At 73.4% G+C, this 57671-nt stretch carries 31 protein-coding genes and 1 pseudogene (1 of these 32 running past the window's edge); 24 read left to right on the top strand and 8 right to left on the bottom strand.

What is annotated here, in order from left to right:
* A pseudogene (locus ACIRNI_RS31195) lies at nt 1–7809 on the bottom strand (SDR family NAD(P)-dependent oxidoreductase) (its annotated part extends 2889 nt beyond the left edge of the window); the annotation flags it as partial.
* 138 nt (nt 7810–7947) lie between these two features.
* Nucleotides 7948–21753 carry a type I polyketide synthase gene (locus tag ACIRNI_RS31190; protein ID WP_403556645.1) on the bottom strand — a complete coding sequence of 4602 codons (13806 nt, stop codon included), beginning with the start codon at nt 21751–21753 and terminating at the stop codon, nt 7948–7950.
* Between the two features lie 351 nt (nt 21754–22104).
* On the opposite strand from ACIRNI_RS31190, the gene ACIRNI_RS31185 reads away from it, so the two are divergent.
* The 6 genes from ACIRNI_RS31185 (at nt 22105) to ACIRNI_RS31160 (ending at nt 31616) form a co-directional block, all read left to right on the top strand.
* Entirely contained in the window at nt 22105–23424 is a 1320-nt protein-coding gene (locus tag ACIRNI_RS31185) for an FAD-dependent oxidoreductase (protein ID WP_403556643.1), read from the top strand.
* Between the two features lie 15 nt (nt 23425–23439).
* Complete coding sequence (locus ACIRNI_RS31180; RefSeq protein WP_403556641.1) at nt 23440–24321, top strand: alpha/beta fold hydrolase; 882 nt, start codon at nt 23440–23442, stop codon at nt 24319–24321.
* Nucleotides 24322–24354: 33 nt separating this feature from the next.
* On the top strand, nt 24355–25992 hold the full coding sequence (locus tag ACIRNI_RS31175; protein WP_403556639.1) for an MFS transporter: 1638 nt from the start codon (nt 24355–24357) through the stop codon (nt 25990–25992).
* 11 nt (nt 25993–26003) lie between these two features.
* Nucleotides 26004–27566, top strand: a complete 1563-nt coding sequence (locus ACIRNI_RS31170) for an aspartate aminotransferase family protein (RefSeq protein ID WP_403556637.1) — start codon at nt 26004–26006, stop codon at nt 27564–27566.
* A gap of 314 nt (nt 27567–27880) precedes the next feature.
* Entirely contained in the window at nt 27881–29716 is a 1836-nt protein-coding gene (locus ACIRNI_RS31165; protein WP_403556635.1) for a BTAD domain-containing putative transcriptional regulator, read from the top strand.
* 262 nt (nt 29717–29978) lie between these two features.
* Nucleotides 29979–31616, top strand: a complete 1638-nt coding sequence (locus tag ACIRNI_RS31160) for an FAD-binding protein (RefSeq protein WP_403556633.1) — start codon at nt 29979–29981, stop codon at nt 31614–31616.
* Between the two features lie 187 nt (nt 31617–31803).
* Here ACIRNI_RS31160 and ACIRNI_RS31155 read toward each other — a convergent pair whose 3' ends face one another.
* Nucleotides 31804–32571, bottom strand: a complete 768-nt coding sequence (locus ACIRNI_RS31155) for an SDR family oxidoreductase (protein WP_403556631.1) — start codon at nt 32569–32571, stop codon at nt 31804–31806.
* Nucleotides 32572–32714: 143 nt separating this feature from the next.
* Between ACIRNI_RS31155 and ACIRNI_RS31150 the strand changes: the two genes are divergently transcribed.
* The 3 genes from ACIRNI_RS31150 to ACIRNI_RS31140 all read left to right on the top strand — a co-directional run bounded on the left by ACIRNI_RS31150 (nt 32715) and on the right by ACIRNI_RS31140 (nt 35706).
* Nucleotides 32715–33560 carry an NAD(P)H-binding protein gene (locus tag ACIRNI_RS31150; RefSeq protein WP_403556629.1) on the top strand — a complete coding sequence of 282 codons (846 nt, stop codon included), beginning with the start codon at nt 32715–32717 and terminating at the stop codon, nt 33558–33560.
* A gap of 239 nt (nt 33561–33799) precedes the next feature.
* Nucleotides 33800–35389, top strand: a complete 1590-nt coding sequence (locus ACIRNI_RS31145) for an acyl-CoA carboxylase subunit beta (RefSeq protein ID WP_403556627.1) — start codon at nt 33800–33802, stop codon at nt 35387–35389.
* Between the two features lie 32 nt (nt 35390–35421).
* Nucleotides 35422–35706: a hypothetical protein gene (locus tag ACIRNI_RS31140; RefSeq protein ID WP_403556625.1), complete on the top strand. Its 285-nt coding sequence runs from the start codon at nt 35422–35424 to the stop codon at nt 35704–35706.
* A 108-nt stretch (nt 35707–35814) separates the two neighbouring features.
* Here ACIRNI_RS31140 and ACIRNI_RS31135 read toward each other — a convergent pair whose 3' ends face one another.
* Nucleotides 35815–36477 carry a ScbR family autoregulator-binding transcription factor gene (locus ACIRNI_RS31135; RefSeq protein WP_403556623.1) on the bottom strand — a complete coding sequence of 221 codons (663 nt, stop codon included), beginning with the start codon at nt 36475–36477 and terminating at the stop codon, nt 35815–35817.
* A gap of 308 nt (nt 36478–36785) precedes the next feature.
* Between ACIRNI_RS31135 and ACIRNI_RS31130 the strand changes: the two genes are divergently transcribed.
* The 6 genes from ACIRNI_RS31130 to gdhA all read left to right on the top strand — a co-directional run bounded on the left by ACIRNI_RS31130 (nt 36786) and on the right by gdhA (nt 43272).
* Nucleotides 36786–37601: a thioesterase II family protein gene (locus ACIRNI_RS31130; RefSeq protein WP_403556621.1), complete on the top strand. Its 816-nt coding sequence runs from the start codon at nt 36786–36788 to the stop codon at nt 37599–37601.
* The gene (locus ACIRNI_RS31125; protein WP_403556619.1) at nt 37601–38500 is read left to right on the top strand and encodes a metallophosphoesterase family protein; all 900 of its coding nucleotides are present in this window, start codon (nt 37601–37603) and stop codon (nt 38498–38500) included. The genes ACIRNI_RS31130 and ACIRNI_RS31125 overlap by 1 nt, the downstream gene beginning before the upstream one ends.
* On the top strand, nt 38497–39207 hold the full coding sequence (locus tag ACIRNI_RS31120; protein WP_403556617.1) for a 4'-phosphopantetheinyl transferase: 711 nt from the start codon (nt 38497–38499) through the stop codon (nt 39205–39207). Before ACIRNI_RS31125 ends, ACIRNI_RS31120 begins: the two co-directional genes overlap by 4 nt.
* Nucleotides 39208–39332: 125 nt before the next feature.
* Nucleotides 39333–40172, top strand: coding sequence for a BTAD domain-containing putative transcriptional regulator (locus ACIRNI_RS31115; RefSeq protein WP_403556615.1), 840 nt, complete (start codon nt 39333–39335; stop codon nt 40170–40172).
* Nucleotides 40173–40327: 155 nt separating this feature from the next.
* Complete coding sequence (gndA, locus tag ACIRNI_RS31110; protein WP_403556613.1) at nt 40328–41800, top strand: NADP-dependent phosphogluconate dehydrogenase; 1473 nt, start codon at nt 40328–40330, stop codon at nt 41798–41800.
* 101 nt (nt 41801–41901) lie between these two features.
* Complete coding sequence (gene gdhA, locus ACIRNI_RS31105) at nt 41902–43272, top strand: NADP-specific glutamate dehydrogenase (RefSeq protein WP_403556611.1); 1371 nt, start codon at nt 41902–41904, stop codon at nt 43270–43272.
* On the opposite strand, the gene ACIRNI_RS31100 is transcribed toward gdhA, so the two are convergent.
* From ACIRNI_RS31100 to ACIRNI_RS31090, 3 genes are read right to left on the bottom strand one after another with little or no spacing between them, the layout of a single operon-like run.
* Complete coding sequence (locus ACIRNI_RS31100) at nt 43265–44311, bottom strand: 3-oxoacyl-ACP synthase III family protein (protein ID WP_403556609.1); 1047 nt, start codon at nt 44309–44311, stop codon at nt 43265–43267. The two genes, gdhA and ACIRNI_RS31100, sit on opposite strands and share 8 nt — an antisense overlap.
* Before the next feature lie 59 nt (nt 44312–44370).
* Nucleotides 44371–45042 (bottom strand): HAD family hydrolase, encoded by a 672-nt coding sequence (locus ACIRNI_RS31095; RefSeq protein WP_403556608.1) that lies wholly within the window; start codon nt 45040–45042, stop codon nt 44371–44373.
* A 37-nt stretch (nt 45043–45079) separates the two neighbouring features.
* A complete protein-coding gene (locus ACIRNI_RS31090; RefSeq protein WP_403556606.1) occupies nt 45080–46204 on the bottom strand; it encodes a ScbA/BarX family gamma-butyrolactone biosynthesis protein in 1125 nt (374 codons plus the stop codon).
* A 280-nt stretch (nt 46205–46484) separates the two neighbouring features.
* Here ACIRNI_RS31090 and ACIRNI_RS31085 point away from each other — a divergent pair, with 280 nt between their 5' ends.
* The 8 genes from ACIRNI_RS31085 to ACIRNI_RS31050 all read left to right on the top strand — a co-directional run bounded on the left by ACIRNI_RS31085 (nt 46485) and on the right by ACIRNI_RS31050 (nt 54715).
* Complete coding sequence (locus ACIRNI_RS31085) at nt 46485–47111, top strand: hypothetical protein (RefSeq protein WP_403556604.1); 627 nt, start codon at nt 46485–46487, stop codon at nt 47109–47111.
* A gap of 28 nt (nt 47112–47139) precedes the next feature.
* The gene (locus tag ACIRNI_RS31080) at nt 47140–48378 is read left to right on the top strand and encodes an MFS transporter (protein ID WP_403556603.1); all 1239 of its coding nucleotides are present in this window, start codon (nt 47140–47142) and stop codon (nt 48376–48378) included.
* Nucleotides 48379–48386: 8 nt separating this feature from the next.
* Nucleotides 48387–49241, top strand: coding sequence for a hypothetical protein (locus ACIRNI_RS31075; protein ID WP_403556601.1), 855 nt, complete (start codon nt 48387–48389; stop codon nt 49239–49241).
* A gap of 47 nt (nt 49242–49288) precedes the next feature.
* A complete protein-coding gene (locus ACIRNI_RS31070; protein ID WP_403556599.1) occupies nt 49289–50269 on the top strand; it encodes a DMT family transporter in 981 nt (326 codons plus the stop codon).
* 12 nt (nt 50270–50281) lie between these two features.
* The gene (locus ACIRNI_RS31065) at nt 50282–50863 is read left to right on the top strand and encodes a DoxX family membrane protein (protein ID WP_403556597.1); all 582 of its coding nucleotides are present in this window, start codon (nt 50282–50284) and stop codon (nt 50861–50863) included.
* A gap of 112 nt (nt 50864–50975) precedes the next feature.
* The gene (locus ACIRNI_RS31060) at nt 50976–51521 is read left to right on the top strand and encodes a carboxymuconolactone decarboxylase family protein (protein ID WP_403556595.1); all 546 of its coding nucleotides are present in this window, start codon (nt 50976–50978) and stop codon (nt 51519–51521) included.
* A 128-nt stretch (nt 51522–51649) separates the two neighbouring features.
* Nucleotides 51650–52813, top strand: a complete 1164-nt coding sequence (locus ACIRNI_RS31055; RefSeq protein ID WP_403556593.1) for an IS701 family transposase — start codon at nt 51650–51652, stop codon at nt 52811–52813.
* A gap of 402 nt (nt 52814–53215) precedes the next feature.
* Complete coding sequence (locus ACIRNI_RS31050; protein ID WP_403556591.1) at nt 53216–54715, top strand: vanadium-dependent haloperoxidase; 1500 nt, start codon at nt 53216–53218, stop codon at nt 54713–54715.
* 190 nt (nt 54716–54905) lie between these two features.
* Here ACIRNI_RS31050 and ACIRNI_RS31045 read toward each other — a convergent pair whose 3' ends face one another.
* On the bottom strand, nt 54906–55370 hold the full coding sequence (locus ACIRNI_RS31045; protein WP_403556589.1) for a MarR family winged helix-turn-helix transcriptional regulator: 465 nt from the start codon (nt 55368–55370) through the stop codon (nt 54906–54908).
* A 925-nt stretch (nt 55371–56295) separates the two neighbouring features.
* Between ACIRNI_RS31045 and ACIRNI_RS31040 the strand changes: the two genes are divergently transcribed.
* Complete coding sequence (locus tag ACIRNI_RS31040; RefSeq protein WP_403556587.1) at nt 56296–57501, top strand: hypothetical protein; 1206 nt, start codon at nt 56296–56298, stop codon at nt 57499–57501.
* Nucleotides 57502–57671: the final 170 nt, after the last annotated feature.

Below are 57671 nucleotides of genomic sequence, written 5' to 3'. Positions count from 1 at the left end.
GACGCGCACGCCCCGGCTGTGCAGCACTCCGAGGGCTGTCACGAGCTGGTGGGCTTCGGGGCGGTTTTTGCGGAGGGTGGGGGTGGCGTCGGCGAGGGGGCTGAGGACGGCGTCGGGGCCGATTTCCAGGAGGGTGGTGGCGCCGTGGTCGTGGAGGGTTGCCACTGCGTCGGCGAAGCGGACGGCTTGGCGGACCTGGTCGGCCCAGTAGGCGGGGGTGCGCAGGTCGTCGCCGGTGGCGAGGGTGCCGGTGAGCGTCGAGACGACGGGGATCCGCGGTTCGTTGTAGGTGAGTTCGGCGGCGATGCTGCGGAATTCGTCGAGCATGCCGTCCATGCGGGGTGAGTGGAAGGCGTGCGAGACGGTCAGCTGCTTGGTCTTGCGGCCCAGGTTCTGGATATGTGCGGCGACCTCGATGGCGGCTGCCTCGTCGCCGGAGATCACGACCGAGTCGGGCCCGTTGATGGCCGCGATCGACAGCCGGTCCCCGACGTCCTTCAGGAGGGGGAGGACTTCGTCCTCGGTGGCCTGGAGGGCGATCATCGCCCCTCCCGTGGGCAGCTCCTGCATCAACCGGGCGCGGGCGGCGACCAGTCGGGCCGCGTCGGGCAGGCTGAGGACGCCGGCGATGTGGGCGGCGGCCAGTTCGCCGATGGAGTGGCCGGTGACGTAGTCGGGGGCGACGCCCCAGGACTCGACGAGCCGGTAGAGCGCGACTTCGGTGGCGAACAGGGCGGGCTGGGTGTAGCCGGTCTGGTCGAGTTCCTCACCGGTGGCGATGATCTCGCGCAGTGGCTTGTCCAGCAGGGGGTCCAGTTCGGCGCAGACGGCGTCGAAGGCCTTCGCGTAGGCCGGGTAGGTCTCGTACAGCTCCAGGCCCATGCCGGTGCGCTGTGCGCCCTGACCGGTGAACAGGAAGGCGGTCTTCCCGGCGGTCTTGGTGCCCTGCGCCACGTACGGTGCCGACTGCCCGGCGGCCAGGGCCCGCAGCCCCGCCAGCAGTTCGTCGCGGTCGGCACCGGTCACCACCGCGCGGTGGTCGAACAGGGCGCGCGTGGACAGGAGCGAGTGCCCCACCGCGGTCAGGTCGAGCCCGTCCCGTTCCTCGGCGTATGCCAGCAGCCGCGCGGCCTGGTCGGACACCGCCTCGGGCGTACGGCCGGACAGCGCCCACGGCGTGACCGGCAGGGCGACGGCGGGAGCGTCCTGCGCCGCGTCGGCGGCCGGGGGCTCCTCCAGGACGACATGGGCGTTGGTGCCGCTGATGCCGAACGACGACACCGCCGCGCGCCGTGGCCGTCCCGGCGCCTCCCACGGGCGGGCCTCGGTCAGCAGCTCGACCGCGCCCGCCTCCCAGTCGACGTGACTGGTCGGCCGGTCGACGTGCAGGGTCTTCGGCAGGACGCCGTGCCGCATGGACTCGATCATCTTGATGACGCTGCCGACACCGGCCGCCGCCTGGCTGTGGCCGATGTTCGACTTGAGCGAGCCCAGGTAGAGCGGCTGTCCCTCGGGCCGGTCCTGGCCGTACGTGGCCAGCAGGGCCTGCGCCTCGATCGGGTCGCCGAGCCTCGTGCCCGTGCCGTGCGCCTCCACCACGTCCACGTCGCGCGGCTGGAGGCGGGCGTTGGCGAGGGCCTGGCGGATGACCCGCTCCTGGGAGGGGCCGTTGGGCGCGGTCAGGCCGTTCGACGCGCCGTCCTGGTTGACGGCCGTGCCCCGGATGACGGCGAGCACCTGGTGGCCGTTGCGGCGGGCGTCCGACAGCCGCTCCACGAGGAGCAGACCGACGCCCTCGGACCAGCCGGTGCCGTCGGCGGCCGCCGCGAACGGCTTGCACCGCCCGTCGGGCGCCAGGCCGCGCTGCCGCGAGAACTCCACGTACGAGGTCGGGCTCGCCATCACGGTCACGCCGCCGGCCAGGGCGAGGTCGCACTCGCCCGAGCGCAGGGCGCCGGCCGCCATGTGCAGGGCCACGAGCGACGACGAGCAGGCCGTGTCGACGGTGACCGCGGGGCCTTCGAGGCCCAGCGTGTACGACACCCGGCCGGAGGCGACGCTGCCCGCGTTGCCGCTGGCGAGGTAGCCCTCCAGGTCCTCGGGGACGCTGTCCAGCTGGGAGCCGTAGTCGTGGTACATCACGCCGGTGAACACGCCGGTACGGCTGCCGCGCAGCGACGCGGGGACGATGCCGGCGTTCTCCAGGGTCTCCCACGCGGCCTCCAGCAGCAGCCGCTGCTGCGGGTCGGTGGCGAGCGCCTCGCGCGGCGACATCCCGAAGAACTCGGGGTCGAACCGGTCGGCGTCGTGCAGGAACCCGCCGCCCCTGGCGTACGTGGTGCCGGTGTGCTCCGGGTCGGGGTGGTACAGGTTCTCCAGGTCCCAGCCGCGGTTGGACGGGAACTCGGTGATGGCGTCGACGCCGTCGGCGACGAGCCGCCACAGGTCCTCGGGCCCGTTGACGCCGCCGGGGTAGCGGCAGGCCATGCCGACGATCGCGATCGGCTCCAGCGACGAGGAGTCGGCCGTCACCGCGGCCGGGGCCGCCTCGGGCGCCGAGCCGAACAGCTCCGCGTCCAGGTGCGCGGCGAGCGCCGCCGGGTTGGGGTGGTCGAAGACCAGCGTGGTCGGCAGCCGCAGCCCGCTCACCTTGTTGAGCTGGTTGCGCAGCTCGACGGCGGTGAGGGAGTCGAAGCCGATCTCCTGGAAGGCCCGTTCGGCCCCGATCGCGGCCGGGTCGGCGTGGCCGAGCACCCCGGCCACCTGGGCGCGCACCAGGTCCGTGAGCGCCTGCCGGCGCTCGTCCGGCGACAGGCCCGCGAACCGCTGCGCCAGCGGCGACCCGGCGTCCCCGCCGCCCGCCGCCGACGCGGCGGCGGCGCGGCGCGGAGCCGCGGGTACGAGCCCGCGCAGCAGGAGCTGCGGGTCGTCCTGCCGGCGCAGCGCGGCCGTGTTGAGCCGGGTGACGGCCAGGACGGCCTCGCCCGTGGTGGGAGCGGCGTCGAACAGGTCCATCGCGTCGTCCGACGACAGCGGCAGCAGGCCCGTGCGCTCGATGCGCTTCAGGTCCGTCTCGTCGAGGCCGCCGCTGATGGTGCTGGCCTCGGCCCACAGGCCCCAGGCGAGACTGGTGGCGGGCAGGCCGTGGGCGCGGCGGTGCTGGGCGAGCGCGTCGAGGAAGGTGTTGCCCGCGGCGTAGTTGGCCTGGCCCGCGTTGCCGATCAGACCGGCGATCGACGAGTACAGGACGAAGGCCGTCAGGTCCTGGTCCTTGGTCAGCTCGTGCAGGTTCCAGGCCGCGTCGACCTTCGGCTGGAGGACCTTCGCCAGCCGTTCGGCGGTGAGCGACGACAGGAGCCCGTCGTCGAGGACGCCCGCTGTGTGGACGACCGCGGTCAGCGGCTGGTCCGCCGGGATTCCGGCCAGTACCGCGGCCAGCGACTCCCGGTCGGCGGCGTCGCACGCGGCCACCGTGACCTGCGCGCCCAGTCCGGTCAGTTCGTCCCGCAGGTCGCGGGCGCCGGGGGCGTCGATGCCGCGGCGGCTGAGGAGCAGCAGGTGCCGCGCCCCGTGCCGGGTGACCAGGTGCCGCGCCAGGACGCCGCCGAGGGCGCCGGTGGCGCCGGTGACGAGGACCGTGCCGCCGTCCCAGCGCGGCCCCTCGGCCTCCTCGGCGGCGGCGGTCGTCGTACGGGCCAGCTGCGGCGTCAGGACCGTCCCGCCTCGGACCGCGAGCTGGGGCACGTCGGGGGAGACGTGCCGCGGGTCGAGGATGTCCGTGTCGACGTCGACCAGGACGATACGGCCCGGGTTCTCGCTCTGGGCCACCCGGACCAGACCCCACACACCGGCGTGCGCCAGGTCCGTGACGTCCTCGCCGTCGCCGGTCGCGACCGCGCCGCGCGTCGCCACGACCAGGGTCGCGTCGGCCCGCCGCTCGTCCGCCAGCCACGCCTGGAGCGCCGCCAGCGTGTCGCGCAGCAGAGCGTGCGCCGCCCCGGCCACGTCGTCGGAGCCGTACGCCGGGGCCGGCGCGTACACGACCGTGCCGGTCCCGGCCGGGACCTCGGCCGGCGACGCGTACCGCGGGGCGCCCTCGACGGCGACCCCGCCGACGACCGCCCAGTCCGACGCGTCCACCGGCGCCGCCGCCGGCGCTCCCGCCGACCACACGACCCGGAACAGCCCGTCCCGCGCCGTCGACGCGGCCTCCCGCAGCGCCTCCTTCGACAGCGGCCGCAGCAGCAGCGACTCGACGGACGCCACGGGGGCGCCCACCGTGTCCGCCACGGCGAGGGACACCGTGTCCGCGCCCGACGGGGTCAGCCGCACACGCAGCGCCGTCGCGCCCGACGCGTACACCCGCACCCCGGACCAGGAGAACGGCAGCATCGCCGCGCGGTCCGCGTCGGCCACGCCCGGCAGCAGCGGGTGCAGGGCCGCGTCGAGCAGCGCCGGGTGCAGCAGGAACCGCCCGGCGTCGCCCCGCGCCTCCTCCGGCAGCACGACCTCGGCGAACAGCTCGCCGTCCGCGCCGCGCCACAGGCGGCGCAGGCCGCGGAAGGGGCCTCCGTACGCGTACTCCTCGTCCAGCAGGCGCTGGTACACGTCCGTCAGCTCGACCTCGGCGGCACCGGCCGGCGGCCACGCCACCAGGGCGGTGCCCTGCTCGGCGGGAGCGGCGGGTGCCAGCGTGCCCCTGGCGTGCAGCGTCCACGGGCCGGCGTCGCCGCCCGCGTCGCCCTCGCGCCGGGAGTACACCTCGATCGCCCGGTGCCCGCCGGCCGCGCTGTCCCCGTCGCGCACGACGACCTGCACCTGTACGCCGCCCTGCTCGGGCAGCACCAGCGGCGCCGACAGGGTCAGCTCCTCCAGGCGCGCGCAGCCCAGCTGCTCGCCCGCGCGGACCGCCAGCTCCACGAAACCGGTACCCGGCAGCAGCGCCGTACCGGCCACGGCGTGGTCCGCGAGCCACGGGTGCGTGGCGAGCGACAACCGGCTCGTGAAGAGCGTGTGGTCGCCGTCCGCCAGCTCCACGGTGGCACCCAGGATCGGGTGTTCCGTCGCGTGCAGGCCGAAGCCGGAGGCGTCGGCCGGGGCGTCGGTGGCGTCCAGCCAGTAGCGGTCGCGCTGGAAGGCGTACGTCGGCAGGTCGACCGGCTCGCCCCGGCTCCCGCCGAGGAAGCCCTCCCAGTCGACGCGCACGCCCCGGCTGTGCAGCACTCCGAGGGCTGTCACGAGCTGGTGGGCTTCGGGGCGGTTCTTGCGGAGGGTGGGGGTGGCGTCGGCGAGGGGGCTGAGGACGGCGTCGGGGCCGATTTCCAGGAGGGTGGTGGCGCCGTGGTCGTGGAGGGTTGCCACTGCGTCGGCGAAGCGGACGGCTTGGCGGACCTGGTCGGCCCAGTAGGTGGGGGTGCGCAGGTCGTCGCCGGTGGCGAGGGTGCCGGTGAGGGTGGAGACGACGGGGATGCGCGGTTCGTTGTAGGTGAGTTCGGCGGCGATGCGGCGGAATTCGTCGAGCATGCCGTTCATGCGGGGTGAGTGGAAGGCGTGCGAGACGGTCAGCTGCTTGGTCTTGCGGCCGAGATCGCGGAAGTGCGCCGCCACGTCGGAGGCCGCCGCCTCGTCGCCGGAGACGACGACCGAGTCGGGGCCGTTGATCGCGGCGATCGAGAGGCGGTCGGCCTGGTCGGCGAGGAGGGGGAGGACTTCGTCCTCGGTGGCCTGGAGGGCGATCATCGTGCCGCCGGTGGGCAGCTCCTGCATCAACCGGGCGCGGGCGGCGACCAGTCGGGCGGCGTCGGGCAGGCTGAGGACGCCGGCGATGTGGGCGGCGGCCAGTTCGCCGATGGAGTGGCCGGCGACGTAGTCGGGGGTGACGCCCCAGGACTCCAGGAGCCGGTAGAGGGCGACTTCGGTGGCGAAGAGCGCGGGCTGGGTGTAGCCGGTCTGGTCGAGTTCCTCACCGGTGGCGATGACCTCGCGCAGCGACCGGTCCAGCAGCGGGTCCAGCTCCGCGCAGACGGCGTCGAAGGCTTCCGCGTAGGCCGGGTAGGTGGCGTACAGCTCCAGGCCCATGCCGGTGCGCTGTGCGCCCTGACCGGTGAACAGGAAGGCGGTCTTCCCGGCGGTCTTGGTGCCCTGGGCCACGTGCGGTGCCGACTGCCCGGCGGCCAGGGCTCGCAGCCCCGCCAGCAGTTCGTCCCGGTCGGCACCGGTCACCACCGCGCGGTGGTCGAACAGGGCGCGCGTGGACAGGAGCGAGTGCCCCACCGCGGTCAGGTCGAGCCCGTCCCGTTCCTCGGCGTACGCCAGCAGCCGCGCGGCCTGACCCGCCAGGGCATCCGGCGTACGGGCGGACAGCACCCACGCGTTCACCGGCAGGGCGGCCGCGCCCGGCTCGTCGGGGGAGCCCTCGGCGGGAGCGGCCTCCTCCGGGTCCTCGATCGGCTCTTCGATCACGACGTGCGCGTTGGTGCCGCCGAAGCCGAACGACGACACACCCGCGCGGCGCGGCGTATCGGTCTTCGGCCACGGGCGGGCCTCGGTCAGCAGCTCGACCGCGCCCGCCTCCCAGTCGATGCGGGACGAGCGCTCCTCGGCGTGCAGCGTCCTCGGCAGGACGCCGTGCCGCATGGCCTCGATCATCTTGATGACGCCGCCGACACCGGCCGCCGCCTGGGCGTGGCCGATGTTCGACTTGAGCGACCCCAGCCACAGGGGACGCCCCTCGGGCCGGTCCTGCCCGTACGTGGCGAGCAGGGCCTGCGCCTCGATCGGGTCGCCCAGGGCCGTACCGGTGCCGTGGGCCTCCACGGCGTCCACGTCGCGGGGCTGGAGGCCGGCGTTGGCGAGGGCCTGGCGGATGACGCGCTCCTGCGACGGCCCGTTGGGGGCGGTGAGGCCGTTGGAGGCGCCGTCCTGGTTGACGGCCGAGCCGCGGATGACGGCGAGGACGCGGTGGCCGTTGCGGCGCGCGTCCGACAGCCGCTCGACCAGCAGCATGCCGACGCCCTCGGCCCAGCCGGTGCCGTCGGCCTGCTCCGAGAAGGACTTGCAGCGCCCGTCGGAGGCGAGCCCGCGCAGCCGCGAGAACTCGATGAACGCGGTCGGCGTCGACATCACCGCGGCACCGCCCGCCAGGGCGAGGTCGCACTCCCCGGAGCGCAGCGCGTTCACCGCGAGGTGCATCGCCACCAGCGACGACGAGCACGCCGTGTCGACCGTGACGGTGGGGCCCTCCAGGCCGAACGTGTAGGCGAGCCGCCCGCAGGCGATGCTGCCGGCGCTGCCGCTGAACAGATAGCCCTCGTTGCCCTCGGCGGGCAGGTGGGGCCGGGAGCCGTAGTCGTTGTACATGAGGCCGGTGAACACGCCGGTACGGCTGCCGCGCAGCGACGCCGGGTCGATGCCGGCCCGCTCGAAGGTCTCCCAGGTCGTCTCCAGCAGCAGCCGCTGCTGCGGGTCGACCGCCAGCGCCTCGCGCGGGGACATCCCGAAGAACTCCGGGTCGAAGCGGTCCGCGTCGTGCAGGAAGCCGCCCTCGGTCGCGTACGACGTACCGGGCTCGTCCGGGTCCGGGGCGTACAGCCGCTCCAGGTCCCAGCCGCGGTTCGTCGGGAAGCCGCCGACCGCGTCCACACCGTCCGAGACCAGGCGCCACAGGTCCTCGGGGCTGGTGACGCCACCGGGGTAGCGGCAGGCCATGCCGACGATCGCGATCGGCTCCTGGGCCTTGTCCTCGACCTCGCGCAGGCGCTTGCGCGCGTCCCGCGCGTCCGCGATGGCCCGCTTGAGGTACTCCCTCAGTTCTTGCTCGTTCGCCACGTGTACTCAGCTCCCCGACGTGATGTGGCTCGGTGGTGAAAGGTCGTTGTGTGCGCGTCGTCGCGCCTCGGTGTCCGCGGCGCGTCGTGGCGCCCCGGTGTCCGCCGCCATCGCGCGGCCTCAGTCCAGGTCGTCGAGGAGCGCGAACAGCTCCTCGTCGGTCGCCGTGTCCAGGTCCCGGTCGGCGGCCTCGTCGCCGTCGCCCGCCGCCGCTGCGGCCAGGTCCAGCAGCTCCCTGAGCCGGCCGGTGATCTCCTGGAGCGCGTCCCGGTCGGCCGCGGCGACCGACTGGATGGAGTCCTTCAGCCGGTCCAGGTCCGACAGGACCGGCGTCGCCGCCGACACCTCCTCGACCGTGATCTGCTGCCGCAGGTACGCGGCGAGCACGGCCGGGTTCGGGTAGTCGAAGACCAGCGTGGACGGCAGCCGCAGCCCGGTCGCCGCGTTGAGCTGGTTGCGCAGCTCCACGGCGGTGAGCGAGTCGAAGCCCAGCTCCTGGAAGGCCCGTTCGGCGTCGACGGCGGAGGGGTCGGCGTGCCCCAGCACCGCGGCGACCTGACCGCGCACCAGGTCCGTCAGGGCCTCCATGCGCTGCTCCTCCGGCAGCGCGCCGAGGCGCTCCGCCAGGGACGGCCCGCCCTCGCCGCCCGCCGCGGCCGCCGTGCCGCCCGCCGCCGCGGTACGGCGCGGGGCGCTCGGCGCGAGGGCCCGCAGGACGGCCGGGAGCCGCTCGGGCTGCCGGCGCAGCGCGGCCGTGTCGAGCCGGGTGACGGCCAGGACGGCCTCGCCCGTGGTGGGCGCGGCGTCGAACAGGTCCATCGCGTCGTCCGACGACAGCGGCAGCAGACCCAGCCGGGCGAGCCGGCGCAGGTCGGTCTCGTCGAGGCCGCCGCTGATGGTGCTGGCCTCGGCCCACAGGCCCCAGGCGAGGCTGGTGGCGGGCAGGCCGTGGGCGCGGCGGTGCTGGGCGAGCGCGTCGAGGAAGGTGTTGCCCGCGGCGTAGTTGGCCTGGCCCGCGTTGCCGATGAGGCCCGCGATCGACGAGTACAGCACGAAGGCCGTCAGGTTCTGGTCCTTGGTCAGCTCGTGCAGGTTCCAGGCCGCGTCGACCTTCGGCCGCAGGACCTTCGCCAGTCGCTCCGGCGTCAGCTCCGTGAGCACCGTGTCGTCGAGGACGCCCGCCGTGTGGACGACCGCGGTGAGCGGCCGGTCCTCGGGGATTGTGGCCAGTACCGCGGCCAGCGACTCCCGGTCGGCGGCGTCGCACGCGGCCACCGTGACCTCGGCGCCGAGCCCGGTGAGCTCGTCTTGCAGGTCGCGGGCGCCGGGGGCGTCGATGCCGCGGCGGCTGAGGAGCAGCAGGTGCCGCGCCCCGTGCCGGGTGACCAGGTGCCGGCCCAGGACGCCGCCGAGGGCGCCGGTGGCGCCGGTGACGAGGACCGTGCCGCCGTCCCAGCGCGGCCCCTCGGCCTCCGCCGCCCCGGCCGCGGTGCGGGCCAGCTGCGGCGTGAGGAGCGCGGTGCCGCGCACCGCGGCCTGCGGGACGTCGGGGGAGACGTGCCGCGGGTCGAGGGCGTCCGTGTCGCGGTCGACGAGGACGATGCGGCCCGGGTTCTCGGTCTGGGCCACCCGGACCAGACCCCACACACCCGCCCGGACCAGGTCGGTGACGTCCTCGCCGGCACCGGTCGCGACCGCGCCGCGCGTCGTCACGACGAGCCTGCCGTCCGCGAAGCGCTCGTCCGCCAGCCACGCCCGCACCGTGGCGAGGGTGTCCCGCAGCGCGGCGTGGGCGTCCTCCGCCGTGTCCGCGCCCGCCCCGGCGGGCGGCGCGTACACCACGGTGTCGGCCCGCTCGACGGTGTCGAGCCCGGTGTGCCGGGACGCGCCCGGCACGGTGACGTCGCCGAGGACCGCCCAGCCGGAGGCGTCCACCGTGCCCGCCCCGGCGGGCCGGGCGAGCGGCGTCCAGACGACGCCGAACAGCCCGTCCCGGGTGGTCGCGGCCGCCTCGCGCAGGGCCTGTGCCGACAGCGGCCGCAGCAGCAGCGACTCGACGGTCGCCACCGGGGCGCCCGTGCCGTCCGCCACCGTCAGCGCCGCCTCCAGCGCGTCGGTGTCCTGGCCGGACACCGCCAGCCGCACCCGCAGCACCGAGGCGCCCACGGCGTGGACCGTGACCCCGGACCAGGAGAACGGCAGCCGCGCCTGGCCCTTCTCGTCGGCGACGCCCGGCAGCAGGGTGTGCAGGGCCGCGTCGAGCAGCGCCGGGTGCAGCAGGAACCGCCCGGCGTCGCCGCGCACCGGCTCCGGCAGCGCGACCTCGGCGAAGATCTCGCCGTCGCCGCTCCACACCCGGCGCAGCCCGCGGAACGCCTCCCCGTACTGGTAGCCCAGGGTTTCGAGCCGCTCGTAGACGTCGCTCAGGTCCGCCTCGACCGCTCCCGCCGGCGGCCACGCCGTCAACGCGGCGCCCGCGGCCCCGGTCGCGGGGGCGAGCGTGCCGGAGGCGTGCGCCGTCCAGGGGCGCTCCCCGGACTCGTCGCCGTCGTCGGGTCGGGAGAACACCTCCACGGAGCGGCGGCCCGCCCCGTCGGCCTCGCCGACCACCACCTGCACCTGTACGGCCCCGTCCTCGGGCAGCACCAGCGGCGCCGACAGCATCAGCTCCTCGACCCGCTCGGCGCCCAGCCGCTCACCGGCCCGCGCGGCCAGCTCGACCAGGCCCGTGCCGGGCAGCAGCACCGTGCCGTGCACGGCGTGCTCGACCAGCCAGGGGTGGCTGCGCCGGGACAGCCGCCCGGTGAACAGGTGCTCGTCGCGGTGGGCCACGCCGACCGCCGCACCGATCAGCGGGTGCTCGGTCGCCGCGAGCCCGAGACCGGCCGCGTCGGCCGGGGACCCGGCGCCCTCCAGCCAGTAGCGGTCGCGCTGGAAGGCGTACGTGGGCAGCGGCACCGTGCGGGCGCCGGGGAAGACCGTCGACCAGTCGGGCGACGCACCCCGCAGGCGCAGCCGTGCCAGCGCGCCCATGACGGTCTCCTGCTCGGCGCGGTCCCGGCGCAGCGCCGGCACCAGCAGCCCGGCCTCCCGCTCCAGGCAGGACTGCGCCAGCGCGGTGAGGACCCCGTCCGGGCCCAGCTCCACGAAGTCCGTGACGCCCTCGGCCTCCAGGCAGCGCACGCCGTCCAGGAAGCGCACCGCCTCCCGGATGTGCGTGGCCCAGTAGTCCGGCGAGGTCAGCTGCTCGGCGGTGGCGAGCGTGCCGGTCACGTTGGACACGACCGGGATGCGCGGCGGATGGAACGTCAGCTCCGACGCCACTTCCCGGAACTCGTCCAGGACCTCCTCCATGTGCGGCGAGTGGAAGGCGTGCGACACCGGCAGCCGCTTCGTGCGGGCGCCCTTCGCCCGCCACGCCGCCGTCAGTTCGTCGACCGCGTCCGCGTCACCCGAGATCACCACCGAGTCGGGCCCGTTGACGCCCGCGATCGCCACGGCGTCGCCGTACGGCGCGAGCGAGGCGCGCACCTCCTCCTCCGTGGCCTGCACGGCCGCCATGGCGCCGCCCTCGCGGGCCGCCTGCATCAGCCGGCCGCGCTCGGCGACCAGGCAGCAGGCGTCCGCCAGGTCCAGGACGCCCGCCAGATGGGCGGCCGTCACCTCGCCGATGGAGTGGCCCAGCAGATAGTCGGGGGTGATGCCGTGGTGCTCGAACAGGCGGAACAGCGCCACCTCCACCGCGAACAGCGCGGCCTGCGTGAACGCGGTCTGGTCGATCAGCGCCGCGTCCGCCGTCTCCGGACGGGCGAACAGCACGTCCTTCAGCGGGCGGGCCAGCTCCGTGTCGAGGTGCGCGCACACCTCGTCCAGGGCCCGCGCGAACACCGGGCTGTTCTCGTACAGTTCGCGGCCCATGCCGAGCCGCTGGCTGCCCTGACCGGTGAACAGGAAGGCCCGCTTGCCGGGGCGCGCCGCGTGCCCGCGCACCACACCCGCCGGCGTGCCCTCACCGTCGGCGAGGGCGGCCAGGCCGCGCAGCAGCTCCTCCCGGTCCCGGCCGACGACCGCGGCGCCCTGCTCCAGGACGGCACGCTCGGTGGCGAGGGACAGGCCGATGTCGGCCACGGACACCTCGGGGGCCTCGGTGGCGTACCGGTGCAGCCGCGCCGCCTGGGCCCGCAGGGCCGCCTCGTCCTTGGCGGTCACGATCCACGGCACCACCGCGGGCGCCGCCTCTTGCGGGGCGGTGCGCGGGGCGGCGGACGGCGCCGGCGGGGCCTGCTCGATGATCACGTGGGCGTTGGTGCCGCTGATGCCGAACGAGGACACACCCGCGCGCCGCGGCCGACCCGTCTCGGGCCAGGGGGTCTCCTCCGTCAGCAGGGCCAGCGCGCCGGAGTCCCAGTCCACGTGCGGGGACGGCTCGTCCACGTGCAGCGTCCTGGGCAGGACGCCGTGCCGCATCGCCTCGATCATCTTGATGACGCCGCCGACCCCGGCCGCGGCTTGGCTGTGGCCGATGTTCGACTTCAGCGAACCCAGGTACAGGGGACGCCCGTCGGGCCGGTCCTGGCCGTACGTGGCCAGCAGCGCCTGCGCCTCGATCGGGTCGCCGAGCCGGGTGCCGGTGCCGTGCGCCTCGACGGCGTCCACGTCGCCCGGCCGGAGCCCGGCGGTCGCCAGCGCCTGCTGGATGACCCGCTCCTGGGACGGCCCGTTGGGCGCGGTGAGCCCGTTGGACGCACCGTCCTGGTTGACGGCCGTGCCGCGGACCACCGCGAGGACGCGGTGGCCGTTGCGGCGCGCGTCCGACAGCCGCTCGACCAGCAGCAGGCCGACGCCCTCGGACCAGCCGGTGCCGTCGGCGGCCGCCGCGAACGACTTGCACCTCCCGTCCGGCGACAGGCCGCGCTGCCGCGAGAACTCCACGAACGTGTTCGGGCCGTTCATCACGGTCACACCGCCGGCCAGGGCCAGGTCGCACTCGCCGGAGCGCAGCGCGTTCGCCGCCATGTGCAGGGCCACCAGCGACGACGAGCACGCCGTGTCGACGGTGACCGACGGGCCCTCCAGGCCGTACGTGTACGACAGCCGGCCCGAGATGACGCTGGACAGGTTCCCGGCGAGCAGGAACCCCTCGAACTCCTCCGGCGCGGCCGGCAGGCGCGACGCGTAGTCGGCGTACATGGCGCCCGTGAACACGCCGGTGCTGCTGCCGCGCAGCACGCCCGGGTCGATGCCCGCGCTCTCGAACGTCTCCCACGCCGTCTCCAGCAGCAGCCGCTGCTGCGGGTCCGTCGCGGTCGCCTCACGCGGCGAGATACCGAAGAACTCCCGGTCGAACAGGTCCGCGTCGTGCAGGAACCCGCCCTCGCGGACGTACGAGGTGCCCGTGCGCTCCGGGTCCGGGTCGTACAGGGCGTCCAGGTCCCAGCCGCGGTTCACCGGGAACCCGCTGATCGCGTCGGTGCCCTCGGCGACCAGCCGCCACAGCTCCTCCGGCGAGGACACCCCGCCCGGGTAGCGGCACGCCATGCCGACGATGGCGATCGGCTCGTCCGACACACCTCGCGTCCGCGTCTTCGCCGCGGCGGCCGGGGCCTTCGCGGCGGACACCCTGGTCAGCAGGTACGCGGCCAGCGCCGCCGGTGTCGGGTGGTCGAACACGGCCGTCGCGGGCAGCCGCAGCCCCGTGGTGGCCGCGAGCCGGTTGCGCAGGTCCACGCCGGCCATCGAGTCGAAGCCGATGTCGTTGAACGCCCGGTCCGGCTCGACGGCCGACGCGCCCGCGTGCCCCAGCACCCCGGCGACCGTGGCCCGCACCAGGTCGAGGACCGCCTCGCGGCGCTTCTCCTCGGGGAGCGCGGCGATCTGCCGGCCCCAGTCCGTACCGCCGCCCGCGGCCGTCTCGGCGGCGCGTGCCGCCGAGCGCCGCGTACGGGTCCGCACCAGGCCCCGGTAGAGGGCCGGTACGGGCTCCGCGCCGCCCGCGAACCGCGCCGGGTTCAGGGCCGCCGGGGCCAGCAGCGGCTCGTCGCCCGCCAGCGCCGAGTCGAACAGGGCCAGGCCCTGCTCGGGCGTCAGCGGCGACATCCCGGCCCGGCTCCAGCGGGCCAGGTCCGCGTCCGTGAGGGACGCGCCCATGCCGTGGCTGCCGTCCCACAGGCCCCAGGCGAGCGCGGTGGCCGGCAGGCCGACGGCGCGCCGGTGCGCGGCCAGGGCGTCCAGGAAGGTGTTGGCGGCCGCGTAGTTGCCCTGCCCGGCGGTGCCGGTCAGCCCGGACACCGACGAGAACAGCACGAACGACGCCAGGTCCTGACCCTTCGTCAGCTCGTGGAGGTGCCAGGCCGCGTCCACCTTCGGCCGCAGCACGGTCGCCACCCGCTCCGCCGTCAGCGACTCCACGGTCCCGTCCGCCAGCACACCGGCCGTGTGCACCACGGCGGTCAGCGGGTGCGCCGGGTCCACCACGGCGAGCAGCCGCTCGACCGCCGAACGGTCCGCGGCGTCCGCGGCGACGACCGTCACCTCGGCGCCCAGCGCGGACAGTTCGGCGACCAGCTCCGCGGCGCCCGGCGTGTCCGGGCCGCGCCGGCTGCTCAGCAGCAGGTGCCGCACCCCGTACGCGGTGACCAGGTGCCGGGCGAACAGCGCGCCCAGCCCGCCGGTGCCGCCCGTGACGAGCACGGTGCCGTCGGGGTCCAGCCCCCGGCGCTCCGCCGCCCGCGCGCCGCGCCCGGCGCGGGCCAGGCGCGGCGCGTACAGGGCGCCGTCGCGCACCGCCAGCTGCGGCTCGCCCGCCGCGCCCGCGGCGAGCGCCGCGACCGGCACGGCCGCGTCCGCCGTGTCCACGTCGATCAGCAGCACCCGGTCCGGGTGCTCCGACTGCACGGAGCGCAGCAGGCCCCACACCGGGGCCGCGCCCAGGTCCGTGACGTCCTCGCCGGGCAGCGCCGCGACGGCGCCCCCGGTGACCACGGCGAGCCGCGCGTCGGCGAACCGGTCGTCGGCCAGCCACCGCCGCACCAGCTCCAACACCCGCACCGTCGCGTCGTGCGCCGCCGCCGGGGTGCCGTCCGCGCCCGCGGCGCCGGACACCCGCACCACCGCCAGGTCCACGCCGACGGCCGCGTCCAGGTCGTCGCCGACGACCCCCCACGACGGGTCGGCCTCGCCCTCGGGCGCCGCCACCGGCGCCCACTCCACCGTGAACAGCGCGTCGTCCACCGGGCCGGCCGCCGCGGACGACAGGTCCTCGCGGGCGATCGGCCGCAGCACCAGCGACTCCACCTCGGCGACCGGGGCGCCGGTGGCGTCCGCCAGGCTCAGCCGGTAGCTGTCCGCGCCGAGCGGCGTGATCCGCAGCCGCACCTCGGCCGCGCCCGTGGCCCGTACGTCGATCCCGGACCAGGCGAACGGCAGCCGGATCCGGTCCGACTCGCCCTCCACGGCCGCGTCCAGCACCAGCGGGTGCAGTGCCGCGTCGAACAGCGCCGGGTGCACGGCGAACCGCGCGGCGGCCTCGGCGTGCTCCTGCGGCAGACGGATCTCGGCGAACAGCTCGTCACCAGCCCGCCACATCGCCCGCAGCCCCTGGAACACGGGGCCGTACCCGTACCCCAGCGCGGCGAGGCGCTCGTACACACCGGTCAGGTCGGCCTCCACCGCCCCCTCGGGCGGCCACGCCGTCCGGCGCTCGGGCTCGTCCGCCGTCTCCACGGCCGGGGCCAGCGCGCCCGCGGCGTGCCGCGTCCAGGCGCGGGCCGCGTCGTCGCCGAGGACCGCGCCCGTGTCACCGGTGTCGGGGCGGGCGTGCACCGAGAACGGCCGCACCCCCGAGGCGTCCGCCGCGCCGACCGTCACCTGGACGCGGACCGCCGCACGCTCCGTCAGCGGCAGCGGCGCCTCCAGCGTCAGCTCCTCCACGCGCGGCACGCCCAGGTGGTCGCCGGCCGCCGCGGCCAGCTCCAGGAACGCGGTTGCCGGCACCAGCACGGTCCCGCCGACGGTGTGGTCCGCCAGCCACGGGTGGCCCCGCAGCGACAGGCGGCTGGTGAACACCGCCTCCTCGCGGTCCGCCAGGTCCAGGGTCGTGGACAGCAGCGGATGCCCGGCCGGTTCCAGCCCGAGGCTCCGCGCGTCCGCCGGCACCGACGGCGCCAGCCAGTAGTGCTCCCGCTGGAAGGCGTACGTCGGCAGGTCGACCGCTGCGGCCGAGCCGGCGCCTCCCGTGAAGAACGACGCCCCGGCCAGCGGCGCGCCCGCCGCGTACGCCCGGGCCAGGCCCTCGACGAGCGTGTCGCCCTCCGGCTGCCCGGCCCGCAGCAGCGGCACGGCCGTGACGTCCTCCAGGGCGCCGCGCGTGAGCGCGGTCAGCACGGCGTCCGGGCCGGCCTCCACGAACACGGTCGCGCCCTGGGCGGCCAGCTCGCGCACCGCGTCCAGGAACCGCACGGTGGCCCGGATCTGCCCGGTCCAGTAGTCCGGCGAGGTCAGTTCGGCGTCCGTGGCCCTGGCCCCCGTCACCGTGGACACGATCGGGATGCGCGGCGCCCGGAACGTCACCTGGGAGGCGACCTCGCGGAACGCGTCGAGGATGTCGTCCATGTGCGGCGAGTGGAAGGCGTGCGACACCGTCAGGCGCTTCGTCCTGCGGCCGCGCTCCCGCCACTCGGCCGCGATCCGCTCCGCGGTCTCCGCGTCACCGGAGATCACCACCGAGTCGGGCCCGTTGACCGCGGCGATCGCCACCGCGTCCTCGTGCCCGGCGAGCGAGGCGGCGATCTCCGCCTCCTGGCCCTGCACGGCGATCATCGCGCCACCCACGCGGGCCGCCTGCATCAGCCGGCCCCGGGCGGCGACCAGCTTCGCCGCGTCGTCCAGCGACAGGACGCCCGCCGCGTGCGCGGCGGCCAGCTCGCCGATCGAGTGCCCGGCCAGCAGGTCCGGGGTCACCCCGTGGTGCTCCAGCAGCCGGAACAGCGCCACCTCGACGGCGAACAGCGCGGGCTGCGTGTACGTCGTCTCGTCGACGAGCGCCGCGTCCGGGCCCTCCGGGTCCGCGAACACGACCTCGCGCAACGGCCGCTCCAGGTGCGGCGCGAACGCCGCGAACACCTCGTCCAGCGCCGCCGCGAACACCGGGTGGCGCTCCGCCAGCTCACGGCCCATGCCGACCCGCTGGGCGCCCTGACCGGTGAACAGGAACGCGGTACGGCCCGCCTGCGCCGCACTGCCCGTCACCACGCCGGGCGCCTGCTCCCCGCGGGCCAGCGCCGCCAGACCGGCCAGGAACCCGGCACGGTCCGCGGCGACCACGGCCGCCCGCTGCTCGAACGCCGTGCGGGTGGTGGCCAGCGCACGGCCCACGGCCGCGTCGCCCGGCGCGCCGTCGCCCGCCGCGTACGCCCGCAACCGTTCGGCCTGGTCGCGCAGCGCGGCGGAGTCCCGCGCCGACAGCAGCCACGGCGCGGGCAGCGCCGGCGCGGCGAGGCCCGCCGGCTCCCCGGCCGGGGCGGCCGCCTCCTGCGGGGCCTCCTCGAGGACGACGTGGGCGTTGGTGCCGCTGATGCCGAACGACGACACCGCCGCGCGCCGCGGCCGCCCGGGCGCCTCCCACGGGCGCGCCTCGGTCAGCAGCTCCACCGCGCCGCGGGCCCAGTCGACGTGCGGTGACGGCTCGTCCACGTGCAGCGTCCTCGGCAGGACGCCGTGCCGCATGGCCTGCACCATCTTGATGACACCGCCGACACCGGCCGCCGCCTGGGCGTGGCCGATGTTGGACTTCAGGGAACCCAGGAACACCGGCGCGCGGTCCTCCCGGCCGCTGCCGTACGTCGCCATCAGCGCCTCGGCCTCGATCGGGTCGCCGAGCCGGGTGCCGGTGCCGTGCGCCTCGACGGCGTCCACGTCGGCCGTGGTCAGGCCCGCGTCGGCGAGCGCCTGGCGGATGACCCGCTGCTGCGACAGGCCGTTGGGCGCGGTCAGGCCGTTGGAGGCGCCGTCCTGGTTGATCGCGGAGCCCCGGACGACGGCGAGGACGCGGTGGCCGTTGCGGCGCGCGTCCGACAGCCGCTCCACCAGGAGCATGCCGACGCCCTCGGCCCAGCCGGTGCCGTCGGCGCCCGCCGCGAAGGACTTGCAGCGGCCGTCGGGGGCGAGGCCGCGCTGCCGGGAGAACTCCACGAACATGCCGGGCGAGGACATCACGGTCGCGCCGGCCGCCAGCGCCATGTTCGTCTCGCCCGAACGCAGCGAGCGGATCGCCAGGTGCAGCGCCACGAGCGACGACGAGCAGGCCGTGTCGGCGGTGACGGCCGGGCCCAGCAGGCCCAGCTGGTAGGCGATGCGGCCCGACATCACACTGGCGGTGCTGCCGGTGAGGACGCTGCCCCGGACGTTCTCCGGAGCCTCGTACATGCGCGGCCCGTACTCGAGGGCCGTGGCGCCCACGAAGACGCCCGTGCGCGAGCCGCGCAGTGCCTCCGGGTCGATCCCGGCCCGCTCGATCGCCTCCCAGGCGGTCTCCAGCAGCAGCCGCTGCTGCGGGTCCATCGCCAGCGCCTCACGCGGCGAGATGCCGAAGAAGCCGGCGTCGAACCGGCCCGCGTCGTGCAGGAACCCGCCGTGGCGCACCGCGCTCTTGCCGGGCCTGTCCGGGTCGGGGTCGTACAGGTCCTCGTCCCAGCCGCGGTCCGTGGGGAACTCCGAGACCGCGTCGACGCCCTCGGCGACGATCCGCCACAGGTCCTCCGGGGAGGCCACGCCGCCGGGGTAGCGGCAGGCCATGCCGACGATGGCGATCGGCTCGTCGGCGTCGACGGGGCGTACGAACGTGTCGACGGCGCCGGCCGCACCCAGCAGCTCCGCCTCCACGAACGCGATCAGCGCCTGCGGCGTCGGGTGGTCGAACAGCAGGCTCGTCGGCAGGTCGAGACCGGTCGCGCGGGCGAGTGCCGCGCGCAGTTCGGTCGTCATCATCGAGCTGAACCCGAGCTGCTGGAACGGCGTGCGCAGCTCCAGGCGCTCGTCGTCGCCGTACTCCAGGACGGCCCGGACATGCCCGGTGACCAGCTCGGCCACGGCCCGCCGGCGCTCCTCGCCGGACAGCGCGGCCAGCCGCTCGCCGAGCGCCCCGCGCGGAACGGCGGCGACCGCCTCGTCCCGTACGCCGCCGTCGACGGCGGCGGGCAGGAGCGCCTCCTTGCGGGTGGTCGCGTCGAACCAGTGGCGCCGCCGCTGGAACGCGTACGTGGGCAGGGCGACGCGCCGGCCGCCCCACGGCCCGTGCACCGCGGCCCAGTCGACGTCCGCGCCCCGCGTGAACGCCGTCGCCACGGCCGTCAGGACCGTACGCGCCTCCGGCCGCCCGGCGCGCAGGGTGGGGATGGCACCCGAGAGCGGGCTGAGGACGGCGTCGGGCCCGACCTCCAGGAGGGTGGTGGCGCCGAGGTCGCGGAGGGTCGCGACGGCGTCGGCGAACCGCACCGCCCTGCGGACCTGTTCGGACCAGTAGCACGGGGTGCGCAGGTCGTCGCCGGCCGCGAGGCGGCCGGTGAGGGTGGAGACGACCGGGATGCGCGGCTCGTGGTAGGTGAGGCCCTTGGCGACCTTGTGGAACTCCTTGAGCATGGCGTCCATGCGGGGGGAGTGGAAGGCGTGCGAGACGGTGAGCCGCTTGGTCTTGCGGCCGAGGCCGCGGAAGTGCGCGGCGACCGTCTCCGCGGCGTCCTCGTCTCCCGAGATCACCACGGAGTCGGGGCCGTTGACGGCGGCGACGGACAGGCGGTCGGCCATCTCGTCGACCAGCGGGAGGACTTCGTCCTCGGTGGCCTGGAGGGCGATCATCGCCCCGCCCGTGGGCAGCTCCTGCATCAGCCGGGCGCGGGCGGCGACCAGCCGGGCCGCGTCGGGCAGGCTCAGCACGCCCGCGATGTGGGCGGCCGCCAGTTCGCCGATGGAGTGGCCGGCGACGTAGTCGGGCGTGACGCCCCAGGACTCCAGGAGCCGGTAGAGGGCGACTTCGGTGGCGAAGAGCGCGGGTTGCGTGTATCCGGTCCGGTCCAGTTCCTCACCGGTGGCGATGACCTCGCGCAGCGGCCGGTCCAGCAGCGGGTCCAGCTCCGCGCACACCGCGTCGAAGGCGTCGGCGTACACCGGGTGGGCGGCGTACAGCTCCAGGCCCATGCCGGTGCGCTGCGCGCCCTGACCGGTGAACAGGAACGCGGTGCCGCCCGGGGCGGCCGTCCCGTCGCCGTCCGCGCGGACGACCGCGCCCGACGGGCGGTCCTCGGCGAGCGCCCGCAGCCCCGCCACCAGCTCGTCCCGGTCCGCGCCGACGACGACCGCGCGCTCGGCGAAGACCGTACGGCTCGTCGCCAGCGACAGGCCGACGTCCACCGGCCGCGGCGCGTCCTCCTGCGCGGCGAACGCGGCGAGGCGCCCGGCCTGGGCGCGCAGGGCGTCCTCCGAGCGCGCCGAGACGACCCAGGCAAGGGACTCGGGAGTGTTCTCCGGACCGGCGGCGGGCGCCTCGGCCGCAGGCCCGGACGGAGCCTCCGCCACCACGACGTGGGCGTTGGTGCCGCCCATGCCGAAGGAGCTGACACCCGCCACCAGCGGCCGGTCCGGACGCGGCCAGGCCGAGTGCGCCCGCTGCACGGCCAGACCCAGCTCGTCCAGCGGGATGGCGGGGTTGGGCGTCTCGAAGTTGAGGCTGGCGGGCAGTTCCCGGTGCGCGATGCTCAGCAGGGTCTTGATGAGCCCCGCGATACCGGCGGCGCCCTCCAGGTGGCCGATGTTCGTCTTGACGGAGCCCACCAGCAGCGGGTCACCGGGCGCGCGGTCCGCACCGAGCGCGGCGCCCAGCGCGGCCGCCTCGATCGGGTCGCCGACCGGCGTCCCCGTGCCGTGCAGCTCCACGTACTGGACGGTCTCGTCGGGGCCCAGCGCGGCCCGCTCGTGGGCCAGGCGCAGCACCTGCTCCTGGGCGTCGCGGCCGGGCACCGTCAGGCCCTCGGTGGCGCCGTCGTTGTTGACGGCGGTGCCGCGGATCACGCCGTGGATCCGGTCGCCGTCCGCGAGGGCCGCCGACAGCGGCTTGAGCACGACGACGCCACCGCCCTCGCCGGGCACGAAGCCGTTGGCGCGGGCGTCGAAGGTGTACGACACGCCGTCGGGGGAGAGGGCGCCGAAACGTTCCTCCGTGAGGGCGTTCTCCGCCAGCAGGTTGAGGTTGACACCCGCCGCGATCGCGGTCGTCGACTCGCCGGTGCGCAGGCTCTCGCACGCCAGGTGCACCGCGACGAGCGACGACGACTGCGCGGAGTCCACCGTCATGCTCGGCCCGTGCAGGCCCAGTTGGTACGAGACCCGGTTGGCGATGACGCCGCGGTTCACGCCCGTCATCGTGTGCTGCGTGACCGCGTCGGCGCCGTACTGGTACAGCAGGTTCGTGTAGTCGTCGCGCAGCGTGCCGACGAACACCGCGGTGGACGTGCCGCGCAGCGTCGCCGGCACGATCCCGGCGTCCTCCAGCGCCTCCCAGGTCAGCTCCAGCACCAGCCGCTGCTGCGGGTCCATCGCGGCGGCCTCGCGCGGCGAGATGCCGAAGAAGCCCGCGTCGAAGTGGTCCACGTCGGGCAGGAACCCGCCGCGCCGGGCGCCCTCACGCGCGCCGGGGGCAGTGCCGGGGGCCGCGTCCGCGGGCACGTCCCAGCGGCCCGGCGGCACCTCCGTGACGGCGCTCCCGCCCTCGCGCAGAAGCGTCCAGAACTCCGCCGGCCCCGCCGCACCGGGGAACCGGCAGGACAGCCCCACGACAGCGATCGGCTCCCCGGGGCCCGCGTTCGCGGCCTTGCCCGTGGGTGCTCCGGCTGCTACAGGATTGTTCTCACTCGTCACCACGCTCGGCTGCCCTTTCATGGCTGTGTCGCTCCATGGACCACTCGGTGAACTCCCCGGCGGATGAATTCCGCGGGCACTCGCGGCGCCTGCGGAAAGTGCCCGGAGTTCGTCGCGCGAGTTTTGTACGAAACCTTGAAAGCTGATGCTCAAAAGGCTAATGAGGCAGGGTTTTCGAACAGTCACGCGACGGTAACTCCCCGGCGAGGGAAGGCCGATGACCCGCGCGTTGCCGCGCGATGGGCGGCCGGTGGAACGTGACTGGATACCTTCTTACGCGGGCTCACGCGATACGAAGTCACGGCATTCTTCAGCGAGTTCGTCGTGGCCCCGCCCCCGGGAATCCAAAGCGAATTCAAGGAGATCGACGCCATGATCAACGATCGGGAAGGCCGCGCGATAGTGCTCGGCGGCAGCATGGCGGGACTGTTCGCCGCGCGGGCGCTGTCCGAGACCTTTGCCGAGGTGCTCATCGTGGACCGCGACGAGCTCACCGGCCCCGGCGACCTGCGCCGCGGCCTGCCGCAGGGCCACCACCTGCACGGGCTGCTGGCCCGCGGCCAGCAGATCACCGAGGAGTACTTCCCGGGGATCACCGAGGAGATGAGGGCCGACGGCGCCCAGACCGGCGACGTCGCCGGCGACGTCCGCTGGATCATCAACGGCAAGCGCCTGGTGCAGGTCGAGTCCGGCCTGGTCGCCCTCACCTCCAGCCGCCCCTTCCTCGAGCGGCACGTCCGCGACCGGGTGCTGGCGCTCGACGGCGTCGGCGTCCTGGAGAACGCCACCATCCTCCGCCTGCGCACCGAGGCCGACGGCCGCGAGGTCACCGGTGTCGTCGTCACCCGCGACGGCGCCGAGGAGACCCTCGACGCCGACCTCGTCGTCGACGCCACCGGCCGCGGCTCCCGCACGTCGGTCTGGCTGGAGGAGCTGGGCTACGAGGCCGTGCCCGAGGAGAAGCACAAGATCGGCCTCGGCTACACCACCCGCTACTACCGCGTGCCCGACGAGGCGTTCGAGGGCAACATCTCCATCAACACCGTCGCCTCCGCCGGCATCCCGCGCGGCGCCATCTGCCAGAAGATCGACGGCGGCCGGGCCATCGTCACCGCGTACGGCATCCTCGGCGACCACCCGCCCACCGACCCCGAGGGCTTCCTCGGCTTCATCAAGTCCCTCGCCGCGCCCGACATCTACGAGGTGCTGCAGGTCTCCGAGCCGCTCGACGACCCGGTCGCCTACAAGTTCCCCACCAACCTGCGCCGGCACTACCAGCGCATGACGGACTTCCCGGCCGGCCTGCTCGTCATCGGCGACGCCGTGTGCAGCTTCAACCCCAGCTACGCGCAGGGCATGACCGTCGCCGCGATGGGCTCGCTCGTGCTGCGCAAGCACGTCGCCGAGAACCGCCGCCCGGACGCCCTCGCGTACTTCCGCGACCTGGCGACGGACGCGATCGACGGCTGCTGGGAGATGGCCGTCGGCGCCGACCTGAGCTTCCCCGAGGTCGAGGGCGAGCGGACCCCCGAGGTCCAGGCGGCCCACGCCTTCATCGCCCAGGTCCAGGACGCCGCCGCCCGCGACGCGGCCGTCGCCCGCGCGTACTCCCGCGTCATCGGCCTGGTCGACGCGCCGTCGGTCCTCCACGCCCCGGAGATCGAGGCCGCCCTCGCCGGACCGCGGAACTGACGGGCGGCGACCACCATGCAGATCACCCTGGACGACCTCGTCTTCGACGTCGCCGTCGACGGACCGCTCGACGGTGAACCGGTCCTGCTGCTCCACGGCTTCCCGCACAACAAGGAGTCCTGGACCGAGACCGCCCCCCTGCTGCACGCGGCCGGGCTGCGCACCATCGCCTTCGACCAGCGCGGCTACTCGCCCGGCGCCCGCCCCGCGGACGTCGACGCGTACCGGCTGCCGCACCTGGCCGCCGACGCGCTCGGCGTCCTCGACAGCCTCGGCGTCACGACCGCCCACGTCGTCGGACACGACTGGGGCGCCGCCGTCGCCTGGTACTTGGCCGCCAAGCGGCCCGACCGGGTGCGCACCCTGACGGCGCTCGCCATCCCGCACCTGGACGCCTACCAGCACGCGTACCGCGTCGACGAGGAGCAGCAGCGCAGCTCCCAGTACGTGAAGTTCCTCGTGTCGGACGGCGCCGCCGAGCACTTCCTCGCCGACGGCGCCGCGCAGCTGCACGCCTGGTTCACCCAGGCCGGGGAAGGTGTCCTGACGGACGCTCAGATCGAGCGGTACGTCACGACCCACACGCGTCCCGGCACCCTCGACGCGGCCCTCAACTGGTACCGCGCCAACGACCTCCTCGGCGACCCGCTCGACTTCGGCCCGGTCACCGTGCCCACCACGTTCGTCTACAGCCGCACCGACACGGCCGTCAGCGAACTGGCCGTCGAGCGGACCGCCCAGCACGTCACCGGCCCCTACCGGCTGGTGACCCTGGAGGAGACCTCGCACTGGCAGCCGCAGCAGGACCCCACCACCATCGCCGCCGAGATCCTCGCCCGCGTGCGGGCCCACGGCACGCCGGAGTCCGCGCCCGCGGCACCCCCCGCGACGTACTGATCCATCTGGCAGAAGAAGGGACCCCCTCTACTCATGTCCTCCAACACCGCACCCGCGGCGGAGTTGCGGGCCGGACCACGCGAATGGTTCGGACTGCTGGTGCTGCTGCTCCCGGTGACGCTGATGACAGCCGACCTGGGTGTGCTGTGGCTGGCCACCCCGTACCTCGCGGCCGACCTCCAGCCCAGCAGCTCCCAGCTGCTGTGGACCACCGACATCTACGGCTTCATGACCGTCGCCTTCCTGGTGGTCATGGGCACGCTCGGGGACCGGCTCGGCCGGCGACGGCTGCTGATCCTCGGCTCGATCGGCGTGATCGTCTCCTCGCTGCTCGCCGCCTACGCGACCAGCCCCGAGATGCTCATCGTCGCCCGCGGCCTCCTCGGCGTGGCCGGCGCCGCCGTCCTGCCGTCCACCCTCTCCCTGATCAGCCACATGTTCGCCGACGCCAAGCAGCGCGCCACGGCGATCGCCATGTGGGTGACCTCCCTCTCGGTCGGCATCGCGATCGGCCCCGTCATCGGCGGCGTCCTGCTGGACGTCTGGTGGTGGGGATCGGTGTTCCTCATGGGCGTGCCGGTCATGCTGGTGCCGCTGCTCCTGGCGCCCGTGCTGCTGCCCGAGTACCGCGACCCGAACCCGGGCCGTCTGGACATCGCCAGCGTCGTGCTGTTCCTCGCCGCGATCCTGCCGATCGTCTACGCCGTGAAGAAGTTCGCCGAGGACGGCTGGTCCACCGTCAACCTGGCCGCCATCCTCGCCGGTGTCATCCTCGCGGTGGTGTTCGTCCGCCGGCAGAACGGCCTCGAGTCGCCCCTGCTCGACATGCGCCTGTTCCGCATCCGCGCCTTCACCGGCGCGCTGCTGACGCTGCTGTTCGGCATGATGGCGCTCAACGGCGTCGAGTACCTGGTGCCCCAGTACCTGCTGGTCGCGGGCGGGCTGTCCCCGCTGGCGGCCGGACTGTGGCTGCTGCCCGGCGCGGTCGGCCTCATCGTCGGCTCCCAGCTGACCCCGGTGCTCGCCAAGCGGATGCGCCCGGCGTACGTCATCTCCGTCGGCCTGCTCGTCACGCTGGCCGGCTTCGCCCTGACCGCCGCCGCCGACGGGGACCGGGACGGTGTCGTGCCGGCCTCGATCGGCCTGGCGATCGTCATGTTCGGTGTCGCCCCGATCAGCGTCCTGGGCACGGCCCTCGCCGTCGGCTCGGCGCCGCCGGAGAAGGCCGGTGCCGCCGCCGCGACCGGGCAGACCGCCTACGACCTGGGCCTGGCCCTGGGCATCGCGGTCACCGGCAGCGTCGCCGTCGCCGTCTACCGCGGCGACGTCGCCGAGTCCGCCCCGGCCGGCATCCCGGCCTCGGCCACCGAGGCCGCGCGCGACTCGGTGGGCGGTGCCACCGCCGCCGCGGAGTCGCTCCCGGCGGAGCAGGCGAGCCAGCTCGTCGCTGCCGCACGCGACGCCTTCACCGCCGGGTTCCACATGACCGCCTGGGTCAGCGCGGGGCTCGCGGTGCTGACGGCCGTCATCGTCCTCGCCCTGCTCCGGCAGATCCCGGCGATCGGCTCCGAAGCCGCGCCGGAGGCAGCCGGGACCCCGGACGAGGCCGACGGGCAGACCGGTGCGGGGGCGTCCGCGGGCGCCCGCGAAGAGACCGTCACCACGGCCTGAGGGGACGACAGATGACCGAGAGCACCACTGCGCACGCCGCGGGATCGGAGTACGCCGAGCCGTTCCTGCTCGAGGTACTCGCCTCCGGCGGCCTCGACGCCGAGTACGTCCGCGGCGAGGGCAACACCCTCTATCTGCGCGGCGAGAACGGGGACGAGATCCCCGTCCTCGACTTCGTCGGCGGCTACGGCTCGCTGATGCTCGGGCACAACCATCCCGAGATCAACGCGTACGCCAAGGAGCTGCTCGACGGCGGGACCCCCGTCCACGCGCAGTTCTCCCGCCACCCGTACGCCAACGACGTGGCGGCCGTCCTCAACCGGATCATCCAGCGGGAGCGCGGCGACGACGAGTCGTACTACGCCATCTTCGCCAACAGCGGCGCCGAGGCGAACGAGGCGGCCATGAAGCACGCCGAGCTCGACCGCGGCCTGCGCGTGGCGGCGCTGGCCGAGGAGATCGACGGGCACATCACGGAGGTGACCGCGCGGGTCGCCGACGGCACCGCCGTCCTGCCCGCAGGCCTCGCCGACTCCGCGGAGGAGCTGGCCGCCGAGGTGCGCCGCCGCAACGAGGCGCAGTTCGCCCGGCAGCCGCTGTTCCTGGTGCCCGAGGGCGGGTTCCACGGCAAGCTCGCGGGCAGCGTCCAGCTCACCCACAACGAGGTCTACCGGCTGCCGTTCCGGGCGCTGGCCGCGCAGGCGCGGTTCGTGCCCCGCGACCAGCCGGGGGCGCTGCGGAAGATCGTCCAGGAGGAGCGGGCGACCGTCCTCGACCTGGCGGTCGAGGGCGGCGAGGTCCAGCTCGTGGAGCGGGACTTCCCGCTGTTCACGGCGTTCGTGCTGGAGCCGGTCCTCGGCGAGGGCGGCATCCACGAGCTGACCCCCGCGTTCGCGCGGGAGGTCCAGGAGGTGTGCGCCGAGACCGGGATCCCGCTCGTCATCGACGAGATCCAGACCGGCATGGGCCGCACTGGCACCTTCCTGGCCGCCACGCGGCTCGGTCTGAAGGGCGACTACTACACCCTCGCCAAGAGCCTCGGCGGCGGTATCGCCAAGGCCGCGGTGATGCTGGTCCGCAGGCCGCTGTACCGGGGGCAGTTCGAGCTGGCCCACAGCTCGACCTTCGCCAAGGACAGCTTCTCCTGCTTCGTCGCGCTGAAGGTGCTGGAGCTCATGGAGGCCGACGGCGGTGCCGTCTACCGCGCGGCCGCCGAGCGCGGGGAGCGGCTGCTCACCATGCTGCGGTCCGTCCGGGACGACTTCCCCGAGGTCGTCAAGGACGTCCGCGGACGCGGTCTGATGCTCGGGCTGGAGTTCCACGACCAGTCGGGAGCGGCGGCCGAGCCGCTGCGGCAGGTGGCGCTGAGCGGGTTCTTCGGGTACTTCGTGGCCGGACACCTGCTGCGCGCGCACCGCATCCGCGTCTTCCCGACGTCCAGCGCCGTCAACACCCTCCGCTTCGAGCCGTCCGTGTACCTCACGGACGAGGAGATCGGCCGGCTGGAGACGGGGCTGCGGGACGTGTGTGCCGTCATCCGCGACACCGACGGGGCCGACCTCGCCCCTCGGTGATCCATTAACAGACCGCCCGGTCTTGTTTTCCGGGTGAAGATCGCGCCTCCGCCCCGCCGTACGCACAAAAATCGCACATCGTGGCTACCGGATCCCGGTGGTCGGCAGCACTCCAGAGGGCTCGGACACTTCCCCCGTCCGGGCCCTCTGGCCTGCTGTTTTACGGTTCCGTCAGGGCTGTTGCGGCGGCCGCCGCCCCTGCCTGGGCGGCCTGCTCGCATAGTCGGTGGGCATAGGTCCTTTGACAAACCGGACTGCTGGTTTGTAATCTCACCGGCAAGTAGCAGGGCCGTCGGCTCGGACTTGGGGGAGACATGCGCTTTCGGATGCTGGGACCGCTCGAAGTCGCAACGGACGACGTACCGGTCCCCCTCGGGGGGACGAAACAGCGCGCGACCCTGGGCTATCTCCTGCTCCAGGCCAACCAGGTGGTCCCGACCAGCCGGCTCCTGTCGGCCCTCTGGAGCACCGACAACGCTCCCGCGACCGCCCGCAAGATCCTGCAGAACGCGATCTGGAGCCTGCGCGGCCTGCTGAGCACACACGCCCCGGCCCGCGGACCCTCCGCGGAGCTCGTCACCCGCGTACCGGGCTACATGATCTGCGTCGAACCGGACCGGGTCGATCTGCACCTCTTCCGCATGTGGGTCGCGCAGGGCCGCGCCAAGCTGGCCGCCGGCGCCCCGGACGAGGCCCTCACCCTGCTGTGCCGCGCGCTGGAGCTGTGGCGCGGCCCCGTCCTCGCCGACCTCGTCGAGATCGGCATCATGTGGCCCGAACTGACGGCCGTGCAGAACGCCCGCCTCGACGTCCTCGAGGACTACTTCGAGGCCCGGCTGAGCTGCGGCCAGCACTACGCAGTCATCGGCGAGATCGAGGCCACCGTGGAGGCGGAGCCGCTGCGCGAGCGCAGCTCCGGCCAGCTCATGCTCGCCCTGTACCGGTGCGGCAGACAGGCCGACGCCCTCGGCGTCTACAACCGCATCCGGGCCACCCTCATCGAGGACCTCGGCCTGGAGCCCGGGCACGAACTGCGCCGCCTCCAGCAGGCGATCCTCGCCCAGGACCCCGCCCTCGACCTCCTGGACGCCCCGCTGTTCGGCGGCGGCGCCACCCTCCGGCCCGGCCCGGCCGCGGCCGCCGACGGAGGCGCCGCGGCCCGGGCGGAGAGGCACCGTCCGCTCACCACGGTGTCATCCGCCGCGGCCGCCCGGGACCCCGGCCGGGCCGCACCGCCCGCCCTCCGGGCCGGCGCCCCGGCCGCCCCCGTCGCGGCCGCCGCCCCGGCCCCCGCCCGGCTGCGCCCCCTGACCGGGACGGGCACCCCCGGCCTCACCCCGGGCGCCGCCGCCCGGCAGGGCCGCGTCAACGGCGGCCCGCCCACTCCGCTCGCCGAGCGGACCGCCCCCGGCCGGCCGGTCGCGGCGCGCGTCGTGCCCCCGCCGCACGGTCCGCGCGCCGGAGCAGTCCAGACCCGTACGGTCCCGGCCGCCCGGCCGGTCGCCGCACGCCGTCCCGTCCCCGGACAGGGCGGTCGCACCGATCTGGTGACGGAGCGTCAGCGCCTGAGCGTCCTCCTCGCCCGCACCCGGGTCCCCGTGCCCGCGCCGGGCGGCGGCCTCACGGCGTACCCCGAAGAGGTCATGGACGAGCTGCTGGAGTGCGCCAGCGCCACCGCCCAGCGGCAGATCGAACGGTTCGGCGGCGAGCCCGTCGCCACGATCGGTCCGGTCACCCTCGGCGTCTTCCGCACCGAGAGCGACGACAGCTCCGCCATCCGCGCCGTCCGCGCCGCCGCGGCCCTGCGCGAGGCCCTGGCCACGGCCGTGCCCGGCGGCGGCGCCGGCGCGTACCCGGCCGGTCCGCAGCCGCGCCGCGGCGCCGTCCTGCACGCCTCCGTCGCCACCGGCCAGGCGCTCGTCCGCTTCCGGCCCGGGGAGGCCGTGCCGCCCTCCGTCAACGGCGCCCTCCTGGACCTGTGCCAGGGCCTGTTGAGCACCGCCCCCGCCGGCACCATCCAGGTCTGCGACGCCACCCGCGCGGCCACCGCGTCCGCCGTCGCGTACACCCCCGTGGAAGGGCAGCCGCGCACCTGGCGCGCCGTCGACGTCCTCGCCCACACCCGCTCGGCGCGCGTCCGCGCCATGTGAGCGGCCCGCCGGGGCGCCGGCCGAGCCGGCGTTCCGGCATCTCAAACGGACCACACAAATGGAATTGGCCAGGGGTTACCCGACGGTGGGAACTGGCCGATAACGTTCGGCGCCATTGGGGCTGAACGTCATGAAATCCACGCCACCTCCGCGTGAGGAACGGCTGTGGTTGTCGAGTTCCGTACCCATGCGGTTCGAACCCACACCCCCACAGCGATATCCGCAATTCCCGGACAGCACATCCTCACGGAGGTACACCGCAATGACCGGACTTTCTCGCCGGGTGTTCCTGCGAAACAGCGCAGTAGCCGGCGGCTCCGCCGCCCTGGCTCTCCCGGCGATCGGCGGCTGGGCGGGTGAGGCGTACGCCGACACGCCCACCCCGGCCGAGGACGTCGCCGGCGAGGCGCTCGTCAAGGTCACGCCCGACGACCCGCGCTACGCCTCGCTCGTCACCGGCGCCAACGGCCGCTGGATCGGCACGCCCGCGTACGTCCTCGTCGCCAAGACGGCCGACCAGGTCGTCCAGGCCGTGCAGGAGACCCTCGACCAGGGCCTGCGCTTCACCGTGCGCAGCGCGGGCCACTGCTACGAGGACTTCACCGCCAACCCCGAGATACGCGTCCTCATCGACGTCTCCGCCATGACGGAGATCGGCTACGACGCGACGCGCCGCGCGTTCGCCATCGGGCCCGGCGCCCGGCTCGGCAACGTCTACCAGACGCTCTACGACAACTGGGGCGTCACCCTGCCGGGCGGCACCTGCCCGTCCGTCGCCGTGGGCGGCCACGTCCCCGGCGGCGGCTACGGCCCGCTGGCCCGCTCGCACGGCGTCACCGTCGACCACCTGGCCGCCATCGAGATCGTCGTCGTCGACGCCAACCGCAAGGCCCGCAAGATCGTCGCCACCTCCGCCCAGGACGACCCGAACCGCGAGCTGTGGTGGGCCCACACCGGCGCGGGCGGCGGCAACTACGGCATCGTCACCCGGTACTGGTTCCGTACCCCGGGCGCGACCGGCGCCGACCCGGCCGCGCTCCTGCCGAAGGCGCCCCGAGAGCTGATCCTCTCCGAGGTCGCCTTCTCCTGGACCGGCATGACCGAGGCCGCCTTCAGCAGGCTGCTCTACAACTTCTCGGCGTGGCACGCGGCCAACCAGTCGCCCACCGCGCCGTACGCCAAGCTGTTCAGCGCCCTCAAGCCCCGGCACCGCTCGGCCGGCGAGTTCCTGATGACCACCCAGATCGACTCGGCCGTGCCGGACGCCGACCGGCTCCTCGACGAGTACCTCGCCGCGATCGTCGCCGGCACCGGCCTGACGTACCGCGTCGACACCCGCAAGCGCGTCGACTGGCTGTACAACGTGCTCAACTGGCCCGGCCTCGGCGGCAGCGGCTTCGAGGGCAAGGGCCGCTTCAAGGCCAAGTCCGCCTACCTGCGCAAGCCGTTCCCCGCGGCCCAGCTCAAGGCGTTCTGGAAGCACCTGACCCGCACCGACTACAACAACCCGGCCGCCCTCGTGGAGATCGCCGGCTACGGCGGCCGGGCCAACCAGCTCGCGTCGACCGCCACGGCCACCGCCCAGCGCGACTCGATCATCAAGATGCTCTTCATCGACCTGTGGGCCACCGAGGCCGAGGACGCCCAGAACATGGCCTGGGTGCGCGAGTTCTACCGCGACGTGCACGCCGCGACCGGCGGCGTCCCGCGCCCCGGCGGCGTCAACGACGGCGCGTTCATCAACTACGCCGACTCCGACCTGGCCGACCCTGCGCTCAACACCTCCGGCGTCCACTGGGGCACGCTCTACTTCAAGGACGGCTACAGCCGCCTCCAGACGGCCAAGCGCACCTGGGACCCGAACAACCTGTTCCGCCACGCGCTCAGCATCCGGCCCTGACCCCAGGGTCCCCGGCTGACGGAGCGGGCCTTCGGACGGCGAGGCGAACCCTCGGCGACCGGAGGCCCGCTCCGGCGTTCCCCGGCCGAGGGCGCAAAAAGAGCCGCCCCCTCCCCCCGTGCGAAGGGGGAGGGGGCGGCGGGCTTCCGCGTGCGGAACGGAAGAAGTCCCCTCAGTACCGGATCGGTCAGATGCCCAGGCCGGAACCCCCGCTCGCGTCGATGTTCTGACCGGTCACCCAGCGGGCGTCGTCCGAGGCGAGGAAGGACACCACGTCGGCGACGTCGTCCGGCTGGCCGACCCGGTTGAACACCGAGAAGCCGGCGGCGTGGGCCTTGGCGGCCGGGTCGGCCATCCACGGGTGGATGTCCGTCTCGATGGTGCCCGGCGACACCGCGTTGACGGTGATGCCGCGGGAGCCCAGGGTCTGGGCCAGCGTCAGCGTCAGGACCTCGACGGCGCCCTTGGAGGCCGCGTAGGAGGTCATGCCCGGGAAGGCCACCTTGGTGACACCGGAGGAGATGTTGATGATGCGGCCGCCGTCACGCAGGCGCTCCAGGCCCTTCTGGATGATGAAGAACGGGGCCTTGGCGTTGACCGCGAACACCCGGTCGTAGTCCTCCTCGGAGACCTCGTGGATGAGGCCCGGGCCGGCGATGCCCGCGTTGTTCACCAGGATGTCCAGGCCCGGGGTGTCGGAGTACTGGCCGATCCGGGCGTCGAACTCCTCCCACAGGGCGGCGGCGTCACCCGGGACACCGAGCTGCGACTGGAAGGCGAAGGCGCGGCCGCCTTCGGCCTCGATCGCGGTCACCGTCTCCTTGGCGGCGGCCTCGTCGCTCGAGTAGGTCAGCGCGACCAGCGCGCCCTCCTTCGCCAGCCGCTTGGCGATGGCACGCCCGATACCCCGGCTTCCACCGGTAACCAGTGCCGTCTTGTTCGTGAGGGCAGTCATGCAGGCAACTCCCAATTCTCTCGACCGTGGCGACCTCTGATGCCAGGGCCGCGAATGCGATCGTCCTCCGGTGCCCTCATCGCCCGCCCATTCCCGGCCCATCGCCCGGTCTGCGCACGCGATTGCCGAATTAGTCTCCGGCCATGACCTACGAACCCGTTCTCGTGATCGGCGGCACCGGAAAGACCGGGAGCCGCGTCGTACGGCAGCTCACCGAACGCGGCGTACCGGTGCGCTCCGCGTCCCGCAACGCCGAGCACCGCTTCGACTGGCTGGACGAGTCCACCTGGGGCCCCGCCCTTGACGGGGTCCGCGGCGTGTACATCGTCCAGCTCGACGGCGCCAACAAGACCGGCGCGTTCGTCGAGGCGGCGGCCCGCGCCGGGGTGGAGCGGCTCGTCCTGCTGTCCGCGCGCGGCGTGGACACCCCCGGCTACTACGGCTCCGCCACCGAGACAAGCGAGGACTTCCTCGCCGGTGAGGCCGCCGTCCAGGGCAGCGGCCTGGACTGGACGGTGCTGCGGCCCGGGTGGTTCGCCCAGAACTTCAGCGAGGGCTTCTTCAACGACGGCGTCCTCGCGGGCGAGTTGCGCCTTCCCGCCGGTGACGGCGCCGCCAGCTGGATCGACGTCGAGGACATCGCCGCCGTCGCCGTCGCCGCCCTCACCGAGAAGGGCCACGCGGGCCGTACGTACGAGCTGTCCGGTCCCGCGCCCGTGACGCTCTTGGAGGTCCTCGACCTCATCCGGGAGGCCACCGGCCGCACCGTCCGCTACACGCCGCTCACCGCCGACGCGTTCATCGCCGAGCTCGTCGGGCAGGGTGTCGCCAAGCCGGACGCCGAGCTGTGGACCGCGGCCATGCACCCCATCGCCCAGGGCTACGAGCGGAAGGTCTCCGACGGCGTCCGCGAGGCCCTCGGCCGTGAGCCGCGCGCCTTCGCCGCCTACGTGGCCGACGCCGCGGCGGCCGGAGCCTGGCGCGCCTGACGCGCCGGGGGAGCGGCCGCGCCCCGCCCACGGCGGGCGCGGCCGTTCACGCGGTCCACCGCACCGCGGGAGGCCTGACGGTGGTGCAGCGGACGGCGGTTCAAGGCAACCTCAAGAAGACCTGTAGCGGAATTTCCCACTATGAGTGGTATGCCGAGGCACGCACCCGGCGCACGGTGTTCCGCGCCGCCCGGCGCGTCGACGAGAACCACCTTCCCCCGCATCTGGAAAGGACAGGCATGAGCATCCTTGAGGAACAGCCGCCCAGCCCCTCGACCGCGTCGATGCTCGGGCGTGTGGCGGAGCTGGCGGACCTGCGCGAGCAGGTGCTGGCCGGCCCCAGCGCGCAGGCCACCGAGGCGCAGAAGAAGAAGGGCAAGCTCACCGTCCGCGAGCGGCTGGAGCTGCTGTTCGACAAGGGCACGTTCACCGAGACCGAGCCGTTCCGCCGGCACCGCGCCACGGGCTTCGGCCTGGAGGCGAAGAAGCCGTACAGCGACGGCGTGGTGACCGGCTGGGGCCGGGTCGACGGCCGCACCGTCTTCGCGTACGCCCACGACTTCCGCATCTTCGGCGGCGCGCTCGGCGAGGCGCACGCCCAGAAGATCCACAAGCTGATGGACCTCGCGGAGAAGGCCGGCGCCCCGATCATCGGGCTGTGCGACGGCGCGGGCGCCCGCATCCAGGAGGGCGTCACCGCTCTCGCCGGCTACGGCGGCATCTTCCAGCGCAACGTCCGCAACTCCGGTGTCATCCCGCAGATCAGCGTCATCATGGGCCCCTGCGCGGGCGGCGCCGCGTACTCCCCGGCGCTCACCGACTTCGTCTTCATGGTGCGCGGCACCTCGCAGATGTTCATCACCGGCCCCGACGTGGTGCAGGCGGTGACCGGCGAGCAGATCACCCAGGACGAGCTGGGCGGCGCCGACGTCCACGCCGGTACCTCCGGCGTGGCCCACTTCGCGTACGACGACGAGGAGCACTGCCTGGAGGACGTGCGCCACCTCCTGTCGTACCTGCCGTCCAACAACCGCGAACTGCCCCCGTCGGAGCTGTCCGACGACCCCGCGGACCGGCGCACCGAGGCGCTGCTCGACCTCGTCCCCGCCGACCCGAACCGGGCCTACGACATGCACGCCGTCATCGAGGAGATCGTCGACCACGGCGACTACTTCGAGGTGCACGGGCGCTGGGCGCCCAACATCATCTGCGCGCTCGCCCGGCTCGGCGGCCAGGTCGTCGGGATCGTCGCCAACCAGCCGCAGACGCTGGCCGGCGTCCTCGACATCGAGTCCTCGGAGAAGGCCGCGCGCTTCGTCCAGATGTGCGACGCCTTCAACATCCCGCTGGTGAGCCTGGTCGACGTGCCCGGCTTCCTGCCCGGCGTCGACCAGGAGCACGGCGGCGTCATCCGGCACGGCGCCAAGCTGCTGTACGCGTACTGCAACGCCACCGTGCCGCGCATCTCCCTGGTGGTGCGCAAGGCGTACGGCGGCGCCTACATCGTGATGGACTCCCGCTCCATCGGTACGGACATCGCGCTGGCCTGGCCCACCAACGAGATCGCCGTGATGGGCGCCGAGGGCGCGGCGAACGTGGTGTTCCGCCGCGAGATCGCCGCGTCCGACGACCCCGACGCCACCCGCGCGGCCCGCATCGAGGAGTACCGCCGGGAGCTCATGCACCCGTACTACGCCGCGGAGCGCGGCCTGGTCGACGACGTCATCGACCCCGCCGACACCCGTTCCGCGCTGATCGGCGCGCTGGCCATGCTGCGCGACAAGCACGCGCCGCTGCCCACGCGCAAGCACGGCAACCAGCCCCAGTGACGCCGGACGACCGGCCGGCCGAAGGAGGAACCATGGCGGTACGAGCGGTGAGCGCGGTGAGCGATCTGCCGGAGGAGGCCACCAGCCAGGTGTGGCGCATCACGGGCGGGTCGCCCACCGCCGAGGAGGTGGCCGCGGTGGCGGCGGTCCTGTCGGCGGTGCTGGCCGCCCGCGCGGAGGAGTCGGTCCGCGAGGCCCGGGAGCGCGACGGCGGCCGCCGCCGCAACGGGGCCCCCTGGCTTCCGGCGGCGGCCCGCCGCAGGGCGGCCACGTCCTGGGCGGGCCGCCCTGCCCCGACCTGGCGCGACGCGGCCTGACCGTTTCGGTCGCGCCGCACCACAGCAGCGGAGCCGTACCCCGTCCGCCGGGGTACGGCTCCGCTGCTGTGGTCATGCGTCCGGCGGGCGTCAGACGGGCTCCGGGCGTCAGACCGGCTCCCGGACCGGCGGCTCCTCGCCGCCCTCGGCCCGCACCCGCCCCGCCAGGTGGTCCGCCGCAAGCCGCGGCAGGAGCAGCCGCCACAGCCGAGTGCACGTGCGCCGGTCCCACCACCGCGGGTCCGTACGGCCCAGGGCCTCCAGGCCGACGGTGGCCGCGGCGACGACGGTCGTCGCGTCCTCGGGCTGTACGCCGTCGGCGAGCGCGCCCCGGCGGGCCGCGACGGACAGGCCCTCGTCGATCCAGTCCACCCAGTACTGCCGCAGGTCCGAGCGGCTCTTCCAGGTGGCGTCCGCGCTCAGCCCGAAGCCGGCCCGCAGGATCACGTCCCGCTGCAGCCGCACCACGAGGGCGTGCGAGGTGTCCACCAGGGTCTGCAGGCTGCCGTCCGCGTCCCCGTCCGCCTCCGCCTCGGCGTTCTCGCTCCAGGGGTCGGCGATGCCGCGCAGGATCGCCATCGCCTCGACCTCCACCTCCTCCGCCAAGGCGCCCTTGTTGACGAAGTGGAAATGCAGTGCGCCGTTGCTCACACCGGCGCGGCGGCTGATCGACGTGAGGGAGGACGGGGCGAACCCCTCCTGGTCGAACACCTCGGCGGCGGAACGAATCAGCGCTTGGCGCGTACGAGCCGCCCGCTCCTGTTTCGTCATGTCGTGCTCCGTGGTCACAGTGGTCGGACGGGGAATGGGCGCGGGACGCCAGTGTAGGAAACCGCGCAGGCGGTTTGTTAGTCTCCCAGTAACCTGGCTGGAACCCCATGGTCCGATGCGTACAAATCGCTGCTCACGGTAAGCGGAAACCGTCGTACCGGTCATCCCCCGCTCATTGTGCGGTCACTCCCCGGTACCGCCGCCAGGCGATCTCATGGGGTCCACAAGCGCTCTGCCGGACGATTGCCCGGGTCTCCCCGGGTGAGCCCTCACCCGGGCGAGTGACAGAGCGGTGAGGGGAGCACGATATGGCCAGTAATTGGTTCCGGCGATTCGGCGCGGAGGTGCCCGGCAGCGGGGTACGCCTCGTCTGCTTCCCGCACGCCGGCGGGGCCGCCAGCGCCTACCTCGGCCTCCAGCGGGAACTGGCCCCGGCGTTCGACGTCCTGGCCGTCCAGTACCCCGGCCGGCAGGACCGCCGCGCGGAGCCGCCCGTCGACGACATCGGCCGGCTCGTCCAGGCCCTGGCCGACGAGGTGGAACGCGAACTCGTCCCCGGCGCGGCCGCGGTGGACGCGCCCCGCCCGTACGCGTTCTTCGGCCACAGCATGGGCGCCGTCCTCGCCTACGAACTCGCCAGGGAACTCGACCGGCGAGGGGTCCCCGGGCCCTGCCACCTGTTCCTGTCCGGCCGGTTCGCGCCCACCCCGCAGGGCAACGACACCGACCGGCTCGACACCGACGAGAAGATCCTCGCGATGATCCGCCGCCTCGGCGGCACGGTCGGCGCCGTGTTCGACGACCCCGACGTGCTGGAGATGGTGATGCCGCCGCTCCGCGCCGACTACCGGGCCATCGGCACCTACACGTGGCGCCCCGGCCCGCCGCTGGACACGCCGCTGACCGTCCTCGTCGGCGACCGCGACCCGGTGGTGCCCGTCGACGGCGCCGCCGGCTGGTGCGAACACACCACCGCGTCCGCCGAGGTGCACGTCCTGCCGGGCGGCCACTTCTACCTCGACCAGCGCACCGCCGACGTGGCCGGCATCGTGCGCGGCGCCCTCGCCCCGGCCCAGGCCGGACCCGGTGCCGACCGCCTCCCCGCCACGGCGGACGCCTCCTGATGCCGGAGCCCGCCCTCCCGCCGCCGGCGACGTCCTCCAGCGGCCGCGGACGCCTCCTCGCGGTGAGCGACCTGCACGTCCGGCACGCCGAGAACCGCGAGGTCGTCAACCGCCTGCGCCCCGGGAGCGACGCCGACTGGCTCCTGGTCGCGGGCGACGTCAGCGAGTCGGCCGACGAGGTCGTCCGCACGCTCGACCTGCTGCGCCGCCGTTTCGCGCACGTCGTCTGGGCCCCCGGCAACCACGAGTTGTGGACCACGCCATCCGACCCGGTACGGCTGCGCGGCGAGGAGCGCTACCGCCATCTCGTCGCACGCTGCCGCGACATCGGCGTCACCACCCCCGAGGACCCCTACCCCGTCTGGGAGGGCGAGGGCGGCCCGGTGGTGGTCGCGCCGCTGTTCCTGCTGTACGACTACACGTTCCGGCCGCCCGGCACCCGCACCCGCGAGGAGGCGCTGGAACGGGCCGGGGACGCCGGTGTCCTGTGCACCGACGAGATGTACCTCCACCCCGACCCGTACCCCAGCCGCGAGGCCTGGTGCCGGGCCCGCGTCGCCGCCACGGAGGCGCGGCTCGCGGCGCTGCCCCCGGACCTGCCGACCGTGCTGGTCAACCACTTCCCGCTGGTCCGCGAGCCCACCCGGGTGCTGCGCTACCCCGAGTTCGCCCTGTGGTGCGGCACCGAGGCCACGGAGGACTGGCCGGTCCGCTTCCGCGCGGCCGCCGTCGTCTACGGCCACCTGCACATCCCGCGCGTGATCCGGAAGGACGGCGTTCCGCACGTGGAGGTGTCGCTCGGCTACCCGCGCGAGTGGAAGCACCGCGCCACCGCACCGGCCCTGCCCGTACCCGTCCTGCCCGTACCCGTCCCGTCCGCCCAGGGGGAGAACCGTTGATCGAGGAACTGCTGCCGCCGTCGGTGGCCGTGGTCGCGGCGTACGACGACGAAGGTCCGGCCGGGGCACCGCCCGCAGCCGCGCCGGCCCTCGACGCCGACGGGCTCTACCCGGAGGAGGCGCTGCTCGTGGCGCGCGCCGTACCCAAGCGCCGCCGTGAGTTCGCCACCGTACGGCGCTGCGCCCGCGCCGCGCTCGCCCGGCTCGGCGCCCCGCCCGCGCCGCTCCTCAAGGACCCCAGGGGCGCGCCCGGCTGGCCCCCCGGGTACGTCGGCTCCCTCACCCACTGCGCCGGCTACCGGGCCGCCGCGGTGGCCCCCGCCGACCGGCTCGCCGCCCTCGGCGTCGACGCCGAACCGCACCTGCCGCTGCCGGACGAGGGCGTCACGGAACTGGTGGTCCGGCCCGAGGAGCGCGCCCGGATCGGCGCGCTCTCCGCGCGCCGCCCGGACGTCCACTGGGACCGCCTCCTCTACAGCGCCAAGGAGAGCGTCTACAAGGTCTGGTACCCGCTCACCCGCAGCTGGCTGGACTTCCAGGACGCCTCGCTCACCGTGGACCCCGACCGCGGCACCTTCACGGCGACCCTCCTCGTCCCGGTGCCCGCGCCCGGGCCGGGGGGCGCGGCGCCGCCGCCGGCCACGCTGCGCGGCGGCTGGCTCGTCCGCGACGGCCTGATCGTCACCGCCATCGCCCTCGAGCACTAGGTCGTGTTCCCTTCTGATGGGTCCGCAGTGAGCACCCCGGCGAACAATCGGAAACGGCCGCTCGGTTCGTACGGGCGTCCGGATCCACCACCACGGGGCAGCGCGCCAGGACAGGAGCATGAGACGTGCGGTTCAACCTCATCGGTCCGTTCGAGATCGTCGCCGACGACGGCAGCGTCCACCTCCCCACCACCCCCAAGGTGTGCCAGACGCTCGCCCTGCTCCTCAGCCGCCCCGGCGAACTCGTCCCGGTCGACTCCCTCATCCGCGAACTGTGGGGCGACTGCCCGCCCCGCAGCGCGCCCGCCACCGTGCAGACGTACGTCCACCAGGCCAGGCGCGTGCTCAACGAGCACCGCCTCGCCTCGCGCGGGAGCCAGCCGCTCATCACCCGCCCCCCGGGCTACGTGCTGGAGGTGGACCCCGAGGACGTGGACATCACCGTCTTCGAGCGGCTCGTCACCGGGGCCAGGGCGGCTCTGGAGGACGACCGGCCCGAGGCCGCGGCCCACGACCTGGGCGCGGCGCTCTCCCTGTGGCGCGGCCCCGTCCTGTCCAACGTCCCCGCCGGCAAGGTCCTCGAAGGGCGCATCGTCTATCTGACCGAGCTGCGCATCCGCGCCCTCGAACTGCGCATCGAGGCGGAGGACCGGCTCGGCCGCCTCCGCGAGGTCATCCCCGAACTGCGCGCCCTGGTCCACGACTACCCCCTCAACGAGTGGTTCCACGGCCGGCTGATCTGCGCACTGCACCGGGCCGGCCGCCGCGCCGAGGCCCTGGAGGCGTACCAGGCCCTCTACCGCATTCTCGACACCGAACTCGGCCTGGAGCCGTCCCTCGAACTCCGGCGCCTGCACGCCGAACTGCTCCACACCGGCGGTTCCGGCGCCGGGCCCGCGGTGTCGGAACGGAGGGACGGCCGCCCGGCCGTGGCACCCCTCTGGATGGCGTCCTTCGCCGTCTGACCGCCGCCGCCCGCAGCACCTGCCTCCCGCCTGAACCGTTCCGCTCGGCGCCCCGTACCCCTGCCGAGAAGCACCCTGCCGAGAAGCACCCCGCCGAGAGGCACCCGCCGCCCCCCCACGGCCGTCCCGACCCGCTCACCACAGGAGTCCCGCACATGCCGACGTCCGACCTCTCCCCGCTCGCCGCCCCGCCCGGTACGGCCCAGATCGGCGTCACCGGCCTGGCCGTCATGGGTCACAACCTGGCCCGGAACCTCGCGCGCAACGGCTACCGGGTGGCGGTGCACAACCGGACGGCCGCCCGCACGCGCGCGCTGGTCGACGACTTCGGCCACGAGGGCGCGTTCGTCCCGGCCGGGAGCGCCGCGGACCTCGTCGCCTCCCTCGAACGGCCCCGCCGCCTCGTCGTCATGGTGCAGGCGGGCGCCCCCACCGACGCGGTCGTCGACGAGCTCGCCCAGCTCCTGGAGCCGGGCGACATCCTCATCGACGGCGGCAACGCCCACTACGACGACACCCGCCGCCGCGAACAGGCCCTGCGGGCCCAGGGCATCCACTTCGTCGGCATGGGCGTCTCCGGCGGCGAGGAGGGCGCGCTGCACGGCCCCAGCCTGATGCCGGGCTGCTCCGACGAGGCGTACGCCGCGCTCGCCCCGCTCCTGGAGACCATCGCCGCCGACACCCCCGACGGCACCCCCGCGGTCGCCCACATCGGCGCCGACGGCGCCGGGCACTTCGTCAAGATGGTCCACAACGGCATCGAGTACGCCGACATGCAGCTCATCGCCGAGGCGTACGACCTCCTGCGGCGTGTCGCCGGCGCCTCGCCCGCCGCCATCGCCCGGACCTTCCGCACCTGGAACGAGGGCCGCCTCGACTCGTACCTGATGCAGATCACCGCCGAGGTCCTGGACCACACCGACGCCGCCACCGGCCGCCCCTTCGTCGACATCGTGGACGACCGCGCGGGCCAGAAGGGCACCGGCCGGTGGACCGTGCAGACGGCGCTGGAGCTCGGCGTCCCGGTGTCCGGCATCGCGGAGGCCGTCTTCGCCCGCACGGTCTCCGGCCACACCGCGCTGCGCGAGGCCGCGAGGGACCTGCCCGGGCCCGCCCGCACCGAACTGCACCCGCACGACGCCGAGCGGTTCACCGCCCAGGTCGAACAGGCCCTGTATGCCTCCAAGGTGATCGCCTACGCCCAGGGCTGGCACCTGATCCGCACCGCCAGCCAGGCGTACGGCTGGGAGATCGACCCCGGTGCCGTCGCCCGCATCTGGCGGGCCGGCTCCATCGTGCGGGCCGCCTTCCTCGACCGGATCGCCGACGCGTACTGCCGCGGACCCGCACTGGCGGGGCTGCTCGCCGACAAGACGTTCGCCGCCGAGATCTCCGAGGCCCAGTCCGCCTGGCGCACCGTGGTGGCGACCGCCGCCCGCTCCGGCGTCCCCGCCCCCGGCTTCGCCGCCGCGCTCGCCTACTACGACGCGCTGCGCGCCGACCGGCTGCCCGCCGCGCTCATCCAGGGCCAGCGCGACTTCTTCGGCGCGCACACCTACGGGCGTACGGACCGGGAGGGCGCGTTCCACACCCGCTGGGCGGAGGACCGCGCCGAACAGCGGGCCTGACGGACCGTATGAACATCCCGCCCACCGGGGTACGCGTACGCACGTCGCACCCCGCCCCCACCCCCCACCCCTCACACTCCTCCACGACGACAGGGACGCAGATGCCATCGACCGCCACCGCCCTCCAGGCCACCACCGCCTGGCTCGAGTCCGTCGAAGCGGACATCCTCCGCCGCAACCCCGGCGAGCCGGAGTTCCACCAGGCCGTACGCGAGGTGCTGGAGACCCTCGCGCCCGTCGTGGCCGCCCGCCCCGAGCTGCGGGACGCCCGGCTGGTCGAGCGGCTCGTGGAGCCGGAGCGGCAGCTCGTCTTCCGCGTGACCTGGCAGGACGACCGGGGCGACATCCAGGTCAACCGCGGCTTCCGGGTGGAGTTCAACAGCGCCCTGGGCCCGTACAAGGGCGGCCTGCGCTTCCACCCCTCCGTCAACCTCGGCATCGTCAAGTTCCTCGGCTTCGAGCAGATCTTCAAGAACGCCCTCACCGGCCTCGGCATCGGCGGCGGCAAGGGCGGCAGCGACTTCGACCCGCGCGGCCGGTCGGACGCCGAGGTCATGCGGTTCTGCCAGGCGTTCATGACGGAGCTCCACCGCCACCTCGGGGAACACACCGACGTGCCCGCGGGCGACATCGGCGTCGGCGGCCGCGAGATCGGCTACCTCTTCGGCCAGTACCGGCGCATCACCAACCGCTGGGAGGGCGGCGTGCTCACCGGCAAGGGCACCGGCTGGGGCGGCTCGCTGATCCGCACCGAGGCCACCGGCTACGGCAACGTGCTCTTCACCGCCGAGATGCTGCGCAAGCGCGGCGAGGACCTGGCCGGCCAGCAGGTGACCGTGTCCGGCTCCGGCAACGTGGCCCTCTACACGGTGGAGAAGGCCCAGGCCCTGGGCGCGGTGGTGCGCACCGTGTCGGACTCCGCGGGGTACGTCGTGGACGACAAGGGCATCGACCTCGAACTGCTCAAGCAGGTCAAGGAGGTCGAGCGCGGCCGCGTCAGCGACTACGCGGCCCGCCGCGGCGCCTCGGCCCGGTACGTGGAGGGCGGCAGCGTCTGGGACGTCCCCGCCGACGTGGCGCTGCCGTCCGCCACACAGAACGAGCTCAGCGAACGGGACGCGACGACGCTGGTCCGCAACGGCGTCAAGGCCGTGTCCGAGGGCGCCAACATGCCCACCACGCCCGAGGCCGTACGCGTCCTGCGGGACGCGGGCGTCGCCTTCGGCCCCGCGAAGGCGGCCAACGCGGGCGGCGTCGCCACCAGCGCCCTGGAGATGCGCCAGAACGCGTCCCGCGAGGCGTGGCCCGCGGCTCGCGTCGAGGACGAGCTGGCCCAGGTGATGCGGCGCATCCACGACACCGCGTACGAGACGGCGGAGCGCCACGGCCGGCCCGGCGACTACGTGGCGGGCGCCAACATCGCCGCCTTCGAGCGCGTCGCCGACGCGATGCTCGCCCAGGGCGTCATCTGACCCCGCCCGCTCCGGCGAGCGCCGGCCGCCGCGTACGGGCGGGGGCGGCGCACGCCGTGGCTCCCCAGCGCAGCAGGGCGGAGCCGACGTTCATGCCGCCGCCGAACCCCGCCAGGAGGACGACATCGCCTTCCGCGAGCAGGCCCTGGCGGTGGACGAGGTCGAGGGTGATGGGGACCGAGCCGCTCCCGGTGTTTCCGTAGCGCCTGAGGGCGAGGTGCAGGGCGGCCCGGTCCAGGCCCAGTTCGGGCCAGACCTCGTGGAGCATCACGCCGTTGGCCTGGTGCGGGATGAAGTGCTGCACCTCGGCGGCCGGGACGCCGGCCTTGTCCAGGAGCTGGTGGAGGGCGCCGGGGAGGTTCTCGTGCACGAAGCCGCGTACGCCGCGTCCGTCCATGCGGAAGAAGTGCTGCCCGGCCCGGACGCTCTCGGTGGACGGGGGGATGCGGCTGCCGCCGGCCGGGACGCTGATCAGACGGTGCTGGTCGCCGTGGGTGATCAGGCCCGTCTCCAGAATGCCCCGGTCCCGCCCGGCGGGGCCGAGGACGACCGCTCCGGCGCCGTCGCCGAAGAGGATGCAGGTCTTGCGGTCGGTGTAGTCGAGGATGCGGGAGTAGATGTCCACGCCGACGACCAGGCCATATCCGTCGCCGCCCGCGAGCAGCCGCTCGGCGACCGTCAGCGCGTACACGAAGCCGCTGCACACGGCGTTGACGTCGAAGGCGGCGGCGTTCGTCGCCCCGATCGCGCCTTGGACGATGCTGGCCGTGGCGGGCTGCGGGTGGTCCGGCGTCGACGTGGCGAGCACGATGTAGGACAGCTGCTCGGGACGCAGGCCGGCCTGGGCGAGGGCGTTGCGTGCCGCGTGCGCCGCGAGGTCGGAGGTCGCTTCGTGGCCGGCGGCTCTGCGCCGCTCGTGTATGCCGGTCTTGCGGACGATCCACTCGGCGGTGACACCGGCGTTCCCGGCGATCTCCTCGTTGGTGACGACCGTGCTCGGGACGTAGGAGCCGGTGCTGACGATGCCGATGGTGCTCACGATCTCTCCTCCAAGCAAGGCCGCCCGCCACGGGTGGCGGGCAGCGGGGGGTGACGGATTCAGTGGGCGTCGACCAGCGAGAGGCGGCGCCAGCCGTGGCGCGCGGCGTGGCCGGCGAGCGTCGTGTCCTCGCCGACGGCGACCGGGTGGCCGACGGCGCGCAGCATCTCCAGGTCGCTGATGTGGTCGCCGTACGCGGACGAGGCGCTCAGGTCGATGCCGGCGACGGCGCCGGCGGCCCGGACCATACGTCCCTTCGTACCGCCGATCATCGGTGTCAGGATGTCACCGGTGAACTGGCCGCGGTGGACGAGCGGTCGGGTGCCGAAGGCGCGGTCGGCCCGCAGCCAGTCGGTGATCGGGTCCAGACAGGCGAAGAAGGAGCCCGAGACGAGGAGGATGCGGTCGCCCGCGTCCTTGTGCCGGTGCAGCTCCTCGACCACGTCCGCGTGGAACAGGCCGCCCTCCTCCAGTTCCCGCTCGAACCAGAGGAGGCCCGCGGCGCGGACGTGCCGTACCTCCTCGCCCGCGTAGTAGCGGTAGTAGGCGCGGTTGATGGACTCGCGCGGCATGCCGAGGGCCGCGGCGGACGCGAGCTCGCCGGACAGGCGGGCGTACGTGCTGTCGGGTTCGCCTCGCAGGGAGAGGTAGAACTCGAGGAACCGGAACATGCTCTTGACCCGGATGAGGGTCTCGTCCACGTCGAAGAACGCGGCGGTGCGCTGGGTCATGTGCTCTCTCTCGTGTCGGTGTGCGGGTGCGGGGTGTTCAGCGGCCCTGGAGCCGGCCGAGGGAGAGGCTGAACTTGCTGATCGGCTCCCCGCCCTGGAGCGCGCTGAGGTTCACGACGATCTGCTCCGCGAGGTCCCGGGACGTCAGGGACTCGGTCTGGAGCGTGCCGCCCTGGGTGTAGTAGACCTCCGGGCTCTCACCGCGGCGGCTCTCGACGAAGGCGCTCATCGTCGTCTTCTCGTCGAGCTCGCCGAACCGGGTGAAGGTGACGCTGAGGTCGGTGAGCAGGGTACGCGCGGCCGATATCCCGCACAGGTCCAGGGCGGTGAAGAGCGCCAGCTGGCGGGCGGCCTCGGCCAGAACCATCCCGGGGATGTGGTCCTGGGGGTGGTCGAACATGCTCGGGTGGCCGCCCGGGACGTGCAGCGTGGCCGTGGCCATCGCGTCGGACGTGTCGGCGTCGAGCAGGACGACATTGTCCGGGGAGCAGCGGCCGACCAGGGTCGGATCCACCAGCGTGCCGGTGATCCGGCCGAGGGGCGAGGCCGAGGAGGGCAGGGGGCGGCCGTTCCGGTTGGCGGTCCGCAGGCGGACGTAGCTCTCCGGGCTCTTGAAGCGGAGGCCGACGGACGCCTGACCGATCATCACCTCGCCCACGGACATCCGGACCTCGTAGTCCAGGCCGACCGTACGTCCGTCGCGCTGCTTGACGTTGCCGGTGCGGATGTCCATGCGGACCGGGAACGCGGCGTCGCCGACCGTGGTCAGCTCCGGGTGGGCCAGGTGGATCCGCAGGTGCGTGAGGATGAACTTGTGGCTGCGCGGGACGTCGAAGAACGCGTGCGCGCCGGCGAGCGCCGCCTGGCGGGCGGCCTCCAGTAGGAGGATCGGGTCGTAGCTGTGCGGCCGGAGCATGTGGTCGCCGTAGTACGCGTGTGACCGGGGGAGCTGCGCGGCGGCCAGGTAGCCGCCCGGGGCGGGGCCCTGCCGGAGGTCGGTGACGAAGACCTCGCCCAGGCTGTCGCGGTGGACGAGCTCGCGGTCGATGGTGCGCTCGAAGGAGAGGTCCTCCGGCGGCTGGTGCGCGGTCGCGTCCGTGCGTGTCGGTGCAATCGCATCAGCATCAATCGAATCAATCGAATCAATCGAAACGGTCGTCATGGAAGGCCACTCCGTTGGGTCTGCGCTCGATGGGGGTTTCGACGGCGTGCGAGGCCGCGGCGTGTTCCAAGGGCAGCGAGGCACGTCAGCCCTGTATAGATCAGATCTCTTATATCTGTCAAAGGGCATATGTCGTCGGGGTGTCGGGTGGTCATCGGACTTCGCTGAACCAGCAGGGCACTGGTTGTTAACAGGTATCGCATGTTGCTATGTTCTCTGTCAGGCATCAGATGTCTTATGGTTTGATCACGCTGAACGAAGCTGAACGAAGGAGCCCGTCATGCCCGCCGACACCCTCGTGGTGACCGAGGTCCCCGTCCTGGAGGACTCCGTCGAGAGCGCCATCGAGACGTGGCGCAAGCACAACGCCGCCCACCCCGCCCCGGGCCGCTCCCTGTACCGCGCACTGGAGGGCGACACGCTCCTCGAACTGCTGCCGGTCGCCGGCCTCGGCGCCGTCGCCGGTCTGCGCGACCAGTGGCAGGAGCTGTGGACGGCGCTGACCCCCGTCCTCGCGGGCGACTTCCGCCGCCAGGTCCTGGAGTTCGTGGAGGCGCCCAAGAACACCGACGACCTGATCCCCGACACCGCGTACCTCCAGATGCGCCACGTCGAGGTCAAGCCGCCCGTCTTCGAGGCGTACCGGGAGTGGCGCGACCAGACGATCTTCGACGTCGTCCGCGGCGCCGACGAGGTCGAGGTCTTCCTCGCCTACCACTCCGTCCTGAGCACCGAGCCCGGCGTCATGTTCGTCTCCGGCTTCAACGCCGAGCCGGCCGCTTACACGGCGGTTTTCACCGACGAGCGCTACCAGGAGATCGTCCGCCAGGCCGGCGACCGCTACATCACCGGCGGGGAGCGCGGCCTCTACACCAAGATCTACGCGCGCGTCGACGCCGAAGCCTGACCGTCAAGCACAGAAGGAGACACCGGCGTTGAACCGGTCTGAAGCCTCCCCGCCGGTCCGGGCGCCGGTCATCGGAGCCGTATCCACCTGCCTGGTCGTCGCCACCGTCTACATGACGCCGCCGGTCTTCCCGCAGATCGCGCAGACGCTCGGGGTCGATCCGGTGGACGCCCGCCTCGCGTTCTTCTTCGTGAGCCTGGCGTACTCCCTGTCGTTCTTCGTCTTCGGACCCCTGTCGGACCGGTTCCAGGCGAGATCCCTCGCCCTGTGGGGGACGGCCGCGCTGGTCGTCCTCCTCGTGGCGGCCTCCCGGGCCACCACCTTCGGGGTGTTCATCGCGCTCCTCGCGGCGGCGGGGGTGGCCGCCGCGGCCATCCCCGCCGCGACCCTGGCGCTCATGCCGCGCATCGCCCCACCGGGCAAGGCCGGCGCGTACTTCGGCGTCGTGATCGCCGCGTCGGTCGCCGGGATCACCGTGGGGCGCTCCGCCACCGGCATCGTCGCCGGCTGGCTCGGCTGGCGGAGCGCCATCCTGCTCCTCGCGCTGCTCAACGCCGCCTGCCTCCTCGCGCTCGCCGCCCTGCCGCGCACCGACGTGGCCGGGCGTCACACCACCGCGCTCAGCGCGTACGGGCAGGCGCTGCGCATGTTCACCCGGGGCCGCGTGGTCCGGCTGCTCCTGGTCGGCGCCCTGCTGTTCTTCGGCTACCTGGGGGCCGTCACGTTCCTGACGTACCGGCTCGTCGGTCCTCCGTTCGGCCTGGGCGCCTCCGCGATCGGCCTGATCAGCGCCATCGGACTCGGGGCGCTGTTCGGAGCGCCGCTCTCGGGTGCGCTGGTCTCGCGGGTCGGCGCCCGCGCGGTCGTCCTCAGCGCGCTGCCGACCGCCCTCGCCGGTGTTCTCGTCCTGGCCGTGGCCCCCAGTACTCCACTGGTCGCCCTGGGGCTGCTGCTGGTGTTCCTCGGGGTGTTCTCCTGCCAGCCGGCCGTTCTCGTCCTGCTCTCGCAGGCCGTTCCCGAGCACAACCGCGGAAGCGCCTCGTCGAGCTACATGCTCACCTGCCTGTGCGCCGGCAGCCTCTCCACGGTGGCGCTCGGCCCGGTCTGGCGCGGCGGGGGATGGACCGGGGTGGTCACCACCGCCTGTGTGTCGATCACCGCGGCCATCCTGCTCGCCCTCTTCACCACCCGCCCCGCCCGCCCGAGCGGCGACGGTCCCGCCGCCGTGACCGTACCGACCGACTCCACGACCACGAGCAGGAAGTGAGGCCACCCATGGGCCATGTCCGCGACTACGACCTCAGCCTCACCACCCAGGGGCCCACCTATCCGCCCAGCGAGGTGATGGACGAGCACGGCGACTTCATCGTCATCGGCCGCGTCAACCGGGCCGGTCACGACGGGCGGACGCGGTCGGAGTGGGGCGCCGCCATCGTGGCGTCCGACAGCCCGCTCCCGCCGTTCGGGGAGAACCGCCCCTACACCATCGTCAAGGAACTCCCCCTCGATCCCCGGGCGTTGAGCCAGGAGGACCGGGCGCGCGTGCTCCACACGCTGCCCCTGCCGCTGCCCTGCGCCAACTACCCCATGGTCTTCGCCCCCGAACAGTGCCCGGAGGCGGACCTGGTACGGCGGCCCAGCCATTCGTTCCACCAGGTGCCCATCCCCGACCTGCGGCCGCAGGACGGCCCCAAACTCACCGAGCCGGTCACCCTCGGCCAGTGGGTCCGGGCCCAGGGCCGCCTCGAAGTGAGTCTCACGCACGACGCACGCGCGGCCCGGTTCTTCTTCGAGTTCGACGGACTCGTCCCGAACAGCGTGTACACGATCATGTCGCTGCGCGAGCACGACCTGAACCCGGCCGCTCCCACCCGCCCCGGGCCGCTCGGCGTCCCCAACGTCTTCGTCACCGACGACACCGGCAGGTCCACCTACCAGGCCGTCATGCCGCATCCGTTCCCCGCGCCCGGCACCCCCGGCGGCAACCGCATCGTCAACATCGTCGTGCTCTTCATGAGCTACCAGCAGAGCTACGGCGGCGCGATCGGCTGGTTCGGCCTCGGCGGGGACATCCACGCCCAGCTCAAGCTGCGGCAGCCCGGTTTCCAGGAATTCACCACCCTGCCCTGACTGCCTGCCCGAACCTCACCCGACCTTCGACTCAGGAAGGATCTGACGTGGCCAGGTCCAAGACGGCCGGCGGCGTCGCCGGCGGTGTCATCAACGCGGTCGCCGGCGGAGGCATGTTCGCCGTCGCCAAATCCGGGTTCGACCACCTCGACCCGTTCCACCTCGTCTCCGCCCGGTTCGTCGTCGCGGCGCTCGTCTTCGTCGTCCTGCTCGCGATCAAGGAAGGGCTGGGTGCCCTCGGCTTCGACGGCCGCATCCTCAAGCTGTGGTGGCTCGGCACCATCGGCTTCGCGGGGTTCAACCTCTTCGTGTACGTCGGCCTGCAGACCATCCCCTCCCAGAGCTCGGCCCTCGTCATCGCGACGATGCCGGCGCTCACGGTCCTCGCCGTGTGGGCCCGCAGCCGGAAGCGGCCCCACGCCGCGACGCTGGTCTTCGTCGCCGTCGCCCTCTTCGGGGTGGCGCTCGTCCTCGGCAACGGCAACCCCGTCAGCGTGGTGACTGGAGGCGTCGGCTTCGGCGGACTCCTGACCCTCGTCGGCGCGGCGGGCTGGGTCTTCTACAGCACCGGTGCGGCGGCGGACTTCCCCGACTGGTCGCCCCTGCGCTACACCACGATCACCTGCCTCCTGGGCACCGTCAGCATCGTGGTGATCACCGCGGCCGCATCCCTGATGGGGTGGATCCCGGACGCCGCGCTCGGTGACTACACCGCCTCGTGGTGGCAGATCCTCTACATGGCCATCCCGGCCAGCGTGATCGCCATGCTCGGCTGGTTCACCGCCCTGCGCACCCTCGGCCCGGCCAACGGAGCGCTCTTCGTCAACCTCGTACCGGTCACCGCCTTCATCGTGCAGGCGTTCCTCGGCCATGTGCCGACCGGACCCGAGATCGCCGGTATCTGCCTGGTCATCGGCGCCCTCGTCGCGTCCAACTTCCACAGCCGCCGCCGGGCCGCCAAAGACGCCGGCGCAGCCGCCCCGAAGTCCTCGACCACGGACGACCTCCCCGTACCCGCCGGGAGATAGGAGGACCGACCCATGACATGCACCCCCGGAACTCCCGGAAGCCCCGGATTCACCCGTCGCATACGCACCAGGTGGTCGCGGTTCGCCGTCGCCTACCATCGCCGCAGCTCCGCCGTCCTCAGGATCAGCGTCGGCGTCCTCTTCCTCTGGTTCGGCGTCCTGAAGTTCCTGCCCGCCATGAGCCCCGCCGAGGACATCGCCCTCCACGCCATGAGCGTGATGACGTTCGACACCGTCCCGCCCGAGGTGTCACAGCCGCTGCTCGCCACCATGGAGGTGGCCATCGGGCTCGGTCTGGTCACCGGGGTCCTGCTGCGCCTCGCGCTCGCGGTCTTCTTCGTCCATATGCTCGGCGTCTTCTCGACGCTCTTCCTGCTGGCCGACGAGGCGTGGTCCTCGGCGCCGTTCGTCCCCACGATGGACGGTCAGTACATCATCAAGAACGTCGTTCTCGTCGCCGCGTGCCTCGCCGTCGCCACCACCGCGGCCGCCACGGAACCCGCCGAGGCCCGGGAGCAGCCCGCGGCGCAGGAGTCCGAGCCGCAGGCGCCCGCCGAGGAGGCACCTCTCACCGCGGGGACCGCCGCCCGCTAGCCGGCACCCCAAGAACTCCCTGCGCGGCGCCGCCCGCGACCGGCCTCCGGCCGCCGGCACGCCACCCGGGGGATCCCCCATCCAACGCACATGTTCTGGAAGGAACACCATCATGAGCAGGGTTCAGTTGATCCAGCCCGCCGACGCCCAGGGAGAGTTCAAGGACGCTCTCGACACCGTGCAGAAGGGCATGGGCACCGTTCCCAACCTGGCCAAGGCGCTGGCCAATTCCCCCGCCGTGCTGAAGGCGTACCTGGCCCTCTCGGGCGCCGTCGGCGCCGGGCTCCCGGCCCCGGTGCGCGAGCGTGTCGCCCTGGCCACCGCCGAGCACAACGGCTGCGACTACTGCCTCTCGGCCCACACGTACATCGCCGCCAACGCGGCGAAGCTGCCGGATTCGGAGATCGCGGCGGCCCGGGAGGCGAAGTCCGAGGACGCCGCCCACCAGGCGGTGCTGACCTTCGCCAAGTCGGTGCTCACCAACCGCGGCCACGTCGCGGACGCCGAGCTCGACGCGCTGCGCGCCGCCGGCTACGGCGACAAGGAGATCGTCGACCTCGTCGTGTCCATCGCGCTCAACATCCTGACGAACTACTTCAACCACGTCGCGGAGATCCAGATCGACTTCCCGGTCGTGCACACGAAGCCGCAGGACTAGAGGCGCGCATGCGCCGAGGGCCCGCGTCCCGCTCCGGGGCGCGGGCCCTCGGGCTGCGGCCGCGAACACCGAGGGGAACCGTGGAGGGGGACGTGAAGGGAATGCGCGCCAGGCGGCCGAGAGGCCCGATGGAACCGGTCGGCCGGGACGGACTGGTGGTGGCGGAGGTCGCGGGCAGGCTGCTCGCCTCCCTGCCTCGCCGCGATCAGCGCGTGAAGGGGGAGCAGTACGTCGAAGGACTGCTCAGGGTCCCGGGGCGCAAGACCATGCGCGCCATCGCCGCCGTGGCCGGAGGCGGCGCCGCGGAGCAGAGCGTGCACCACTTCATCAGCAAGTCGTCGTGGGACTGGTCGCCGGTCCGCCGCGACCTGGGCCGGTTCGTCGACCAGGCGCTCGCGCCGCAGGCGTGGGTGGTGCATCCCCTCGCCATTCCGAAGTGGGGCCGGCACAGCGTCGGCGTGCAGGAGTCCTACGTCGCCTCACTCGGCCGCGTCGCCAACAGCCAGCAGGCATACGGCGTCTGGTTCGCCGGCGCGTCCGTCAGCGCTCCCGTCGACTGGCGCCTGCTGCTGCCGCGGGGGTGGGTCGCGGACGCGGAGCGGCGCCGGCGGGCGGAGATCCCGGACGGGGTGCCGGCGGTCGACGCGGACAGGGCCGTACTCGACGCGGTCCGGCACGCGGCGGACACCTGGGGGCTGCGGCCCCGGCCCGTCGTCGTCGACGGGCGTCAGGTCGAGGACGTCGTCCCGCTCGTCGAGGGCCTTCGCGCGGCCGGCCTTCCCTTCGTCGTACGCATCCGGGAGTCGACCCCGCTCGCCCCGGCCGACGCCCCGTTCGCCGGGGGCCGGACGAGCGCGCCGCCGGCCCGGCGCATCGCGCAGGGAGCCCGGCCCGCCGCTCTGCCCGTCCGGTGGACGGAACGGGGAGCGGCGGGGGAGCGGCACCCGTTGGTGGCACGCGTGCCCGTGGTGCTGTCCGACCCGAACCGCCGTACGCCCGACCGCACGCCTCTCGCCCTCGTGGCCGCCTGGCCGGACTCGAAAGCGGTCGGCGCCGAGCTGTGGCTGTCCAGTCTCTTCGCGGCCACACCCGGCGAGATCCTGCGTCTGGGGCGCCTCGTGCGCCGGGTGGAGGACGACATGGAAGCGATCGGCGGCCGCGTGGGCCTGAAGGACTTCGAAGGGCGCTGCTACGGCGGCTGGCACCGGCACGTCACGCTCTGCTCGATCGCCTACGCGATCGCGGCGATCGGCCGACCCGAGCGCTTGGAGGGCGAGTTGCTCAGCGCCTAGCCGCGCGCGTACATGAAGGTTTGTGAGGGGGGAGGGTGCCCATCGGCACCTTCCCCCCTCACGTCATGCCGGGTGCGCCTCGCCCCCGCGGCCTCGACATGACAAAGAACAAACCGATCCGGGCGGCCTGCCGCGCCAGAACATCGTCTTTCGTATACCCATCAGAGACTTGATCCCTCGGTGAGGATAAGCGGACAAACACTTGCTTGAGTGGATAAAGACAGCCGGCGGCTGACTGCGGAGCGTCTCAACTGCTGGAAAGCGGCGGCTCTTTGAGCACGCTCCGTGACGAGCGCTGAACGCTTGTCCGACCTATGTTTCTCGCACCGAACACGTCAGCGACCAGTCGCCGGAGCCCGTCGGGGCGCGGCCAGTCGTCGCGAATTCCTCCCGGGAGACACCATGAGTCTTGCCATGAAGTCGATGCGCCGTGGCCGGAGCGTCGGCATCTCCACGGCCGTCGCCACCGCGCTGCTCGGCACCGGGGCGCTCTCCGTGAGCCCCGCCTCTGCGGCGGACACGGTGGACGCGACCCCGGCGACCGCGGAGGCGAAGGCGGCCGGCGACAACCTCGTCATCCAGTGGAACAAGGCCGCCTACGACGCCCAGGTGACCGCAGCCAAGCCGACCAACAACCTGACGCGCCCGCCGCTCGGCAGCCGGACCTTCGCCACCCTGCACACCTGCATCTACGACGCCTGGGCCGCGTACGACGCCAAGGCGGTCGGCACGCAGCTCGGTGACGACCTGCGCCAGCCGTGGTTCAAGCGGACCGAGGCCAACCGGAAGGCCGCCCTCAGCTACGCCGCCCACAAGGCGCTGATCGGAATCTTCCCGGACCAGAAGGCCACCTTCGACGCCAAGCTGCAGAGCCTCGGCTACGACCCCGCCAACACCTCCACCGACATCCGCACGCCGGCCGGTGTGGGCAACGTCGCCTGCGGCGCCGTCCTCAAGGTCCGTCAGAACGACGGCTCCAACCAGCAGAACAACTACGCCGACACCACCGGCTACCAGGCCGCGAACCCGGCGCAGGACATCAACGCGTTCGACAAGTCCAAGGTCGCCGACCCGAACCGCTGGATGCCGCTCACCACCAACGGCGTCACCCCGGCGTTCGCCACCCCGCAGTGGGGCAAGATCACGCCGTTCGCCGGCACCAACCCGGACGACTACCTGCCGCCCAAGCCCCCGGCGTACGGCACCCCCGAGTCCGAAGCCGCCATCAAGCTCCTGATGGAGGAGAACGCCAACCTCGACGACCGCAAGAAGGTCATCGCCGAGTTCTGGCTGGAGCGCGCCGAGACCCCGGCCGGGCACCAGAACCAGTGGGCCCAGTTCGTCTCCCACCGGGACGGCCACACCCTCGGCGAGGACGTGAAGATGTTCTTCGCGCTGAACCTCGCCATGGGCGACTCCGGCATTGCCGCCTGGAACAGCAAGGTCGTGCACGACTACGCCCGCCCCCTCTCGATGATCCGCTACGACCAGGCCGGCAAGACGGTCCGCGGCTACGTCCCCGGCAAGGGCACGCAGGAGATCGACGGTTCGCAGTGGCGCTCGTACGTCACCACGCCGGCCTTCGCCGCGTACGTCTCGGGTCACGCCGTCTGGGGCGCCACGGCCGCCGAGTCCCTCAAGCTGTGGACGGGCAGCGACGCCTTCGGTGACTCCTTCACCTTCAAGGCCGGCACGTCCACCTTCGAGCCCGGGGCCACGCCCGCGGCCGATGTCACCCTGAAGTGGGACACCTTCACGGAGGCGGCCGAGGAGGACGGCATGTCCCGCATCTACGGCGGTGTCCACTGGCCGTTCGACAACACCGAGGGTCAGAAGCTCGGTCGCGCCGTCGCGAAGGACACCTTCGACAAGGCGATGCAGTACATCAACGGCACCGCCTGACCGTGACGTGCGGCCCGTCGCCCCGGGGCGACGGGCCGCGCTGCCGGGTCGGCACCGGCGCCGAGAATCCCCCGCCAGGCGCCTCGTTCCCCGACCCGAGCACATGGTGAAGACCTTGCCCACCAGGGCAAGGTCTTCACTGCGTTACGAGCCTGCGGCGATGGCTCGCCCCCGGCAGGAGGGGGCGGAGTCAGCGAACGGTGGACTTGCGCAAGGGGGCGGACGCGGCGCCGGCGAGGGCGCCCGAGCAGCGCTCCAGGCTGGAGACGAGCTGCTGGGCCTCGGCCTGGGAGAACTCCTCGGTCAGCCGCAGCTCGACCTCGGTCACGGCGTCGTCCGCCTTCGCCAGCAGGTTCTGCCCCGTCCGGGTGAGCCGCGCCTCGAGGATGTGGCTGTGCACCGGGTGGGGCTTGCGCTCCACCAGACCCCTGCCTTCGAGCGTCGCCAGGACGGACGACATCGTCTGGGGGGTGACCATGCAGCGGCGGGCCAGAACGGCGCCCGAGAGGCCGGGCTCCTGGGAAAGCGTCAACAGCACGCTGTATTGGGGCACGTTCAGCTTGAAGGGCCGCAAGCAGGCGTGCTTGGCGGCGCTGAGTTCCTGCTCCACCCGCTTCAGGTGGTGGCCGAGTCGCTGGTCAATGGGAAGCCGCATGGGGATACCTTAATGTCAGGTGTCTTACGAGTATACGACCCCGACCAATTATGGCCTGATCGGAATCATCGTTCTCCCTCGGCTGCGCATCACGGGCTGTGACGGTGATGTCGGGCAGCGTGGCCGAGTGTGCGGGGGGCGGGTGGCCCATGGGCCCGCCGTGCTGTGGTGTGGCCCGTAAAGGGCCAGGTCACGGCAGGGCGCGGGGAAATGGCGCGGGGCGCCTCGGGCCGTGTCCGGGTGAGGCCGGAGCGTGCCGCGGACGCCGGGCACGCCGCACTGGGGCCGGGCGGCGGTGTTTCCGTGTGGCGGCGACATCTCGTGCCCTCGCCGTTTATGCGCCTCGAAAGTGTCGGCGGTGAAAGTGAAGAGTGAAGGAAACGGGGTGGTCCCAGCCGTCCGCCCCCATTCCATTCCTTCGAGATCCCGTACCGACCGGGGCCCCATTCGAAAAGTCGCGACATCTCGCGCGGGTTGCGGGCCTTTATGTGGATGTCTGTCCCCGGTGCGGTTCCGAACCAGGCGAGTGGGGGTGGAGAGGGCTCGGTGTGGGCGCGGGCGGGGAGGTGGTGCGGCCTGCTCACCGGGGTCGCCGGAGCGGCCTCGCGGGAGGGGCGGAATTCAACTTTCCGTTTCCCGGTGGGTCTCGCGCGACGACGTTCGATCCGGTTTATTCGCATGAAAAAATGCGGTCACTATTGGAGGAAGTGAGGAAAGCAGCCGCGGCTGAGTGTCGTTGACAAGCGGGCTTGTGAACGACTTGAATGGGCCTGCCCGGGGGGGCAGGGTGGGCGGGGGAAGTGGCAGCTCGAAGTGGCCTCCATCAAATTTCTGGTCTCACTTCGAGAGGTCCATCACTATGCCGAAGGCCGTGGGGTCGTCACCGTCGATCGGTCGAAGTCCGTCCGCGCGCGAGCTCGAGGACATGCTGCACACCGCAGCCACCGTCCCCTCTCTGCGCGCGAAGTACGCACACCTCCTCGGACTCTCCCGGCCGGTGAGCCTGTCCGAAGTGCCCGTTCTCACCCAGGCCGAGTACCACGAAACCGTCCGGCAGCTCCTGGAGAACCCCCGGCATCGCCAGGGCGCGATTCTCTCCGCCGGCGGGGGAACGCTCACGCACCCCGAACTGAGCATGCTGCCCGACGACATGTTCGCGCCGCAGCTGCTCGCCCGGTGGAAGCCCCTGGGCAACGGCGACGTCGTGGCCAACCTCTTTCCGGCCGGTCGGCTTCAGTCCGCGTTCCACTTCTTCAACGTTTACGCCGCCCTGTGCGGCGCCACCACGGTGCCCATCGGCCACCTGAACGACGACGAGCTCGGGCAGTGGCTCGACTTCCTCGAGAACCGGGGCGTCACGGCGCTGGCCGCACCCTCGGCCGTCATCGCGCGCGTGGTCCGGACGGCCGTCGCCTCCGGGCGCGCCCTGCCGTGGCTGCACAAGATCCTCCTCAGCAGCAGCGGTGATGTCACCGGCACGGCGGATCTCGTCGGGCGCCATCTGCCGCAGGCGAAGATCTGGGCCCTGTACTGCTCGCCCGCCTCCGGCCCCATCGGCCACAACACGCCCGCGTGCCCGGCCGACACGTTCCACGTGCTGCCGCATCAGTACGTGGAGGTCGAGGACGAGCGGCTCATCGTCACGAACACGCACGCGGACTCCACCTTCCCGCTCCTGCGGTTCCAGACCGGCGGCCTGGGCGAGCTCGTCACCTGCACCTGCGGGCGTACGGAGCCGACCGTGCGCCTGCGCGGCCACTCCGGCGCGGCGCTGACCTTCCGGAGCCGTACCTTCGAGGCGGCGGAACTCGTCGCGCTGGCGTGCGCAGAGGACGACGTGGCGGAGGCCCAGGTCACCCTGGTCAACCAGGGGACGGCCGAGGAGCAGCTGTGCCTCACTGTGCGCCTGCGTCCGGGCGTCCCGGCCGACGAGTACACCTGCGGGTGGATTCGCAGCCAGGTACTCGGCCGCCACCTCACGCTGCGGGGCGCGGTGGACGAGGCGCCGGACTCCTTCGAAGTGATCGCCGTGGACCGGCTCTCCGGAGCCGCCATGGTGGGCGGTGCCCCCGCCCTGGTCATCGCCGAAGAGGCCCCCGACTCCCTCTTCCGGTACGAAGAAGCCAGCTGAACCCGCACATCTCACCACGGGGTGCCCGGTCCCGACCGGGCACCCCTTCGTGTGCGCCGTGGCCGCCCTCACCGGCTAGGGGGTGTCCGGAAAGTCATGGGAGCCAGAGTCGGAGGCAGGCGAGGGTGACCATGGCTTGGTAGTGGACGGCTCGTTTGTCGTAGCGGGTG

The sequence above is a fragment of the Streptomyces sp. NPDC093546 genome (assembly GCF_044765045.1).
Classification (GTDB): domain Bacteria; phylum Actinomycetota; class Actinomycetes; order Streptomycetales; family Streptomycetaceae; genus Streptomyces.
This window is presented reverse-complemented; position numbering and strand designations above follow the sequence as displayed.

What these genes read in the sequence shown, in the direction of transcription:
- ACIRNI_RS31190 (WP_403556645.1), bottom strand. Translation starts at nt 21,753, where the DNA reads ATGAAAGGGCAGCCGAGCGTGGTGACGAGTGAGAACAATCCTGTAGCA.
- ACIRNI_RS31185 (WP_403556643.1), top strand. Translation starts at nt 22,105, where the DNA reads ATGATCAACGATCGGGAAGGCCGCGCGATAGTGCTCGGCGGCAGCATG.
- ACIRNI_RS31180 (WP_403556641.1), top strand. Translation starts at nt 23,440, where the DNA reads ATGCAGATCACCCTGGACGACCTCGTCTTCGACGTCGCCGTCGACGGA.
- ACIRNI_RS31175 (WP_403556639.1), top strand. Translation starts at nt 24,355, where the DNA reads ATGTCCTCCAACACCGCACCCGCGGCGGAGTTGCGGGCCGGACCACGC.
- ACIRNI_RS31170 (WP_403556637.1), top strand. Translation starts at nt 26,004, where the DNA reads ATGACCGAGAGCACCACTGCGCACGCCGCGGGATCGGAGTACGCCGAG.
- ACIRNI_RS31165 (WP_403556635.1), top strand. Translation starts at nt 27,881, where the DNA reads ATGCGCTTTCGGATGCTGGGACCGCTCGAAGTCGCAACGGACGACGTA.
- ACIRNI_RS31160 (WP_403556633.1), top strand. Translation starts at nt 29,979, where the DNA reads ATGACCGGACTTTCTCGCCGGGTGTTCCTGCGAAACAGCGCAGTAGCC.
- ACIRNI_RS31155 (WP_403556631.1), bottom strand. Translation starts at nt 32,571, where the DNA reads ATGACTGCCCTCACGAACAAGACGGCACTGGTTACCGGTGGAAGCCGG.
- ACIRNI_RS31150 (WP_403556629.1), top strand. Translation starts at nt 32,715, where the DNA reads ATGACCTACGAACCCGTTCTCGTGATCGGCGGCACCGGAAAGACCGGG.
- ACIRNI_RS31145 (WP_403556627.1), top strand. Translation starts at nt 33,800, where the DNA reads ATGAGCATCCTTGAGGAACAGCCGCCCAGCCCCTCGACCGCGTCGATG.
- ACIRNI_RS31140 (WP_403556625.1), top strand. Translation starts at nt 35,422, where the DNA reads ATGGCGGTACGAGCGGTGAGCGCGGTGAGCGATCTGCCGGAGGAGGCC.
- ACIRNI_RS31135 (WP_403556623.1), bottom strand. Translation starts at nt 36,477, where the DNA reads ATGACGAAACAGGAGCGGGCGGCTCGTACGCGCCAAGCGCTGATTCGT.
- ACIRNI_RS31130 (WP_403556621.1), top strand. Translation starts at nt 36,786, where the DNA reads ATGGCCAGTAATTGGTTCCGGCGATTCGGCGCGGAGGTGCCCGGCAGC.
- ACIRNI_RS31125 (WP_403556619.1), top strand. Translation starts at nt 37,601, where the DNA reads ATGCCGGAGCCCGCCCTCCCGCCGCCGGCGACGTCCTCCAGCGGCCGC.
- gndA (WP_403556613.1), top strand. Translation starts at nt 40,328, where the DNA reads ATGCCGACGTCCGACCTCTCCCCGCTCGCCGCCCCGCCCGGTACGGCC.
- gdhA (WP_403556611.1), top strand. Translation starts at nt 41,902, where the DNA reads ATGCCATCGACCGCCACCGCCCTCCAGGCCACCACCGCCTGGCTCGAG.
- ACIRNI_RS31095 (WP_403556608.1), bottom strand. Translation starts at nt 45,042, where the DNA reads ATGACCCAGCGCACCGCCGCGTTCTTCGACGTGGACGAGACCCTCATC.
- ACIRNI_RS31090 (WP_403556606.1), bottom strand. Translation starts at nt 46,204, where the DNA reads ATGACGACCGTTTCGATTGATTCGATTGATTCGATTGATGCTGATGCG.
- ACIRNI_RS31085 (WP_403556604.1), top strand. Translation starts at nt 46,485, where the DNA reads ATGCCCGCCGACACCCTCGTGGTGACCGAGGTCCCCGTCCTGGAGGAC.
- ACIRNI_RS31075 (WP_403556601.1), top strand. Translation starts at nt 48,387, where the DNA reads ATGGGCCATGTCCGCGACTACGACCTCAGCCTCACCACCCAGGGGCCC.
- ACIRNI_RS31065 (WP_403556597.1), top strand. Translation starts at nt 50,282, where the DNA reads ATGACATGCACCCCCGGAACTCCCGGAAGCCCCGGATTCACCCGTCGC.
- ACIRNI_RS31060 (WP_403556595.1), top strand. Translation starts at nt 50,976, where the DNA reads ATGAGCAGGGTTCAGTTGATCCAGCCCGCCGACGCCCAGGGAGAGTTC.
- ACIRNI_RS31055 (WP_403556593.1), top strand. Translation starts at nt 51,650, where the DNA reads ATGGAACCGGTCGGCCGGGACGGACTGGTGGTGGCGGAGGTCGCGGGC.
- ACIRNI_RS31050 (WP_403556591.1), top strand. Translation starts at nt 53,216, where the DNA reads ATGAGTCTTGCCATGAAGTCGATGCGCCGTGGCCGGAGCGTCGGCATC.
- ACIRNI_RS31045 (WP_403556589.1), bottom strand. Translation starts at nt 55,370, where the DNA reads ATGCGGCTTCCCATTGACCAGCGACTCGGCCACCACCTGAAGCGGGTG.
- ACIRNI_RS31040 (WP_403556587.1), top strand. Translation starts at nt 56,296, where the DNA reads ATGCTGCACACCGCAGCCACCGTCCCCTCTCTGCGCGCGAAGTACGCA.